This window comes from Actinoplanes sichuanensis (assembly GCF_033097365.1).
In the GTDB taxonomy this organism is placed as follows: Bacteria; Actinomycetota; Actinomycetes; order Mycobacteriales; family Micromonosporaceae; genus Actinoplanes; species Actinoplanes sichuanensis.
Genome location: NZ_AP028461.1, coordinates 11837544 through 11893126, shown reverse-complemented (window position 1 = coordinate 11893126; position 55583 = coordinate 11837544). Strand labels below are relative to the sequence as shown.

General features: G+C 70.6%; 53 protein-coding genes and 3 pseudogenes (1 of these 56 only partly in view). 31 read left to right on the top strand and 25 right to left on the bottom strand.

Annotation, left to right across the window (positions count from 1 at the left end; genetic code table 11):
* Window positions 1–51: 51 nt before the first annotated feature.
* Window positions 52–231, top strand: a complete 180-nt coding sequence (locus Q0Z83_RS54475; RefSeq protein WP_317791424.1) for a type II toxin-antitoxin system HicB family antitoxin — start codon at window positions 52–54, stop codon at window positions 229–231.
* Window positions 232–244: 13 nt separating this feature from the next.
* On the opposite strand, the gene Q0Z83_RS54470 is transcribed toward Q0Z83_RS54475, so the two are convergent.
* The gene (locus tag Q0Z83_RS54470) at window positions 245–598 is read right to left on the bottom strand and encodes a DUF1304 domain-containing protein (RefSeq protein WP_317791423.1); all 354 of its coding nucleotides are present in this window, start codon (window positions 596–598) and stop codon (window positions 245–247) included.
* A gap of 133 nt (window positions 599–731) precedes the next feature.
* Window positions 732–1856, bottom strand: a complete 1125-nt coding sequence (locus tag Q0Z83_RS54465) for an acyl-CoA dehydrogenase family protein (RefSeq protein WP_317791422.1) — start codon at window positions 1854–1856, stop codon at window positions 732–734.
* A gap of 91 nt (window positions 1857–1947) precedes the next feature.
* Here Q0Z83_RS54465 and Q0Z83_RS54460 point away from each other — a divergent pair, with 91 nt between their 5' ends.
* Window positions 1948–3312: an aldehyde dehydrogenase family protein gene (locus Q0Z83_RS54460; protein WP_317791421.1), complete on the top strand. Its 1365-nt coding sequence runs from the start codon at window positions 1948–1950 to the stop codon at window positions 3310–3312.
* Between the two features lie 111 nt (window positions 3313–3423).
* On the opposite strand, the gene Q0Z83_RS54455 is transcribed toward Q0Z83_RS54460, so the two are convergent.
* Window positions 3424–4065 (bottom strand): GntR family transcriptional regulator, encoded by a 642-nt coding sequence (locus Q0Z83_RS54455; protein WP_378078342.1) that lies wholly within the window; start codon window positions 4063–4065, stop codon window positions 3424–3426.
* 56 nt (window positions 4066–4121) lie between these two features.
* On the opposite strand from Q0Z83_RS54455, the gene Q0Z83_RS54450 reads away from it, so the two are divergent.
* The 3 genes from Q0Z83_RS54450 to Q0Z83_RS54440 all read left to right on the top strand — a co-directional run bounded on the left by Q0Z83_RS54450 (window position 4122) and on the right by Q0Z83_RS54440 (window position 7409).
* Window positions 4122–5150, top strand: coding sequence for an LLM class F420-dependent oxidoreductase (locus Q0Z83_RS54450; RefSeq protein WP_317791419.1), 1029 nt, complete (start codon window positions 4122–4124; stop codon window positions 5148–5150).
* 1 nt (window position 5151) lies between these two features.
* Window positions 5152–6069 (top strand): oxygenase MpaB family protein, encoded by a 918-nt coding sequence (locus Q0Z83_RS54445; RefSeq protein ID WP_317791418.1) that lies wholly within the window; start codon window positions 5152–5154, stop codon window positions 6067–6069.
* A gap of 68 nt (window positions 6070–6137) precedes the next feature.
* Entirely contained in the window at window positions 6138–7409 is a 1272-nt protein-coding gene (locus Q0Z83_RS54440) for a M14 family metallopeptidase (RefSeq protein WP_317791417.1), read from the top strand.
* Here Q0Z83_RS54440 and Q0Z83_RS54435 read toward each other — a convergent pair.
* Window positions 7406–7921 carry a hypothetical protein gene (locus Q0Z83_RS54435; protein WP_317791416.1) on the bottom strand — a complete coding sequence of 172 codons (516 nt, stop codon included), beginning with the start codon at window positions 7919–7921 and terminating at the stop codon, window positions 7406–7408. The two genes, Q0Z83_RS54440 and Q0Z83_RS54435, sit on opposite strands and share 4 nt — an antisense overlap.
* 87 nt (window positions 7922–8008) lie before the next feature.
* Between Q0Z83_RS54435 and Q0Z83_RS54430 the strand changes: the two genes are divergently transcribed.
* Window positions 8009–8797 carry a S1 family peptidase gene (locus tag Q0Z83_RS54430; protein WP_317791415.1) on the top strand — a complete coding sequence of 263 codons (789 nt, stop codon included), beginning with the start codon at window positions 8009–8011 and terminating at the stop codon, window positions 8795–8797.
* A 103-nt stretch (window positions 8798–8900) separates the two neighbouring features.
* Window positions 8901–9257 (top strand): annotated as a pseudogene (locus tag Q0Z83_RS54425) (hypothetical protein); the annotation flags it as partial.
* A 19-nt stretch (window positions 9258–9276) separates the two neighbouring features.
* On the opposite strand, the gene Q0Z83_RS54420 reads toward Q0Z83_RS54425, so the two are convergent.
* Entirely contained in the window at window positions 9277–9654 is a 378-nt protein-coding gene (locus Q0Z83_RS54420) for a cellulose binding domain-containing protein (RefSeq protein WP_317791414.1), read from the bottom strand.
* 83 nt (window positions 9655–9737) lie between these two features.
* On the opposite strand from Q0Z83_RS54420, the pseudogene Q0Z83_RS54415 reads away from it, so the two are divergent.
* The 4 genes and pseudogenes from Q0Z83_RS54415 to Q0Z83_RS54400 form a co-directional block, all read left to right on the top strand.
* Window positions 9738–9965 (top strand): annotated as a pseudogene (locus tag Q0Z83_RS54415) (AfsR/SARP family transcriptional regulator); the annotation flags it as partial.
* A pseudogene (locus Q0Z83_RS54410) lies at window positions 9887–10399 on the top strand (BTAD domain-containing putative transcriptional regulator); the annotation flags it as partial. The pseudogenes Q0Z83_RS54415 and Q0Z83_RS54410, both read left to right, overlap by 79 nt.
* A 15-nt stretch (window positions 10400–10414) precedes the next feature.
* Window positions 10415–12658 (top strand): ATP-binding protein, encoded by a 2244-nt coding sequence (locus Q0Z83_RS54405; protein ID WP_317797385.1) that lies wholly within the window; start codon window positions 10415–10417, stop codon window positions 12656–12658.
* 60 nt (window positions 12659–12718) lie between these two features.
* Complete coding sequence (locus Q0Z83_RS54400; RefSeq protein ID WP_378078365.1) at window positions 12719–13345, top strand: hypothetical protein; 627 nt, start codon at window positions 12719–12721, stop codon at window positions 13343–13345.
* Here Q0Z83_RS54400 and Q0Z83_RS54395 read toward each other — a convergent pair.
* On the bottom strand, window positions 13339–13923 hold the full coding sequence (locus Q0Z83_RS54395; protein ID WP_317791412.1) for an NADAR family protein: 585 nt from the start codon (window positions 13921–13923) through the stop codon (window positions 13339–13341). The two genes, Q0Z83_RS54400 and Q0Z83_RS54395, sit on opposite strands and share 7 nt — an antisense overlap.
* A gap of 88 nt (window positions 13924–14011) precedes the next feature.
* Between Q0Z83_RS54395 and Q0Z83_RS54390 the strand changes: the two genes are divergently transcribed.
* Both Q0Z83_RS54390 and Q0Z83_RS54385 read left to right on the top strand, forming a co-directional pair.
* Window positions 14012–14461 (top strand): hypothetical protein, encoded by a 450-nt coding sequence (locus Q0Z83_RS54390; RefSeq protein ID WP_317791411.1) that lies wholly within the window; start codon window positions 14012–14014, stop codon window positions 14459–14461.
* Complete coding sequence (locus tag Q0Z83_RS54385; RefSeq protein WP_317791410.1) at window positions 14458–14814, top strand: DUF5615 family PIN-like protein; 357 nt, start codon at window positions 14458–14460, stop codon at window positions 14812–14814. Before Q0Z83_RS54390 ends, Q0Z83_RS54385 begins: the two co-directional genes overlap by 4 nt.
* 13 nt (window positions 14815–14827) lie before the next feature.
* Here the strand turns inward: Q0Z83_RS54385 and Q0Z83_RS54380 are convergent, their stop codons facing one another.
* Window positions 14828–15868: a glycoside hydrolase family 26 protein gene (locus Q0Z83_RS54380; RefSeq protein ID WP_317791409.1), complete on the bottom strand. Its 1041-nt coding sequence runs from the start codon at window positions 15866–15868 to the stop codon at window positions 14828–14830.
* Between the two features lie 230 nt (window positions 15869–16098).
* Between Q0Z83_RS54380 and Q0Z83_RS54375 the strand changes: the two genes are divergently transcribed.
* Window positions 16099–16425 (top strand): hypothetical protein, encoded by a 327-nt coding sequence (locus Q0Z83_RS54375; RefSeq protein ID WP_317791408.1) that lies wholly within the window; start codon window positions 16099–16101, stop codon window positions 16423–16425.
* A 50-nt stretch (window positions 16426–16475) separates the two neighbouring features.
* Here Q0Z83_RS54375 and Q0Z83_RS54370 read toward each other — a convergent pair whose 3' ends face one another.
* Entirely contained in the window at window positions 16476–18302 is a 1827-nt protein-coding gene (locus Q0Z83_RS54370; RefSeq protein WP_317791407.1) for an AMP-dependent synthetase/ligase, read from the bottom strand.
* 111 nt (window positions 18303–18413) lie between these two features.
* Window positions 18414–19619 (bottom strand): TetR/AcrR family transcriptional regulator, encoded by a 1206-nt coding sequence (locus Q0Z83_RS54365; protein ID WP_317791406.1) that lies wholly within the window; start codon window positions 19617–19619, stop codon window positions 18414–18416.
* 114 nt (window positions 19620–19733) lie between these two features.
* On the opposite strand from Q0Z83_RS54365, the gene Q0Z83_RS54360 reads away from it, so the two are divergent.
* The 3 genes from Q0Z83_RS54360 (at window position 19734) to Q0Z83_RS54350 (ending at window position 23948) form a co-directional block, all read left to right on the top strand.
* Entirely contained in the window at window positions 19734–20948 is a 1215-nt protein-coding gene (locus Q0Z83_RS54360; RefSeq protein WP_317791405.1) for an acetyl-CoA C-acetyltransferase, read from the top strand.
* Between the two features lie 14 nt (window positions 20949–20962).
* Window positions 20963–23107, top strand: coding sequence for a 3-hydroxyacyl-CoA dehydrogenase NAD-binding domain-containing protein (locus tag Q0Z83_RS54355; protein WP_317791404.1), 2145 nt, complete (start codon window positions 20963–20965; stop codon window positions 23105–23107).
* A gap of 154 nt (window positions 23108–23261) precedes the next feature.
* The gene (locus Q0Z83_RS54350) at window positions 23262–23948 is read left to right on the top strand and encodes an aminoglycoside phosphotransferase/kinase family protein (RefSeq protein ID WP_317791403.1); all 687 of its coding nucleotides are present in this window, start codon (window positions 23262–23264) and stop codon (window positions 23946–23948) included.
* A 3-nt stretch (window positions 23949–23951) separates the two neighbouring features.
* Here Q0Z83_RS54350 and Q0Z83_RS54345 read toward each other — a convergent pair whose 3' ends face one another.
* Window positions 23952–25673 carry an ABC transporter ATP-binding protein gene (locus tag Q0Z83_RS54345; RefSeq protein ID WP_317791402.1) on the bottom strand — a complete coding sequence of 574 codons (1722 nt, stop codon included), beginning with the start codon at window positions 25671–25673 and terminating at the stop codon, window positions 23952–23954.
* 125 nt (window positions 25674–25798) lie between these two features.
* On the opposite strand from Q0Z83_RS54345, the gene Q0Z83_RS54340 reads away from it, so the two are divergent.
* The 8 genes from Q0Z83_RS54340 (at window position 25799) to Q0Z83_RS54305 (ending at window position 34820) form a co-directional block, all read left to right on the top strand.
* A complete protein-coding gene (locus tag Q0Z83_RS54340) occupies window positions 25799–27130 on the top strand; it encodes an AMP-binding protein (RefSeq protein ID WP_317791401.1) in 1332 nt (443 codons plus the stop codon).
* A 37-nt stretch (window positions 27131–27167) separates the two neighbouring features.
* Complete coding sequence (locus Q0Z83_RS54335) at window positions 27168–29423, top strand: putative bifunctional diguanylate cyclase/phosphodiesterase (protein WP_317791400.1); 2256 nt, start codon at window positions 27168–27170, stop codon at window positions 29421–29423.
* A gap of 43 nt (window positions 29424–29466) precedes the next feature.
* Window positions 29467–30243 (top strand): metallophosphoesterase, encoded by a 777-nt coding sequence (locus Q0Z83_RS54330; protein WP_317791399.1) that lies wholly within the window; start codon window positions 29467–29469, stop codon window positions 30241–30243.
* A gap of 107 nt (window positions 30244–30350) precedes the next feature.
* A complete protein-coding gene (locus Q0Z83_RS54325) occupies window positions 30351–30590 on the top strand; it encodes a hypothetical protein (RefSeq protein WP_317791398.1) in 240 nt (79 codons plus the stop codon).
* Between the two features lie 106 nt (window positions 30591–30696).
* On the top strand, window positions 30697–31668 hold the full coding sequence (locus Q0Z83_RS54320) for an efflux RND transporter periplasmic adaptor subunit (protein ID WP_317791397.1): 972 nt from the start codon (window positions 30697–30699) through the stop codon (window positions 31666–31668).
* Window positions 31665–32357 (top strand): ABC transporter ATP-binding protein, encoded by a 693-nt coding sequence (locus tag Q0Z83_RS54315; RefSeq protein WP_317791396.1) that lies wholly within the window; start codon window positions 31665–31667, stop codon window positions 32355–32357. Before Q0Z83_RS54320 ends, Q0Z83_RS54315 begins: the two co-directional genes overlap by 4 nt.
* Complete coding sequence (locus Q0Z83_RS54310; protein ID WP_317797384.1) at window positions 32357–33649, top strand: ABC transporter permease; 1293 nt, start codon at window positions 32357–32359, stop codon at window positions 33647–33649. Before Q0Z83_RS54315 ends, Q0Z83_RS54310 begins: the two co-directional genes overlap by 1 nt.
* 184 nt (window positions 33650–33833) lie before the next feature.
* The gene (locus Q0Z83_RS54305) at window positions 33834–34820 is read left to right on the top strand and encodes an ABC transporter substrate-binding protein (protein WP_317791395.1); all 987 of its coding nucleotides are present in this window, start codon (window positions 33834–33836) and stop codon (window positions 34818–34820) included.
* A 32-nt stretch (window positions 34821–34852) separates the two neighbouring features.
* Here Q0Z83_RS54305 and Q0Z83_RS54300 read toward each other — a convergent pair whose 3' ends face one another.
* From Q0Z83_RS54300 to Q0Z83_RS54290, 3 genes are read right to left on the bottom strand one after another with little or no spacing between them, the layout of a single operon-like run.
* The gene (locus tag Q0Z83_RS54300; RefSeq protein WP_317791394.1) at window positions 34853–35608 is read right to left on the bottom strand and encodes a pseudouridine synthase; all 756 of its coding nucleotides are present in this window, start codon (window positions 35606–35608) and stop codon (window positions 34853–34855) included.
* Window positions 35577–36647 carry an SMC-Scp complex subunit ScpB gene (scpB, locus tag Q0Z83_RS54295; RefSeq protein WP_317791393.1) on the bottom strand — a complete coding sequence of 357 codons (1071 nt, stop codon included), beginning with the start codon at window positions 36645–36647 and terminating at the stop codon, window positions 35577–35579. Before scpB ends, Q0Z83_RS54300 begins: the two co-directional genes overlap by 32 nt.
* Entirely contained in the window at window positions 36644–37657 is a 1014-nt protein-coding gene (locus tag Q0Z83_RS54290; RefSeq protein ID WP_317791392.1) for a segregation and condensation protein A, read from the bottom strand. Before Q0Z83_RS54290 ends, scpB begins: the two co-directional genes overlap by 4 nt.
* Before the next feature lie 118 nt (window positions 37658–37775).
* Here Q0Z83_RS54290 and Q0Z83_RS54285 point away from each other — a divergent pair, with 118 nt between their 5' ends.
* Window positions 37776–38300, top strand: a complete 525-nt coding sequence (locus tag Q0Z83_RS54285; RefSeq protein WP_317791391.1) for a GNAT family N-acetyltransferase — start codon at window positions 37776–37778, stop codon at window positions 38298–38300.
* A gap of 39 nt (window positions 38301–38339) precedes the next feature.
* On the opposite strand, the gene Q0Z83_RS54280 is transcribed toward Q0Z83_RS54285, so the two are convergent.
* The 3 genes from Q0Z83_RS54280 to Q0Z83_RS54270 all read right to left on the bottom strand — a co-directional run bounded on the left by Q0Z83_RS54280 (window position 38340) and on the right by Q0Z83_RS54270 (window position 41054).
* Window positions 38340–38609 carry a hypothetical protein gene (locus tag Q0Z83_RS54280; protein WP_317791390.1) on the bottom strand — a complete coding sequence of 90 codons (270 nt, stop codon included), beginning with the start codon at window positions 38607–38609 and terminating at the stop codon, window positions 38340–38342.
* A 229-nt stretch (window positions 38610–38838) separates the two neighbouring features.
* Window positions 38839–40296, bottom strand: a complete 1458-nt coding sequence (gene glpK / locus Q0Z83_RS54275) for a glycerol kinase GlpK (RefSeq protein WP_317791389.1) — start codon at window positions 40294–40296, stop codon at window positions 38839–38841.
* The gene (locus Q0Z83_RS54270) at window positions 40293–41054 is read right to left on the bottom strand and encodes an IclR family transcriptional regulator (protein ID WP_317791388.1); all 762 of its coding nucleotides are present in this window, start codon (window positions 41052–41054) and stop codon (window positions 40293–40295) included. The genes glpK (Q0Z83_RS54275) and Q0Z83_RS54270 overlap by 4 nt, the downstream gene beginning before the upstream one ends.
* Window positions 41055–41135: 81 nt before the next feature.
* Here Q0Z83_RS54270 and glpK (Q0Z83_RS54265) point away from each other — a divergent pair, with 81 nt between their 5' ends.
* Together glpK (Q0Z83_RS54265) and Q0Z83_RS54260 are read left to right on the top strand one after the other, a co-directional pair.
* Window positions 41136–42614, top strand: a complete 1479-nt coding sequence (gene glpK, locus Q0Z83_RS54265) for a glycerol kinase GlpK (protein WP_317791387.1) — start codon at window positions 41136–41138, stop codon at window positions 42612–42614.
* Between the two features lie 22 nt (window positions 42615–42636).
* The gene (locus Q0Z83_RS54260; RefSeq protein WP_317791386.1) at window positions 42637–44343 is read left to right on the top strand and encodes a glycerol-3-phosphate dehydrogenase/oxidase; all 1707 of its coding nucleotides are present in this window, start codon (window positions 42637–42639) and stop codon (window positions 44341–44343) included.
* A 112-nt stretch (window positions 44344–44455) separates the two neighbouring features.
* On the opposite strand, the gene Q0Z83_RS54255 is transcribed toward Q0Z83_RS54260, so the two are convergent.
* The 7 genes from Q0Z83_RS54255 to ald form a co-directional block, all read right to left on the bottom strand.
* Window positions 44456–44953 carry an HNH endonuclease family protein gene (locus Q0Z83_RS54255; protein ID WP_317791385.1) on the bottom strand — a complete coding sequence of 166 codons (498 nt, stop codon included), beginning with the start codon at window positions 44951–44953 and terminating at the stop codon, window positions 44456–44458.
* Between the two features lie 173 nt (window positions 44954–45126).
* Window positions 45127–46224, bottom strand: coding sequence for an AAA family ATPase (locus tag Q0Z83_RS54250; protein ID WP_317791384.1), 1098 nt, complete (start codon window positions 46222–46224; stop codon window positions 45127–45129).
* A gap of 414 nt (window positions 46225–46638) precedes the next feature.
* Entirely contained in the window at window positions 46639–47874 is a 1236-nt protein-coding gene (locus tag Q0Z83_RS54245; protein WP_317791383.1) for an MFS transporter, read from the bottom strand.
* A gap of 73 nt (window positions 47875–47947) precedes the next feature.
* A complete protein-coding gene (locus Q0Z83_RS54240) occupies window positions 47948–48616 on the bottom strand; it encodes a zinc metalloprotease (protein ID WP_317791382.1) in 669 nt (222 codons plus the stop codon).
* Between the two features lie 10 nt (window positions 48617–48626).
* On the bottom strand, window positions 48627–49559 hold the full coding sequence (locus Q0Z83_RS54235) for a ParA family protein (protein ID WP_317791381.1): 933 nt from the start codon (window positions 49557–49559) through the stop codon (window positions 48627–48629).
* Between the two features lie 113 nt (window positions 49560–49672).
* A complete protein-coding gene (gene xerD, locus Q0Z83_RS54230; RefSeq protein ID WP_317797383.1) occupies window positions 49673–50614 on the bottom strand; it encodes a site-specific tyrosine recombinase XerD in 942 nt (313 codons plus the stop codon).
* Window positions 50584–51699, bottom strand: coding sequence for an alanine dehydrogenase (gene ald, locus Q0Z83_RS54225; protein WP_317791380.1), 1116 nt, complete (start codon window positions 51697–51699; stop codon window positions 50584–50586). Before ald ends, xerD begins: the two co-directional genes overlap by 31 nt.
* Window positions 51700–51789: 90 nt before the next feature.
* On the opposite strand from ald, the gene Q0Z83_RS54220 reads away from it, so the two are divergent.
* Together Q0Z83_RS54220 and Q0Z83_RS54215 are read left to right on the top strand one after the other, a co-directional pair.
* Window positions 51790–52998 (top strand): barstar family protein, encoded by a 1209-nt coding sequence (locus Q0Z83_RS54220; RefSeq protein WP_317791379.1) that lies wholly within the window; start codon window positions 51790–51792, stop codon window positions 52996–52998.
* A gap of 42 nt (window positions 52999–53040) precedes the next feature.
* Window positions 53041–53808 carry an SAM-dependent methyltransferase gene (locus Q0Z83_RS54215; protein ID WP_317791378.1) on the top strand — a complete coding sequence of 256 codons (768 nt, stop codon included), beginning with the start codon at window positions 53041–53043 and terminating at the stop codon, window positions 53806–53808.
* Here Q0Z83_RS54215 and Q0Z83_RS54210 read toward each other — a convergent pair.
* Together Q0Z83_RS54210 and Q0Z83_RS54205 are read right to left on the bottom strand one after the other, a co-directional pair.
* The gene (locus Q0Z83_RS54210; protein WP_317791377.1) at window positions 53798–54193 is read right to left on the bottom strand and encodes a PPOX class F420-dependent oxidoreductase; all 396 of its coding nucleotides are present in this window, start codon (window positions 54191–54193) and stop codon (window positions 53798–53800) included. The genes Q0Z83_RS54215 and Q0Z83_RS54210 overlap by 11 nt on opposite strands.
* A 50-nt stretch (window positions 54194–54243) precedes the next feature.
* Window positions 54244–54660, bottom strand: a complete 417-nt coding sequence (locus Q0Z83_RS54205; RefSeq protein WP_317791376.1) for a VOC family protein — start codon at window positions 54658–54660, stop codon at window positions 54244–54246.
* A gap of 30 nt (window positions 54661–54690) precedes the next feature.
* On the opposite strand from Q0Z83_RS54205, the gene Q0Z83_RS54200 reads away from it, so the two are divergent.
* Window positions 54691–55583: the 5' portion of a nucleotide disphospho-sugar-binding domain-containing protein gene (locus Q0Z83_RS54200; RefSeq protein ID WP_317791375.1), read on the top strand. 178 nt of this gene lie beyond the right edge of the window; only the first 893 of its 1071 coding nucleotides appear in the window; the start codon lies at window positions 54691–54693; its stop codon lies off the right edge, out of view.

Below are 55583 nucleotides of genomic sequence, written 5' to 3'. Positions count from 1 at the left end.
CCGCCGAGAACGAGCTGATGGTCGACCCCGGAGTCGCGCTACCGTGACCGCATGGCCGAGTCTCGCACGGTAACTGTGCCGGTCGTCGTGGAGCGCGACGAGGACGGCGTGTGGTGCGCCCATGCCCGACTACCTCCGGGAGTCGGGGCTCACGGTGAGGGCGACACCGAGGAAGCCGCGCTGGAAGACCTCCGCGAGGCACTGACCGGCCTGATAGAGGAGTTCGGGTAGGCGTTGAGTGGGGTCAGTGGGCCAGGATGGTGGGGATCAGGGCCAGGACCGCGGGGACCGTCTGGATGTAGATGATGCGGCGGCTTGCGGTCAAGGCTCCGACGATGCCGGCGATCGCCACGCAGATCAGGAAGAAGACGATGGGGGCGAAGCCTCCGCCCAGCAGGCCCCAGATCAGGCCGGCGGCCAGGAAACCGTTGTAGAGACCCTGGTTCAGGCCGAGCACCCTGGTCTGCTCGGCGAACTCCGGCGTGAAACCGAACGCCTTGCGGCCCTGCGGCTTGGTCCAGAGGAACATCTCCAGGACCGCGATGTAGACGTGGATCAGTGCCACGAAGGCGGCCAGGACGTTCCCGATGATCAGCATGGGTGGAGACTACCTGCCTGGTGACCACCGCATTCGGCCCGCAGCGGGCGCTGCGGGCCGGGTCACCGGAAGACGTCGCCGGATGGCTCACGGGACGGCTTGGATGCGGTCGGGAGCCCCTGGCCGTACCGAATCAGAGTCCGTAGGTTTTTCCGATGATGTCTCGCTGGATCTCGCTGGTGCCGCCGTAGATGGTCGAGACCAGGGTGGCCCGGACGTGGCGTTCCATGTCGTATTCGGTGGCGTAGCCGTAGCCGCCCATCATCTGCATGCCGGCCAGCGCGACCTGCCGGGCCACCTCGGTGGTCTTGAGTTTGACCATGCTGCTCTCGCGCGGCAGGACCTTGTCCGGGTCGCGGTCGGCGAGGGTGGCGACCCGGTGCACCAGCAGGCGGCAGCATTCGATCTCGGTGGCCAGGTCGGCGACCCGGTGGCGTAGCGCCTGGAAGGAGCCGACCGGGCGGCCGAACTGTTTGCGCTGCCGGATGAAGTCGAGGGCGTCGTCGAAGGCGCGCTGTGCGGTGCCGAGCATCAGGGCGGCCAGGATCAGGCGTTCGGTGTTCAAGCCGGCCATCAGCTGCTGCCAGCCCTTGTCGACGGTGCCGACGACGGCGTCGGCGGGCAGCCGGACGTCGGTGAAGTAGAGGTCGTTGACCTCCTTGCCGCCCATCGTCTCGATGCCACTGATCCGCAGGCCGGGAGCATCGGCCGGGACCATCAGCATGGTGAGGCCGGCGTGTTCGCCGGGGCGGCCTCCGGTACGGGCGACGAGCAGGATGGCGTCGGCGAGGTGGGCGTTGGAGCACCACGTCTTCTGGCCGTTGACGATCCAGTCGTCGTCGGTGCGGACCGCCCGGCAGGACAGGTTGGCGACGTCCGAACCGGCCTCCGGCTCGGACATCGCGATCGAGTAGACCCGGCCGTTGACCAGGCCGCCGAGCACTGTCTTCTTCTGCTCGTCGGAGCCGGACCGCTGCACCGCGGCGGCGACGATCGCGCTGGTGGTGAAGCCGCCGACGGGGGCCTGGCCGTAGGCGACGTGTTCCAGGAACAGGCAGGTGTCGAGCATGCCGGCGCCGGAGCCGCCGTACTCCTCGGGAATGGTGACGCCGAGCCAGCCGAGGTCGGCCATCTTGCGGTACAGGCCGGGGTGGTGAGGGCTGTCGCCGCGCTGCTCGCGGGTGCCGGCCTCGCGGCGGCAGAAGTCGTCGACAGCCTCGGTGAACGCCTTCTGTTCGTCGCTGAGATCGATACTCATTTCGTCACCCTTCGGGAGTTCTCGCAGGTGAATCGCTATGTTGACAGCGACCGTAACATATCAAATATCAAATCTTAGCCCGGGAGCAACGATGACCGAGGTTCAGGCAACAGTCGAGAAAGCCCGGTCGGCCGCACGATGGTGGGGCGGGCTCAGCCATAACGAACGCCGCAGCCGTCTGCTGGCCTGGAAGCGGCACATCGCACGGCACATCGGGGAACTGGCGGCACTGATCGCCGAGGAGACCGGCAAACCGCAGGACGACGCCGCGCTCGAGGTGATGCTCGCGGTCGAGCACCTGGACTGGGCGGCCCGCAACGCCGGCAAGGTGCTGGGCCGGCACAAGGTGCCGAGCGGGATGCTGGCCGCCAACCACGTCGCCACGCTGGAATACCTGCCGCTCGGCGTGATCGGGGTGATCGGGCCGTGGAACTATCCGGTCTACACGCCGCTGGGCTCGGTGTCCTACGCGCTGGCCGCCGGCAACGCCGTGGTGTTCAAGCCGAGCGAGCACACCCCGCGCACCGGGGCGTGGCTGGCCGACGCGTGGGCGACCGCGGTCCCGGGTGAGCCGGTGCTGCAGGCGGTTCTCGGGGATGGGGCGGTCGGCGCGGAGCTGACCTGGTCGGGTGTGGACAAGATCGCGTTCACCGGGTCGGCGGCGACCGCCCGCAAGGTGATGGCGACCTGCGCGGAGACGCTCACCCCGCTGGTCGTCGAGGGCGGCGGTAAGGACGCGATGATCGTGGCGGCGGACGCCGATCTGGACGCGGCGGCGCGGGCCGCGGCATTCGGCGGGTTCGGCAACGCGGGGCAGACGTGTGCGGGGGTGGAGCGGGTCTATGTGGAGCGTTCGGTCTATCCGGAGTTCCTCAACCGGCTGAGCGGCCTCACCCCCGGGCCTCAGCGGATGACCACGCCGGAGCAGCCGTCGATCGTGCGGGCGCACGTGGACGATGCGCTGGCCCGTGGTGGCCGGGCGGTGGTCGGCGGCCCATCGGAGACCTCCGCCGTCGCAGCGGTGATCCTGGCCGAAGTGCCCGAGGACAGCATCGCGGTCACCGAGGAGACGTTCGGGCCGACGATCGTGGTCAATCCGGTGGACAACGTGGAGGAGGCGATTCGCCTGACCAACGCCTCCAAATACGGACTTGCCGCCTCGATCTTCTCGAAGGACTCGCACGGGGCCACCGGCGTCGCCCGGCAGTTGCGCACCGGGGCGGCCTCGGTCAACGCGGTCCTCGGGTTCGCGGGCGTGCCGGCACTGCCGTTCGGTGGGGTGGGCGACTCCGGCTTCGGGCGGATCCACGGGGCGGACGGGCTGCGCGAGTTCTCCCGGGCGCAGTCGGTGACTCGGCAGCGGTTCGCGGCGCCGATGGACCTGATGCGGCTGGACCGGGATCCGAAGGTGATGCAGCGGGCGCTGAAGCTGTTCCATTTCCGCCACGGGCGGTGAGGGCACGGACCGATGAAGCCGCGGGCGGTGAGGGCACGGACCGATGAAGGCGCGGGCGGTGAGGGCACGGACCGATGAAGGCGCGGGCGGTGAGGGCACGGGCCCCGCGGGTCAGGAAGCCCAGATGCCCAGGTCGTCGAGATGTTTGACCAGGCGCTCCGCCCCATCGGTGAAGTGCCTGGTCATCGCTGTGCGCGCGGCGTCCGCGTCAGCCTCGGCGAAGGCGGCGAGCACGGCCTCGTGATCGGCGCGCATGCCCTCACGCCAGCCCGGGTCGGCCGAGTAGACCCGGGCCGGGGTGTAGCGGGTGGCGGTGTGCAGGAACCAGCTGAGCTTGCGCGAGTGGGACATCCGGTTCACGGCTCGGTGGAACTCGTACTCGTACGTCTCCACGTCGGCGGCCTTCCGCGCCCGGGCCACCTTGCTGTGCGCCACCCGCAGCTCGGCCAGCTGGGCTTCGCTGATCCCGGCGGCGACCCGGGCGGCCAGCTCACCGGCGATGTCACCCTGCAGCTGGAAGACGTCGAGGATGTCCTGCCGGGAGAGCGGGGCCACCACGTACCCCTTGCGGGGTTCGAGCTCGACCATGTCCTCGCCGCGCAGGGTGAGCAGCGCCTCGCGGACCGGGGTGATGCTGACGCCGAGACCGGCGGCGACCTCTTCGAGGCGGATGCGCGCACCGGGGCGGAGCTCGCCGGACATGATCCGGCCGCGCAGCGCGCCGGCGACCTCCTCGGAAAGCAAAGCCCTCACCTCTCGCTTTATGGGCCGTCACCGTATCAAATATCAAAAAAGAGGAAAGGTGACCGATGCGCCTCGCAACGACGCTGATGTATGCCGGAGATCCACGGGCGACCGCCGACACGGTGGCCGGATGGGAGGACGCCGGGCTCGACGTGCTCTGGGTGGCCGAGGCGTACGGCTTCGACGCTCCCACGATCATGGGGTATCTGGCCGCCAAGACCGAGCGGGTGCAGATCGGCTCGGCGATCCTGCCGATCTATTCGCGCACTCCGGCGCTGCTCGCGCAGACCGCGGCCGGCCTGGACGCGATGTCCGGCGGCCGGGCGATCCTCGGCCTGGGCGCCTCCGGCCCGCAGGTGATCGAGGGCTGGCACGGGGTCGTCTACGACAAGCCGATCGGCCGGACCCGCGAGATCATCGAGATCTGCCGGTCGATCTGGCGGCGCGAGGTGGTCACCCACGACGGCCTCTACCAGCTCCCGCTGCCCGAGGGCCAGGGCACCGGCCTGGGCAAACCCCTCAAGATCCTGACTCATCCGGTACGGGACTCGATCCCGGTCTACGTGGCGGCGCTGGGTGGGGCGAACGTCCGGATGACGGCCGAGGTGGCCGACGGGTGGCTGCCGTTCCTGTACGTGCCGGAGCGGGCCGCCGACGTGTGGGGCGCCTCGCTGACGGCCGGCTTCTCGAAACGCGACGCGGCGCTCCCCCCGCTGGAGATCGTCGCGGGCGGCCCGGTGGCGATCGGCGACGACGTTCTCGGGTTACGTGATCTCGCCCGTCCGCTGATCGCCCTCTATGTCGGTGGCATGGGCGCGAAGGGCCGCAACTTCTACCACGACGTGGTCAGCCGGTACGGGTTCGAGAAGGAGGCCGACCTCATCCAGGAGCACTACCTGGCCGGCCGCAAGAAGGAGGCCGCCGCCGCGGTCCCCGCCGAACTGCTGGAGCTGAGCAGCCTGATCGGTCCGGAGTCGTACGTGCGGGACCGGATCGCCGCGTTCCGGGAGGCCGGCGTGACCGTGCTGAACGTGACCCCGATCGACGCCGACCCGCAGCGCCTGCTGTCCAAGGTGAAGGAGCTGATCAGCTGAGATGGGCCGTTACGAACTGCGGGACCGGATCGCGGCACTCGATCCGGAGAAGGACCATCTGGAGATCTACCAGATCTCGTCCGGCCGGGAGTTCCCCTGGGACTACACGCGGGCGCTGGAGTTCGCGCTGTTCCGGACGTACTGCGTGCCGAGCATCTCGAAGCTGCTGGCGGCGACCGGGGAGTTCCGGGACCGGCCGCAGCGGCGTTATGACGACACGGCGCTGCTGATGGCCGAGATGGCCGCGCACGGCTACGACTCGGCGCGGGGTCGGGAGGCCCTGAAGGTGGTGAACCGGGCGCATGGCCGGTATGCGATCAGCAACGACGACATGCTGTACGTTCTGTCGACCTTCATCTATGACCCGATCGACTGGCTCGCTCTCTACGGGTGGCGCCCCCTCCATGAGAACGAGAAACTGGCGGCGTTCCACTACTACCGTGCGGTCGGCACCCGGATGGGAATCCGGGATATTCCTGACACTTACCCATCGTTCCTCGCCTTCAAGACTTCTTACGAGGAGCGATATTTCGTATATTCCGACACGAACCGGGAGATCGGCCGATACACCGTCGAACTGTTCGCGGCCTGGTTCCCTCGCGTCGCCCGGCCCGCCGTACGGCTCGGCGTCCGGGGCATGCTCGACGAGCGGATGCTGAGCGCCTTCGGTTTTGACCCGGCGCCGCGGTGGGTCGGTGGGCTGGCCGCGGCCGCTTTGAAGAGTCGCGCCCGGGCGTTGCGATTTTTCCCACCACGGCGCGAATCGGTGCTGGGCAAACCCAAGCGCAACCACACCTACCCCGGATACCCTTCCGGCTATCAGCCGTCCGACCTGGGCGCACCACCCCCACCCGACGATCTTCCGGCCGAATTCCGGCGGTCATCACGTCAGGGTCAGGGGCATATTGACATGACCTGATGCATTGCTGGCCGTCAATGCCTGGGGGTTTGCTGTGAGCACCATTTCCCCAGATCCGGAGGTCGTTCATGAGACGACGGTCCCTCGCGGCACTCGCCGCGGTCACGTTCTGCGCGGCCGCGGCCATCTCCGCCTCCTCCCCCGCCGGGGCGGAGGCCGTCGCCGAGCCCGCCCCGCCCGGTGAGTACGAGATCTACGACGTTCGCACGCTGGGTCAGCGCAACGCCATCGCGCGTACCGGTGTCGCCATCGAGGACTTCGAGCACGGCGTCGCGACCGTCACCGCGACCACCGGCGAGGTGGCCAAGCTGCAGAAACTCGGGTTCAAGGTCGAACCGGTGCTGCAGACCTTCGACTTCCCGTCCGCCGACTCGGCCTACCACAACTACGCGGAGACGATCGCCGAGGTCAACGCGGTGGTGGCCGCCTACCCGGCGATCGCCAGCAAGCGGGTGCTCGGCAAGTCCTACGAGGGCCGCGACATCGTGGCCGTGAAGATCTCCGACAACGTCGGCACCGACGAGGCCGAGCCCGAGGTCCTCTACGACGCCAACCACCACGCCCGTGAGCACCTGACCGTGGAGCAGGCGCTCTACCTGCTCGGACAGTTCACCAAGACGTACGCGACGGACACCCGGGTCAAGAACATCGTCGACACCCGGGAGATCTGGATCATCCCGATGGTGAACCCGGACGGTGTCGAGTACGACATCGCCACCGGCAGCTACCGCTCGTGGCGCAAGAACCGGCAGCCGAACAGCGGCTCCAGCAACGTCGGCACCGACCTGAACCGGAACTACGCCTACAACTGGGGCTGCTGTGGCGGCTCCTCCGGCAGCACGTCGTCGGCCACCTACCGCGGCCCGTCGGCGTTCTCCGCGCCGGAGACCAGGGTGATCCGGGACTTCGTGAACAGCCGGGTGGTCGGTGGCGTCCAGCAGATCAAGGCGGCGATCGACTTCCACTCGTACTCGAAGCTGGTGCTGTGGCCGTACGGGCACACCACCGCGAACACCGCGACCGGCATGAACGCCGACCAGGCCAACACGTTCGCCACCCTGGGCCGGCAGATGGCGGCGACCAACGGCTACACCCCGCAGCAGTCCAGCGACCTCTACATCACCGACGGTGACTCGCTCGACTGGCTGTGGGGCGTGCACAAGATCTTCGCCTACACCTTCGAGCTCTACCCGGGCAGCTCGGGCGGCGGCGGCTTCTACCCGCCGGCCAGCGTGATCCCGACCGAGACGGCCCGCAACCGGACGGCGGCTCTGATGATCGCCGAGGCGGCGGACTGCCCGTACAAGGTCATCGGCAAGCAGGCGACCTACTGCTCCTAGTCCAGGTAGGCACTCTTCCAGGTGGTGAACCGCTCGCCGTACTCGGCCTGCGCGGCGCCGACGATCCCCTCCGGGTCGTCGGTGGCCGCCAGGCCGAAGTGCGTTTGCAGCCAGGCCAGGAACTCGTCGCGGGCCTCGCTGTGCTCGTCGTCGGGGTCACGGTAGAAGGTCACCCCGTCGTGGTCGACCATCGGCTCGCTGTCGAAGGTGAGCAACTGGAACAGCTCGCGCACGTCCCGGGCGACCACGTGCTCGCCGCCCTCGTCGCCGAAGACCACGACCGGCAGCGTGCCGTCGCCGGCCGCCCAGAGCGCGTAGAACGAGCCGCCGCCGGTGGCCCGGGCGAACGGCGTCAGCCGGGCCAGGAACTCCGGATCCTTCGACCAGCCGGCGGTCAGGCCGGAACCGTCATTCCAGTCGTCGAGGCCGAAACACTCCGAGTACGACTCGTAGCCGTGCTCGTCCTGAAACGCCTTCAGCAGGTTCAACTCGGGAACCGGAGAGTAGGTCACCCACACACGATATAAGCGACTCGGGATGTTTATATCTATGAACGTCGATGCAATGCTCGGTTCACCCCAGACAAGAGGAGAACCGAGATGCGCAGATGGCGAACCCTTCTGGCGATGTTCGCCGCGGTCGTCACCGCGGCCACCATGTCCCCCAGCCCGGCTCAGGCCGCCGACCCGGTCGTCCCCTACGTCGTCGGAGGCAGCCGCGCGGCTCTCGGCGAGTTCCCGTTCATGGTCCGGCTCTCGATGGGCTGTGGCGGCGCCCTCTACAGCCCCACCCTGGTCCTGACCGCCGCCCACTGCGTCAGCCGGACCGGCGCCAACACCTCGATCACGGCCACCTTCGGCGCGATCGACCTGCAGTCGAGCAGCCGGGTCACCCGCAAGTCGAACTACGTGTACCGGGCGCCCGGTTACAACGGCAGCGGCGACGACTGGGCGCTGATCCGCCTGGCCAGCGCGGTCAGCGGCGCCAACATCGGCACCCTGCCGATCACCACCTCCACGGCGTACGACAGCGGCACCTTCACCATCGCCGGCTGGGGTGCGGCCAGCGAGGGCGGTTCGCAGCAGCGTTACCTGCTCAAGGCGACCGTGCCGTTCGTCAGCGACGCCACCTGCAACTCCAGCAGCATGTACGGCGGCGAGGTGATCGCCGCCGAGGAGATCTGTGCCGGCTACACCGCCGGTGGGGTCGACACCTGCCAGGGCGACTCCGGCGGCCCGATGTTCCGCCAGGGCGCGTCCGGCTGGGTCCAGGTCGGCATCGTCAGCTGGGGCGACGGTTGCGCCCGCCCGAACAAGCCGGGCGTCTACACCCAGGTCAGCTACTTCTCGTCGGCCATCCGCGCCGCGGCCACCTCGCTGGGCGGCTGACCCGCTCCGGCACTCCGTCTCTCCAGAAATGATCACACCGGGCGTCCTGAACGGGGGCGCCCGGTGTTTCATGTCCCGATGACGACGAACCCGTGGCTCGCCGGCCCGTCACCCCCGCGTCTCGGCCGGGATCTTCGCGCCGCTCGTCGGCCAGGCCAGCAGCCGCGGCGCCCAACTCTTCGGCACGGCGCGGATCCTCGAACCGGACGAACCCGGCTTCGACACCTACTGGCCGATCGTGCGCTGGCAGTCCGACCACGTCGAACGTTCCCGCTCCCTGGACGATCCGCCGCTCGGCACGATCGTCGTCGTCAGTCCGGACCGCATCGTCTACACCGAGCACTGGCTTCGCCGAGAGGGCTACCACCCGAGGCAGACCCTTCATCCGGTACGGCCACCCGCCGCTCCCGAGATCCGGCCGGCTCCCCGAGCCGTCCCGACCGCCCCGGAACAGCCCTGACGACCAGCCCGGGGCGGCTTCAGGTGCACGGGAGGCCGTTGACGCTGAAGTCGCTCGCCAGGCCGCCCGCGCCGGTCGCCTGATAGGAGACGGCGACCGTGCCGCCCGGCTCGACGACCGCGTTCACCACGATGTCGTGGGCCACCACCGAACCTGACGGGCTCTCCAGCGAAGCCCCCTTGACCATCAGGATCTTCTGGCTCGCCGGGAGCGTGAACCGCAACGTCCACCCCTTGAGCGTCTCCGTCCCGGTGTTCTTGATGGACAGTGCCGCCTGGTGCACGGACACGTCCAGCTGTCGCCACGCATAGCCCACCGCACACCCGTCCACGGTCACGGCGACCGGGGCCGGCAGCACCACGACGACACCCAGCAACGATCGGAAGATTCGCGACATTCTCTTTCCCCCTGCGTCAGTGCTCTCCATCCTCGACACCAGACACTGACGTTCGTCACTGGATTACGACTGGATGGGGACTGGTGCTGCGGATACAGGTTCTCGGCCTCACCCGGGCCTGGGTCGACGGCGAACCCGCCGATCTCGGGCCGGCCGGGCAGCGGGCCGTCCTCGGGCTGCTGATCCTCGCCGGCGGGCAACCGGTCAGCCGGGCCGCGCTCGTGCACTCGCTGTGGGACGACGAACCGCCGGACAGCGCCGTCAACGTCCTGCAGACCCGGGTCAAGCACCTGCGGCGGGCCCTCGAACCGGACCGGCCCGCGCGACAGGTCAGCGCGGTGATCCCGCTGGCCGGGGACGGATACCGGTTCGCCGGGGCGCCCGGCGGTGTCGACCTCGCCGAGTTCCGGCGGCTGGTCCGGCAGGCCGGGCAGGACCACGACGACCGGCGGCTCGACGCGGCGCTGCGGGTCTGGCCGCACGGCGAGCCGTTCGCCGACGTGCCGGCGCTCGGCCGGCACCCGGCGGTGGTCGCGCTCGGCGAGGAGCGGCGGTCGGTACTGACCCGGTATGCGGCGGTGATGCTCGCCGACGGCACACCGGGCGGGCCGTCCGGCTGCTCACCGAGGCGGCCGCCGCGCGGCCACTCGACGAGGCCGGGCAGGCGCGGCTCATCGACGCCCTGCGTGCGGCGGGCCGACGGGCCGAGGCGTTCGAGACATATCACGCGGTACGGGCACGACTGGCCGAGGAACTCGGCGTGGATCCGGGGCCGGAGTTGACGGCGGCGCACGAGAAGCTCCTCGCCGAGGATCGGGGCGGCCTGCCGTTGTCCGCTCCGGCCGGGCCGGGAGTGGCCGTATCCCCTCCCCCGCCGAAGGCGCGAACGGCGCCGCCACCGGCCGAACTGCCGGGAGAGACCGCGGGTTTCACCGGCCGGGTGGCCGAGATGTCTGATCTGGCCGGCATCATCGATGCCGGCCAGCGGATCGTGGTGATCTCCGGGACCGCCGGGGTCGGCAAGACCAGCCTCGCGGTGCGCTGGGGACATCGGGCGCGGGACCGTTTCCCGGACGGGCAACTCTACGCTGACCTGCGCGGATACCATCCGGAGCAGCCCGTCGCGGCGGGTGACGCGCTGGCCGGCCTGCTGCGTTCGCTCGGCCTGCCCGCCGACCAGATCCCACCCGGCCTGGACGAACGTTCGGCCCGGCTGCGCAGCCTGCTGGCCGGCCGCCGGATGCTGCTGCTGCTCGACAACGCCGCCACCGTCGAGCAGGTCCGCCCGCTGCTGCCCGGCGCCGGTTCCTGCGTCGTGCTCGTGACCAGCCGGGACTCGCTCGCCGGGCTGGTCGCCGGGCAGGGCGCCGACCGCCTCGAACTGGACCTGCTGCCGCTCACCGACGCCGTCGCCCTGGTCGGGCGGCTGCTGCGGTCCCGCACCGGCGACGAGTCCGCGGTCACCGCGCTCGCCGTGCAGTGCGCCCGCCTCCCGCTCGCCCTGCGGATCGCCGCCGAACTGGCCCTGATGCGGGGCGTCCCGCTCGCCGACCTGGTCGGTGAACTGTCCGACCGGCACCGGCGGCTCGACCTGCTGGCCACCGGCGGCGACCCGCAGACCGACGTCGGGGTGGTGCTCTCCTGGTCGTACGGCCACCTGCCGCCACCGGCCGCCCGGCTCTTCCGGCTGCTCGGCGTGCATCCCGGCCCGGACATCGACACGCACGCCCTGACCGCGCTCTGCGGCGACAGCCGTCCCGCCGTCGACGTCCTCACCCGCGCGCATCTGATCCGGCGCACCGACAACGACCGGTTCGTGTTGCACGACCTGCTCCGGGCCTACGCCGCCCGGCTCGCCGCCACCGACGACGAGGCCGGACCGGCCCTGGACCGGCTGCTGCACTACTACCGCCTCGCCGCACAGACCGCCGCCGAGACCATGTACCCGGCCGAACGCCGCCGCCTCGTCGACAGCACCGGCCCGGACGACGCCGTCCCGGACCTACCCGGCCCCCGGCTGGACACCGCCGCCCGCAGCCTGGCCTGGCTGGACGCCGAACGCGCCAACCTGGTCGCCACCGCCGTGCACGCCGAACGCCACGGCCGCCCCGAACACACCACCGCCCTCACCCTGGTGCTGCTGCGCTACGTGGAGGCCGGCGGGCACCACGACGAGGCGGCCACCCTGCACACGCACGCGCTGCGGGCCGCCGCCCGGCTCGGCGACCCCCGGCAGGAGGCGCACCTGGAGACCAACTTCGCGGTGATCCTCGCTCAGCAGGGCCGCTACCCGGAGGCCGAGCTGCGGCTGCGCCGGGCGGCCGCGACCACCACCGACCCGGCGGCCCGGGCCCGCGCTCTCGGCAACCTGGGTCACCTGCACGAACGGCAGGGCCGGTACGCCGAGGCGGCCGCCCTGCTGGGTGAGGCGATCGACCTGTGCCGGACCGCCGGCGACGCCACCGGGGAGGCCCGTGCCCTCGGCAACCTGGGCCAGGTGCTGCTCCGGCAGGGCCACCCGGACGAGGCCGCCGACCGGCTCGGCGCGGCGGTGGTCATCAACCGGCGCATCGGTGACGCCGTCGGGGAGGCGTACGCGCTGATCAGCCTGGCTCACCTCGCCCTGCGGCGCGGGGAGCACGAACGGGCCGCCGCCCTGTCCGGGACCGCGCTGACCCTGTGCCGCGGCAACAACGAACCCGGCGGCGAGGGTTACGCGTTGAACGCCCTCGGCCTGGCCCGGCTCCGCGCCGGTGACCACGACACCGCGATCGACCTGCTGCGGCAGGCGCTCGTCACGTTCAGCCGGCTCGGCGAACGGGCCGGTGAGGCGGACGCCGGCAACAGCCTCGGCGAGGCGCTGACCGCCGCCGGACGGTTCGGACCGGCCCGCGCCCACCACCGGTCGGCGCTCACCCTGGCCACCGAGATCGGCGACCACCACCAGCGGGAACGCGCACTACGCGGACTGTCCAGTGTCGTCCCGCCGGAGTCCAGTCGCTGACCAGAGCCGATTCCTACGGTCCCTCCCAGCACGACAACCGACGTCCAGGAGGGACGAGACATCATGCGACTTCTTCGTACGCTGGCGGCGCTCGCGGCGACCGGCGCACTGGTCTTCACCGGGGCGGCCCCGGCGGCGGCCGCCTCCGACCTGCCCAACTTCCAGATCGGCATCCAGCTCATCGACAACGGCTACGAGATCGGGCAGATGCAGATGACCCCGTTCGCCACGTTCGGCGGCGGCTGCTCCGATTGGGCCGGCGACCCGAACGCCTTCGACCCCGACGGCGCCCGGGTGCTGCTGATGCCCGCCCCGCGCGGGAGACTCGGCGACCGGGACATCCGGCTCGGCATCCAGGTGCAGGACCGCAACGGTTCGGAGACCGGCCCGGTCCAGTGGACGGCCTGGGCCAGCCAGGGCGGCAGCATGAGCCCCGACGCGTTCGACACCAACTACTTCGACCCGGACCGGGTGCGGGTCTGCCTGGAGACGCGGACCATGCCGGCCGCGATCGACCTGTACGACCTGCGCGTCTCCATCAAGACTGTCGACCTCGGCGGCCGCGACCAGAACGGCTACCGCCAGTACACGCCGTGGCTCTACGACGGCGGTGGTTTCAGCCCGTGGGCGTACGACTCGAACGCCTTCGATCCGGACGGCTTCTCGAACGGCCTGGAGGTCTACTGACCGGCTGAGCGGCGGGGGCCGGTCACGGTCCCCGCCAGCTCCGCCCGGACCCGCATCAGGGCGAAACCCAGAAGATTCAAACCCCTCCAGCGGTACGGGTCACCCGCGCGCGGATCGTCGGCGGTCAGCCCGATGCCCCAGATCCGGTCGAGCGGACTCGCCTCGACGAGCACCCGCCGTCCCGTGGTCAGCAGATACTCCCGCAGCGCCGGATCCTGCCCGAACTTCGCGAGGTTCCCGGCGACCACGATCGGTGTGCGGTGTGCGTCCCAGACCGCCTGATCGAACCCGGACACCAGCCCACCGAACCGTTTCGCCTGATGCGGATGCGACGCGGTCAGGATGCGCCCGGCCATCACGTCATCGCCGAAGAGCACCGCCTTGCGCCACATCATGTAGTGCTCGGCCGTGGCGAACGTGTGCCCGTCCACCTCGAACCGGCCCGGCCACCACTGGCTCAGGCACCCGGCACCGATCCGGCCGTCCCGCTCACGATCGTGCTTCCAGAAGTAGAGAAACTTGACCTTCGCCCCGGCCGCCCAGGCAGAGGAGAGGCCCGCGACATCATCGAAAGGCATCCCGCGAGTCTGCCGCCCCACCCCACCTCGGCGCCCGCTATTTTCGCGGAAGATCGACCCGGCGACTACAGATGACTACAATGTAGCCATGACCGCTCCACGTTCGGTTCGTTTCGACGAGACGGTGCTAGCCCGCCTCGACCGATATGTTCGAGAGCACCCGGGTACGTCATCGTCCTCGGTCGCCAACATGTTCATCGACGAAGCCCTGAAGGCGCACGAACACCCTGGGATCAACTTCCGGCCCGGCCCCACCGGACGCCGGGCGGCGTTGGCCGGCGGGCCGGACGTTTGGGAGGTCATCGCCGCGCTGAAGGACATCCGCTACGAGGATCCGCAGATCAGCGACGCCGAACTCGTCGGGGAGCTGAGCACGGTCACCGGCCTCTCGGTCGCCCAGGTCCACGTCGCCCTGCGGTATTACGCGGCCTATCCGGACGAGACAGATGAACGGATCGCCCTCAACCGAGACGTGGCGGACCGGGAGGAAGAGCTCTGGAAGGCCCAGCAGGATCTTCTGCGGAGGCCGCGGTCTTGAGCAGCGTTCTTCTCGACGAGATGTATCCGCCGGACCTGGCGCGACAACTCCGGGACGCCGGGCATGACGTGGTCGCGGTGCTGGACATCGAGGTCGGTCTGGCCTCGAAGACGGATGAGGACGTGCTGGCCTGGGCGGCTCGCAACAACAGGTCTGTGGTGACCGAGAACGTCGCCGATTTCCTGCGCCTGGCGCACCAGGGCTTCAGCCACGCCGGGCTGATCCTCGTCACCAGCCGGCGGTACCCCCGGACCCGGTCCGGGCTGCACCGGCTCGGCAAAGCCCTGGAAGATTTCCTATCCGCCGGGAACTCACCGGGCCGGGACGGGATCGTCTGGCTGCCAGACGTGTAGCCGTACCGGATGGTCAGGCGTTGAAGTGGGGGTCCCGGGCCATGGCGCGGTAGGCGGCGAGGGCCGACGGGTCGGTGTCGAACCGGAAGTCGTGGTCGGTGCCCTCCTGGATGTCGGTGTCGAACCAGACGACCGCCCGCACCGCCGGGGTGTCGGCGACCCAGGTGTGCAGGCGCTTGATGTAACGGGCCTTGTCCTGCACCGCGGCGGTCTCGCTCAGGATGATCGGCTTGCGTCCGCCGTAGCGGCGGGTGACCGGGCCGAACAGTGTGGACGGTGACTCACCGTAGAAGTTGTAGCCGGAGATGCCCACCCAGTCGACGTGGTCGTCACCCGGGTAGTAGCGCTGGACCTGGTTCCACGGCTCGGCCGGGGACGAGTTCCAGTTGGGGCTCCAGATCCAGGACACGTTCGTGGCGCCCTGGTCGGCGAAGATCTCCCGCAGACGGCGCCACACCCGCACGTAGTCGGCCGGATTCCGGCCGTTGGCGGCGCCGGACCAGTCGAACCAGTCGCCGTTCATCTCCCAGCCCCAGCGCAGCAGGATCGGGCGGTTCATCGCCTTGAGCTTGCGGGCCACCGAGCGGATCGTCGCGTCCGAGCCGCCGTCGAGGATCCCGCCCCACGGGGCGCCGTGCCACGACACCATCAGCAGGCTGCTGCGGGCGACGTCGGGTTCGCCGGTCGGCACGTAGCCGTCCCACGGGTAGAAGCGGTGCACGATCCGCTGTTCCCGGTCGAGTTGGCTCCGGCGCAGGGCGAGGCTCTGCCGCAGGGTCCGCCCGCCGAGCGCGAGGTAGGAACCGAGCATGACGCCCGGCTTCCCGGTAGCGGACGGTGACGGGAAGGGCGATGCGGACGGCGGTGCTGCGGACGGCGGTGCCGCGGTCGTCGTGAGCGCCGACCCGAGCCGCTCGGTCACGGCCGGCGACGGTGTGGAGACCGGTGTCCCGGAGGGTGTCGGGGAGGTGCCGCAGCCCGCCATGCCGGTGAGGGCCAGCAGGGACAGCAGCTGACGGCGTTTCAAGGCGGCACCCACTTCCGACGCGTTCATGACCGCACGGATATTGCCGTAAGCGCGCCTCAACGAGGTCATCCGAACGGCCGGTGAGCTGCTAAAACATGACTCAGCACACCATGCCTGGTCGGCTGAACGGCGGATTCTGCGGGGCCGAATGGGCCACCGGCGCGGGTTCTCCCGCCACGCCACCGGGCCGCGCGTAGGTTCGGAATCGCCGGGGACGCCAAACCGGCGGCCCCGGAGACAACGGGGAGGAAAGAACAATGAACCTTCGCAAGAGCTGCGCTCTCGCTGCCGGAACGCTCTTCCTGGCCGGTACCGCGGTCACCGCGGTGACCGCTCCGGCCGTCGCATCACCGGCGCCCACCACGCAGATCGTGACGCCGAGTGACCCGTGGCCGAGCCCGGCCTTCCGCAAGGGCTACCGGGACGGCCGCCGCGACGGCTGGCGTGAGGCCAGGGACGAGTGTGATAACTCGGCCAAGGCCATGATGAAGCTGCACAGTTACGGCGAGTCCGAGTACATGCGCGGCTACGACAAGGGCTGGGAGCGCGGCTACGCCGACGGTTTCGACGAGTTCTGCTACTGATGCCGACCGGCCGGCCGGAACCCTTCGCGGGGTTCCGGCCGGTGCCGTTCTCAGCCGTAGAGCGCCCCGATCTCCTCGGCGTAACGGTCCTGGATGATCCGGCGCCGCAGCTTCAGCGTCGGGGTCAGCTCACCTGACTCGGGACTCCAGCCGCGGGTCAGCACCCGGTACGTCTTGACCTGCTCGGGGCGGGACAGTTTCGCGTTCGCGGCGGCCACCGCGGCGTCGATCTCGGCCCGCAGCACCGGGTCGTCGGCCAACTCGGCGACGGTGGTGGCGGGCAGCCCCTTGGAGCGGGCCCACAGCGGCGCGATCTCCTCGTCGAGGACGATCAGGGCGGTGACGTACGGCCGCCGGTCACCGACCGCCACGGCCTGGGCGATCAGCGGGTGCGCCCGCAGCAGGTTCTCGATCTGGGCGGGCGAGATGTTCTTCCCGCTCGAGTTGATGATGAGTTCCTTCTTGCGGTCGGTGATGGTCAGGAACCCGGCGTCGTCGAGCACCCCGACGTCACCGGTGGCCAGCCAGCCGTCGGCGTCGGTGATCGGCTCGATCCCGCCGTCGGCGCGCAGGTAACCGGCGCTGACCAGCGGCCCGCGGACCAGGATCTCGCCGTCGTCGGCCAGCCTGATCTCCATGCCGCCGTTGGGTCGCCCGACCGAGCCGGTCCGGAAACTCTCCGGCGTGTTGATCGTGGCCGTGCCGGTGGTCTCGGTCATGCCCCACACCTCGAGCACGTCGATCCCGATGCTCGCCAGGTAGAGCAGGACCTCGACCGGGATCGGCGCGGCCCCGCTGCCGGCCCACAGCATGTTGTCCATGCCGAGTTTGGCGCGCAGCGGCTTGAGGACCTGCGCGTCCAGGGCGGCGTGCCGGGCGGCCAGCTCGTCCGGGATCGGCTGCCCGGCCTCGCGCAGCCGATACACCTCGGTGGCCACCGCGCGGGCGGTCTCGACGGCGGCCTGCACCGGCGGGTCGGCCGCGGCGAGCTGACCCTGCACGCCCGCGACCATCTTCTCCCAGATCCGGGGTACGCCGAAGAACGACACCGGCCGGACCCGGACCAGGCCGGCGAGCAGCTGGGTCGGGTCGGGGCAGATGGTCACATGACCGGCCCGGTAGATCGGGTTGTAGACGCCGAGGACCCGTTCGGCGATGTGCGCGAGCGGGAGGTAGGCCAGGGAGGCGGCGTGGTCCGGGGTGTCGATCGTGTTCTCCATGACGACGCACTGGTAGAGCACGTTGTGGTGGGTGAGCACGACGCCCTTCGGGTCGCCTGTGGTGCCGGAGGTGTACAGCAGTGTCACGGGCTGCTCCGGCCGTACCTCCCGCCAGGTCTTCTCGAAAGCCTCGGGGTCGGCCTGGTGCGCGGCGGCGCCGCGGATGCTGACGTGCCGCAGCGAGATGATCCGGCCGTCCGGGTCGTCGGCGGCCCGGTCGATCACCACCACCCGGCGGATCTCCGGGAGGTCGTCGAGGATCGGCCGCCAGCGGTCCAGCGCCGCGTCGTCCTCCAGCACGACGATCCCGGCCTGGGAGTGGCGGGCCAGGTAGCGCAGCTGGTCGGTGGAGAGGGTGGCGTAGACGGTGGACGGGATCGCCCCGAGCGACGCCGCGGCCAGGTCGATCAGCCAGTGTTCGGGCCGACTGGACATCATGATCAGTAGGCGGTCACCGGCGCCGAGGCCGAGGTCGGCCAGCCCTCGGGACAGCACGGCGACCTCGTCGCGAACCTGTTTCCAGGTCAGCGTGTCGGAGGAGCCGAGCAGGCTGAGCGCGGGCAGATCCGGGTACTCGGTGGCGTTGCGGTGCAGCAGGGCGGGAATCGTCAGGTCGCGGGCTATGTCGGCGCACCGCTGCCGGCTGTCGGAATCCATGAGCTGCCTCCTGGGAAAGCCGAAGACGGACGGCTATGGCGCGACTGTAAACGCGCACTAACTTCCTGGGAAGAGACCATGCGAATCCGGCTTAACTTTTTCAGGGATTCATCAGGCTTTCAGCACGGTCAGAGTCAGCCGGGTGAGGTGCTTGTCCATCCCCGAACGGCGGTCGAAGCGGACCAGCCGGCTCAGATCGGTGACCAGGTTGAGGCCGGCGTGCACCAGCACCCGGGCCTCCGGCGCAGCCAGCCCGGGACGCAGCCGGCCGAGCAACCGCACCCACTCCTCGACGTGCAGGCGCTGCATCTTGCGCAGTTCATGCCGGTCCGCCTGGGGCAGATTGTTGTTCTCCGCGAGGTAGACCGAGACCAGGGCGCTGCGCTCGAAGGTCAGCTCCACGTAGGACTCGGCCATCCGGCGCAGCGCGTCCTCGTCACCGGCGGCCCCGGCCAGGGCGGCCGCGGTGGACTCGGTGACCCGCTCGGAGGCCCGATAGAAGGCGGCGGCCAGGATGTCTGCCTTGCCGGGAAAGTAACGATAGACGCTTGACGCGTTGATCCCCGCGGCTCGACCGATGTCCTCCACGCCGACCGCGTGGTACCCGTGGCGGTGGAACAGCTTGATCGACTCGGCCAGCAGGATCTCCCGTCGCGCGGTCACCCCCACCGTCGGTTCCGGCGCCGGGTACTCGGGCATCGGCGACACCGGGGTGGCCGGCTCGTCGCGCAGCACCGCCCACGCCACCCGGCGCAGCACCGCCTCGGCCCGACCGCGGGCGATCGCCGCCCGGTGCGTGCCCAGGCTGCCGAAGACGCTGAGCGCGGCCCGGACCAGCGCGAACGTGTCTCGCCCGGAGAGCTCCGGCCGTACCTCGCGCAGCGGGCCGGCCAGTCGGGCGGCCAGCGTGCTCAGCTCGGCCAGGAACTCCTCCCGGTGCTCCGGCTCCAGATAGCGCCACTCCCACTGGTAGAGCCCGGCCACCCGGCGGTGGTCGACGGCGAGCCGGGCCAGCACCGCGAGCAGATGGTCCAGCCGCCGCTCCGGATCGCCGCCGTCGGGCAGGTCGGTGGCGGCCAGCACGGTCTCGACGAGCTGGCGGGTGGCGTGCACGAGCATCGCGTACTTGTTGGAGAAGTGCCGGTAGATGGCCGGGCCGCTGATGCCGACCGCGGTGGCGATCTCGTCGAGGCTCACACCGTGATAACCGCGGTCGCAGAACATCTCGGCCGCGGCCAGGGCCAGCTGCGACTTACGGTTCTTGGGGCGTTTGCGGACCTCTGCTGGTGCCGGTTCGCCGGCCGCGGCGACGCTCATGCAGCACAGCCTAACGGTGATCTGTGGTTCGCCCGACCTTTGGCTTCGTATCCTTGACACCTAGCGGAAACATCGGCAAAAGTTAGTCGCAATTCGCATGCAGGGGAGCTGTCGATGACGACCGAGGCCTATCTGTACGACGCCGTGCGCACACCGCGCGGCCGGGGAAAGAAGAACGGAGCCCTGCACGGAGTCAAACCCATCTCGCTGGTGGTCGGGCTGATCGACGAGCTCCGCCGCCGCTTCCCGTCGGTGGACCCGGCCGACATCGAGGACGTCGTGCTCGGCGTGGTGTCCCCGCTCGGCGACCAGGGCTCGGACATCGCCAAGACCGCGGCGCTCGCGGCCGGGCTGCCCTACGAGACGTCCGGTGTCCAGCTCAACCGCTTCTGCGGCTCGGGACTGGAGGCGGTCAACATCGCCGCACAGAAGGTGCGCTCCGGCTGGGAGGACCTGGTCCTCGCCGGTGGCGTCGAGTCGATGTCGCGGGTGCCGATGGGCTCCGACGGCGGCGCCTGGGCGATGGACCCGGAGACCGCCCTCGACACCGACTTCATCCCGCAGGGCATCAGCGCCGACCTGATCGCCACGATGGACGGCTTCAGCCGCGAGGACGTCGACGCGTATGCCGTCGGTTCCCAGCAGAAAGCCGCCCGCGCCTGGCAGAACGGCTGGTTCGACCGCTCGGTGGTACCGGTCCGTGACCGCAACGGCCTGCTCATCCTCGACCGCGACGAGCACATCCGCGCAGACAGCACGGTGGCGAGCCTGGGCCGACTGCCGGCCTCCTTCGCGGTGATCGGCGACCAGGGCGGTTTCGACGCCGTGGCACTGCAGAAATACCACTGGGTCGAGAAGATCAACCACGTGCACAGCCCGGGCAACTCGTCCGGCATCGTGGACGGCGCCGCCCTCGTCATGATCGGCTCCGAGCGGGCCGGGCAGCGCGCCGGCCTCACCCCGCGCGCCCGGATCGTCTCGGCCGCCCTGAGCGGCGCCGACCCGACGATCATGCTGACCGGCCCGGCCCCGGCCGCCCGCAAGGCGCTCGACAAGGCCGGCCTCACCGTCGACGAGCTCGACCTGGTGGAGATCAACGAGGCGTTCGCGGCGGTCGTGCTGCACTTCATCGACGACCTCAAACTCGACCCGGAGAAGGTCAACGTCAACGGTGGCGCGATCGCGATGGGCCACCCGCTGGGCGCCACCGGCGCCATGATCCTCGGCACCCTCGTCGACGAGCTCGAGCGGCGCGGCGGCCGGTACGGCCTGGCCACGCTCTGCATCGGCGGCGGCATGGGCATCGCCACCATCGTCGAACGGCTCTGAGGGGACCACTTTCCATGACCGAGACCATCCGCTACGACCGCGGTGACGACGGCATCGTCGTGCTCACCCTCGACGACCCGAGCCGCGGCGCCAACACCATGAACGACGCGTATGTGGCGAGCATGGAGGCGACCGTCTCCCGGCTGGAGGCCGAGCGCGACCAGATCACCGGCGTGATCATCACGTCGGCGAAGAACTCCTGGTTCGCCGGCGGCGACCTGGACCAGCTCGGCTCGGTCCCGGCCGACCGCGGGCAGGACGTGTTCGACCTGTCCACCCGGGTCAAGGGCCAGCTGCGCCGGCTGGAGACGCTGGGTAAGCCGGTCGTCGCCGCGATCAACGGGTCGGCCCTCGGCGGCGGCCTGGAGCTGGCGCTGGCCACCCACCGGCGGATCGCGCTGAACAACCCGAAGACCGAGATCGGCCTGCCCGAGGTCACCCTGGGCCTGCTGCCGGCCGGGGGCGGCGTGGTCCGTACCGTCCGGTTGCTCGGCCTGGCCACCGCACTGATGGAGGTGCTGCTCAAGGGCACCCGGCACCGCGTCGCCAAGGCACTGCAGCTGGGCCTGATCCACGAGATCGTGGACACCCCGGAGCAGCTGATCACCGCGGCCCGCGAGTGGATCGCGGCCAACCCGGAGGCGGCCCAACCCTGGGACACCAAGGGCTACAAGATCCCCGGCGGTACGCCGTCCACGCCCGCGCTGGCCGCGATGCTCCCGGCCTTCCCGGCCAACCTGCGCAAGCAGCTCAAGGGGGCGAACTACCCGGCGCCGCGCAACATCCTGGCCGCCGCCGTCGAGGGCGCCCAGGTCGACGTCGACACCGCGTTCGTCATCGAGACGCGCTACTTCGTCGAGCTGGTCACCGGGCCGGTCGCCAAGAACATGATCAAGGCGTTCTTCTTCGATCTGAACGAGGTGAGCCAGCGCGACATCGGCGAGGTCCCGCCGATCACCAAGGTCGCCGTGCTCGGCGCCGGCATGATGGGTGCCGCGATCGCGTACGTCTCGGCCCGCTCCGGCCTGCCGGTGGTGCTGCGCGACGTCTCCCTCGACGGCGCGCTGCGCGGCAAGGGCTACTCGGAGAAGCTGGTCGCCAAGGACGTCGCCCGCGGCCGGATCACCGAGGAGAAGGGTCGGGCCCTGCTCGACCTGATCACCGCCACCGACCAGATCGCCGACCTGGCCGGTGCCGACCTGGTGATCGAGGCGGTCTTCGAGGACCCGGCGCTCAAGCACAAGGTGTTCGCCGAGATCGAGGGTGTCGTCGCGCCCGACGCGCTGCTCTGCTCCAACACCTCGACACTGCCGATCACCCTGCTCGCCGAGGGGGTCAGCCGCGAGGCCGACTTCATCGGCCTGCACTTCTTCTCCCCGGTCGACAAGATGCCCCTGGTCGAAGTGATCAAGGGCGAGAAGACGAGCGATCTGACGGTACGCCGTGCGCTCGACGTGGTTCGTAAGCTGCGCAAGACGCCGATCGTGGTGAACGACAGCCGCGGCTTCTTCACCAGCCGGGTCATCGGAACCTTCACCAACGAGGGCATCGCACTCCTCGCCGAGGGTGTCGCGCCGGCCAGCATCGAGCAGGCCGGCAGCCAGGCCGGCTACCCGGCACCGGTGCTGCAGCTGATGGACGAGCTGACCCTCACCCTGCCCCGCAAGATCCGCAACGAGTACCGGGCCGCGGCGGCCGCCGCCGGTCAGGAGTACGAGGTGCACCCGGCCGACGTGGTCATCGACCGGATGATCGACGAGTTCGGGCGGCCCGGCCGCTCCGGCGGGGCCGGCTTCTACGAGTACACCGATGGCAAGCGCACCGGGCTGTGGCCGGGACTGTCCGCCTTCGCCAAGCCGGACGTCGCGATCCCGTTCGAGGACCTCAAGGAGCGGCTGCTCTTCATCGAGGCGATCGAGACGGTCAAGTGCCTGGACGAGGGGGTGCTGCTGTCGGTCGCCGAGGCCAACATCGGCTCGATCTTCGGCATCGGCTACCCGGGCTGGACCGGTGGCGTCCTGCAGTACATCAACCAGTACGAGGGCGGTCTGCCCGGTTTCGTGGCCCGCGCCCGGGAACTGGCCGACCGCTACGGCGCCCGGTTCACCCCGCCGCCGCTGCTGGTCGCCAAGGCCGACGCCGGGGAGATCTTCGCCTGACCGGTCCGGTTCGGTGATCCGTGTCTCGTGGCCCCTTCATCGGGTCGCGAGACACGGACCTGCATGATTTCCTTCATCCGGCAGCTTCCGGTCGGACAACAGGCCGATGCATGATCGATGATCTCCGGACTACCGTCCATCCCGGAGGTTGATCATGAACATCGACGCGGAGTTACCCGGCGTCCCGGTCGAGGAACCCTGGGCCCCCGCGGTACGGGCGCTACTGCACCATCTCGAAGACTCGGGATTCGACGGCGCCCCGCCCGTCGACGGCACCCCGACAGGTGCCGCCCTGCCCTGGCCGGAGTGGACCCGGGAGGACGACACCCTCTGGCAGGTCGCCCAGTGGCTGCGCGAGTACCACGAAGCGGTCGCCGATTTCGTGCCGCCGGCCGACGCGGTCTGGCGCAAGGGCGGGGCCTGGGAGCCCGGCCTGATCATCGGGCACAACGACGCCGCGCCGTACAACGCGACCCGCGCCGGCCGTCGCCTCACCGGCTTCGTCGGCTGGGACTTCGCCGGGCCGGTCAGCCGCGATGCCGACCTCGCGTTCACCGCCTTCGCCTGGGTGCCGCTCACCGCCCGCAGCGACGCCACCGCCGACGGCTGGACCGACTTCGCCGACCGTCCCCGCCGCCTGCGGATGCTGCTCGACGCCTACGGATGGCGCGGTACCGCCACCGACATGATCCGCGAGGTCCGCGACCGGATCAGCGCCGCCATCCACGACATCCGCCGTCTCGCCACCGACGGCGACCACGACTGCCGCGAACTCATCCACTCCGGCCTGGACCTACGCCTGGCCACCGCGGTCAAGGAACTGGCCACCTTCCCCGGCTGACCCTCACGCGTACCGCTGCCGGGGTGGTGCCGTCAGGCGTCGGTAGTAAGGGCTGGAGAGCTGGAGCTCGGCGTGGGTGCCGGCGTTCGCGATGACACCACCGTCGATGACCAGGATGCGGGCCGCGGAGCGGATCGTCGAGAAACGGTGCGCGATGACCATCAGGGCGCACACCGACGCGACCTCGTGCAGGGTGGCGGTGAGGGCGTGTTCGCTGTCCGGGTCGAGGTGGGCGGTCGGTTCGTCGAGCAGGATCAGGTCGGGCCGGGCGAGCAGGCAGCGGGCGATGGCGACGCGTTGACGCTGGCCGCCGGAGAGGCGGCGGCCGTGGTCGCCGACCGGGGTGTCGAGGCCGTCCGGCAGGTCGGCGGCGACCCCGGTGAGACCGGTCATGGCGAGGACGCGGCGCAACTCCCGGTCGGTGACCCGGCCGGCACCGTAGAGCAGGTTGTCGCGGAGTGTTCCGGCGAGCAGGGGACTGTCCTGTTCGACAAGACCGACCGAGGCACGATGCCTGGCGTACGGGGTGAACCGCGCATCCCGCCCATGCAGCAGCACCGATCCGCGATCCGGTTCGTAGAAACGTTCGGCCAACGCGAAGATCGTCGACTTGCCGGCGCCGGAGGGGCCGACCAGCGCGACCTGCCCGCGGGCCGGAATGGTGAACCCGATCCCGCGCAGCACCGGCCGCCCCGGCCGGTACCCGAACCAGACGTCCCGGAACTCCAGCACCGGCCGGTCACCCCCGCCGACCCGGGCCACCGCGACCGGACGGTCCCGTTCGACCGGAAGCGCCAGCACCTCGTTGATCCGGTGCAACGCCCCGGCCCCCTGCTGGACCGCGCTGACCGCCTGGAAGATCTCGAAGACCGGCGCGGCCAGGTAGGTCATCGCGAGTGTGAACGCGACCAGGTCACCGAGGGTCATCGCGCCCGACGACACCCGGGTCGCGCCGAACAGCAGCACCGCCAGGAACGCGCCGCTGACCGCCAGGTCGTTGGCCGGGCCGCTCAGCGCCACCATGCCGGCCATCCGCAGGTTCGCCCGGTAGGCCCGCCCGGCCGAGGTGTCCAGCCGTTCCGCCTCCAGGGGCTCGGCCCGGCAGGCGCGGACCAGACGGATCCCGCCGAGCGCGCGTTCCAGATCGGCGAGCAGGGCGCCTTCGGCGTTCTGGGCGGTACGCGACGCGATCCGCACTCGCCGCACCACCGCGAGCAGCGCCCCGAACGAACCACCGAACAGCACGATCACGGTGGCCAGCAGCCACGGGTCGAGCCAGGCGAGCAGCGCGACCGCGACCGCCAGCCCGATCAGCCCGGCCAGGCCGGTGCCGAGGCTCTGTGCGATCAGCGTCTTCACCACCGTGGTGTCCCCGCAGGCACGGGCGATCAGGTCGCCGATCCGGCCGTCGTCGAACGCGGCGATCCGGACCCGCAGCAGGTGGCCGGTCAGGGTGCGACGCAGATCGCGGGTCATCGTCTCGCCGGTGTGCGCCTGTACGTACCGGGCCAGGGCCAGCGCCGACGCCTGGGCGGCGAACAGGGCGGTCAGCGCACCCAGCACCGGCCAGCGCAGACGCCCGGCGGCGGCGCCGTCCACGGCCTCCCGGGCCAGCAGCGGCTGGGTCAGCGCGAGCAGGGTGCCGAGCAGGCTGAGGGCGGCGGCCCCGGCGATCGGGCCGCGGTAGCCGTGGGCCAGCCGGCCCAGGTCCCGCCATCCGGCCATGCCCCACCCCCTCTCGCACCAGGAGATCTGAACGTTAGGCAGGGGTTTTCGGCGGCGACAACGACGGCGGCCGGGATGCCAGCGCGGCAAGAGGGTGGACGGTCGCTCTTTCGTAGGATCCGATCATGCGCCTGATCGAATCCCCTGATCTGCCGGACGCGGTGGTCACACCGTCCGGTTCGCTGTCGCGTCATCAGCTGCTGGAGCAGGCCTCCCGAGTCGCCGACCGGATCAAGGGCGCGCCGATCGTGGCCGTCGATGCCACGCCCGAGCTGTCCACCATCGTCGCGGTGACCGGGGCGCTGCTGGCCGGAGTTCCGATCGTGCCGATCCCGCCCGACGCGGGGGATCTGGAACGGGCCCACATCCTGCGCGATTCGGGCGCAACACTCCTCTTCTCCCAGGGCGAGATCTCGGATACATCCGGTTCGGCGCGTGAATTGCGTGCCGCTCTCGTGCTCTACACCAGCGGGACCACCGGCGCCCCCAAAGGCGTGGTCCTCTCCCCCGAGGCCATCGCCGCCGACCTAGACGCCCTGGCCGAGGCCTGGCAGTGGACCCCGGAGGACACCCTCGTCCACGGCCTCCCGCTCTACCACGTGCACGGCCTGGTCCTCGGCGTCCTCGGCCCGCTGCGACTCGGCTGCCGCCTGATCCACACCGGGAGACCGACCCCGCAGGCGTACGCCGCCAACCCCGGCACCATGTACTTCGGCGTACCGACGGTCTGGTCGCGGATCACCGCCGACCCGTCCGCCGCCCGCGCCCTGGCCCCGGCCCGTCTGCTGGTCTCCGGCAGCGCCCCGCTCCCGGTGCCGGTCTTCGACGACCTGGCCACCCTGACCGGCCAGGCCCCGGTGGAGCGCTACGGCATGACCGAGACCCTGATCACGGTGAGCGCCCGAGCCGGCGGCGAACGCCGGGCGGGCCACGTCGGCCGACCCCTGCCGGGCATCACCACCCGGCTGGTCGACGAGGCGGGTACACCGCTGCCGGCCGACGGCGAGACCATCGGCCACCTCGAGGTGCGCGGCCCGACCCTGCTCGACGGCTATCTACGGCCGGACGGGGTACGCCCACCCGACCTCACCGACGGCTGGTTCCGGACCGGCGACGTGGCCACGATCGGCCCGGACGCCCTGCACCGGATCGTCGGCCGCGCCTCCACCGACCTGATCAAGACCGGCGGTTACCGGGTCGGCGCCGGTGAGGTGGAGGACACCCTGCTGCTGCACCCGGCGGTCCGGGAGGCCGCCGTGATCGGGGTGCCGCACCCGGACCTGGGCGAGCGGATCACCGCCTTCGTGGTGGCCGAACCGGTCACACCGGCCGAACTGATCGAATTCGTGGCCGCACGGCTGGCCGTGCACAAGCGCCCCCGGACCGTGCACCTGGTCGACAGCCTGCCCCGCAACGCGATGGGGAAGGTGCAAAAAAGATTGTTAACCGAAGATTGACTCAAGCTTCGGCCGTCCAGTGCCGATCTCTGTGCCCGTGACGAGACCATCCCTTCGCCCGGCCGCCGCCGTGCTCGCCCTCTCGGCGGTCTGGCTGCTGGTCGCCGTCGCGCTCGGCACCGCCGGGCTGCTGCGGCCGGTACCGCCGTGGCTGCTCTGGCCGGCCGCCATCGGCGCGACCGCGACCGCGACGGTGGCCTGCCGGATCGCCGCGTCCACCGGGCACGCCGTGGTGCGCGCCTTCTGGCGGCGGCTCACCAAGACCTGGGTCTTCCTCACCGCCGGCGGCCTCGTGCAGCTCGTCAGCCGGCTGTTCCTCGACCACTCCGAGGCGCTGAACCCGGTGGCCGCGGTCTGCTTCGCGGTGGCGGCCGCATTCGCCATGGCGGCCGTGGTCCGGCTGCCGCACGCACGCCGTACCTGGCGGTCGTCGCTCGCGATCGGCCTGGACATGGCCATCGTCACGACCGCGGCGGCGATCATCTTCAGCCACTTCCTCTGGCACACCGCGAACCCGGCCACCGGTGGCACGGCCACCGCGACGTTCCTGCTGATCGTGATGATCACCGGGTCGGCCGCGGTGGCCGCCGTGATCAAGGCGGGGATCACCGGCGCCGGTCCGGCGCTGGCGCCCGCGTTGTGGACCCTCGCGCCGATCGGGCTGATCTCCCCCGCCTCCTGGATGCTGGCCCCGCCCCTGGCGCCGTGGCCGCACCTGGACCCGTCGGTGGCGTCGCTGCCGGTGTCCAGCCTGATCGTCGCGATCGCCGCGTGGGTGCAGAGCCGGGTGAACGCAGCCGGCCGGCCGGCGGTGGCCCAGTCCACCCCCACCCGCCGGGGCGGGCCGTGGCGCAACATCAGTCTGGTGCCGTACCTCGCGGTCGCCGCGGTCGCCACCCTGCTGGTCGTGGTGACACTGCGGATGGGCTATCTGACGCCCGGCCTGGCCGGCGGCTCGGTGGTGCTCACCGTGCTGGTGGTGACCCGCCAGCTGATCGCCCTGCTGGACAACGCCGTGCTGCTGGACCGGCTGGAGGACCAGGCACACCACGACGACCTGACCGGGCTGCCGAACCGGCGGCTGTTCACCGCCACGCTGGCCCGCCGGACCGAGCAGACCACCGTCGCGGTCTGTGACCTGGACGGGTTCGCGGCGCTCAACGACCGGCTCGGCGACGAGACGGGCGACGCGCTGCTGCGGGCCGCCGCCGAGCGGGTCACCGCGGTCACCGGCGCGGGCGCGGTGGTGGCCCGGCTGCTCGGTGACGAGTTCGGCGTGCTGATGCCGGGTGGCGAGACGGTGCTCGCCGAGACACTGGTGGACGCGTTCCGTACCCCGCTGCGGGTCGACTCCCGCGACCTGCTGGTGACGGTGACCGCCGGGGTCGCGACCGGCGTGGGCGACGAGGTTCCGGATCTGCTGCGCCGCGCCGAGGTGGCGTTGCAGGCGGCCAAGTACACCGGCGCGGACCGGGCCCGTGAGCACAGCAGCGCCCTGGACGCCACCGCCCAGCATCACGCCGAGCTGGCCGCCGCCCTGCGCCGCGGTCTGGAGCTGAACGAGTTCCGCCTGCTCTACCAGCCCATCGTGGAACTGCCGAGCGGGACCGTCACCGGGGTCGAGGCACTGATCCGCTGGCACCCGGCCGACCAGCCGGTGATCTCGCCGGCCGAGTTCATCCCGGTCGCCGAGCACAGCGGCCTGATCATCGACCTGGGCGCGTGGATCCTCGACCAGGCGTGCGCCGACGCGGCCGCCTGGCAGCGCGAACACGGTGCCGGCGGCCCGCGGGTGAACATCAACGTGTCGGCGCGGCAGCTGCTCGACCCGGATCTGCCCGGCCTGGTGGCCAACGCGCTGCACCGGCACGGGCTGGCCCCGGACCGGATCACCATCGAGATCACCGAGACCGCGGTGTTCGCCGGTGGCGCGGCCCTCGAGACGGTACGGGAGCTGCGCGAACTGGGTGTCGGCCTGGCCCTGGACGACTTCGGTACCGGGCACAGCTCGCTGACCCTGCTGCGTACCTGCCCGGTCACCACGCTCAAGGTGGACAAGTCGTTCATCGACGACCTGAACGGCACCGCCGAGCAGGAGGCCATCGCGTCGTCACTGAGCACCATCGCCACCACACTCGGTCTGCGGGCGGTCGCCGAGGGTGTGGAGACCCGCGATCAGGCTGACCGTCTGCACGCGCTCGGTTACCGATACGCACAGGGCTTCTACTTCGCCCGTCCGGTACCGGCCGCCGACATCACCGCACTGCTCACCGCGCCGGCGCTGACCCCGTGACTCTCAACATCATCGACACATCGACCGGTTATAGTCCCGGGCCGTGCGCCCCCTTTTCGCCGCCAGCGACATGCACGGCCATCGTGCCGAGTTCCGGGCCGCCCTGCGTGACTCCGGCCTGATCGACGGGGCCGGGGACTGGTGCGGCGCCGACGCCCGGCTGTGGGTGCTCGGCGACTACTTCGACCGCGGGCCGGACGGCATCGGGGTGGTCGACGACATCCGCCGGCTCACCGTCCAGGCCGCCCTGTCCGGTGGTGAGGTGGGTGCCCTGCTCGGCAACCACGAGGCCCATCTGCTGGCCGCGCACCGGTTCGGGTCGGCGCCGGTGCCCGGCTGGGCGGCCCGCGCCGACGGCTACTGGGGCGCCTGGATGACCCTGGGTGGGCGCGAGGACGACATGCGCCGCCTGACCCCCGAGCATCTGGAGTGGCTGCGGTCGCTGCCGGCGATGGCGCTGGTCGACGGCCATCTGCTGATGCACTGCGACAGCACCCGCTATCTGGAGTTCGGCGACACCGTGGAGGCGGTCAACAAGGCGGTCGCCGGACACCTGGCCGGGATCGATCCGGCCGAGTGGCTGACCTTCTGCTTCCTGGTCAGTGGTCGCGGCGAGCTGCATTCCCCGGAGGCGGCCGACTTCCTTCTCGCCGCCTTCGGCGGCTCGCTCATCGTCCACGGTCACAGCACGCTGATCAGTTGCTTCGGTCTCAGTCGGGCCGAGGCCCGCAGACCTTTCCGGTACGGCGGAGGCCGCGTCCTGGCCATCGACGGCGGCGTGTTCGAGGGCGGCGACCTGCTCGTCACCCGTCTGCTCTGATCCGCCCGGCCGGGTGCTCGCCACGATCCCCGGCGACGCTGCGACAGCGACCGGCGCCCCACCGTCTTTCGGGTGTGAAGCCGTCGGACAGGGGTACCGTGCGCAGGGTGATCTGTTCGTGTCCCGAATGCGGGGCGGCCGGCGTGCCGCTGATCTTCGGGCTGCCCGCCGCCGAGGCGCAGGCCGCCGCCAGTCACGGTGAGCTGGCGCTGGGCGGCTGCCTGATGCCGGTGCAGCCGCCGAACTGGCAGTGCCCCCGCGGCCACCGCTGGCGTGACGCCGACGAGACCGCCTGGGACGAGCGGTTGCTGGCGGTCCTGGTCGCCCACGGCTACCCGGAGGACTGAGCCCCCGATCCGCGGTTGCGACCGTACGGTACCGTTCTGCCGCGCCGGCTCACAGGCACCATCTTCGATGCCGGTCGTCCGGAATCGAAGCTGAACGGGGTACCGAGTGAAGAGACGTGTGGGTGCGGTGGCCGTCTCGGCCGTCGCGCTGGTCCTGAGTGGCTGTACGTCAGGCGACGAGGCGGCGGCGACGCCCGAGCTCGAGGCCCGCGGCACCGTGCTCACCACCGTGCAGCCGGCCCGCCAGGATCTGACCAACCAGATCAGCCTGACCGGCAAGGTGAGCATCAACCCGGTCTTCGGCATCGTGGCTCCCGCCGAGGGCGAGCTGCGATTCACCGAACGCCAGCCGACCACGGTCGCGGTCAGCCGGGACACCTGGGTGGCGACGGTCTGGGACGGTGACATCCCGCGCAAGGTGTACGTGCCGGAGGGCACCACCATGGCCGGCCGCCTGATGGCCGACCGTTCCCCAGTGTCGAAGGGCATGCCCGTGGTGTCCGCCCGGCACGTCGGCTACGGCATCACCGCCGACATCGACAGCGCTCAGGCGTACCGGATCTCCGGCGCGGTCAAGCAGATCAAGGCCCAGATCAAGAACGGCCCGGGACCGTTCGACTGCGAGCCGGTCGGCACCATCGCGGCGCTGCCGGCCGGCACGTTCCCGGAACCCGAGCCGGTACCGACCAGGGCGCCCGCGGTCAACCCGTCGGCCGCCCCACCGGTGGCCGTGGAGACGAAGGAACCGGTCGCCGCGCCGGAGGGCTCCGAGGCGACCGGGCTGCGGCTGGTCTGTGCGGCCCCGGAGAAGGTCCGGCTGATCAACGGCTCCGACGTCACCCTCGACGTGATCACCGGCCGGGCCGAGAACGTCATGGTGCTGCCGGTCGAGGCGGTCGCCGGGCTGCAGGGCAAGGGCAAGGTCGACATCGTCGGCCCGGACAAGCAGCGCCGGACCGTCGACGTCGTGCTGGGCATCTCGGACGGCAAGGTCGTCGAGATCAAGAAGGGCCTGACCGGCGACGAGACCATCGCGATCCCGGGCCCGAACCTGCCCGCCCCGGAGGTGACCGGGTGACCGCACTGATCCGGCTCGACGGGATCACCAAGGTCCTCAAAGGGCAGGAGCAGCCCCGTACCATCCTCGACGGTGTCAGCCTGGACGTGCACGCGGGTGAGAGCCTCGCCATCGTCGGCCGTTCCGGGTCCGGCAAGAGCACCCTGCTCAGCGTGCTCGGCCTCTTCGACCGCCCGGACCAGGGCAGCTATCTGCTGTCCGGCAGCGACATCAGCCGACTGCCGGAACGCAAGGCGGCACGGCTGCGCAGCTCCCACTTCGGTTTCGTGTTCCAGCGGTTCTTCCTGCTCAAACACCTGACCGCGGCCCAGAACGTGGCGATGGCGCTGGTCAACGGACAGGGCTGGCTGCCCCGCCGGCAGCGCCGGGCCCGCGTCATGCAGGCGCTCGACGAGGTGGGCATCGCCCACCTGGCGAAGAACCGGCCGGCCCGGATGTCCGGCGGTGAGCAGCAGCGGGTGGCGATCGCCCGCGCCCTGGTCCGTGAGCCGCGGATCCTGCTGGCCGACGAGCCGACGGGCGCGCTGGACACCGAGACCGGCACCCTGGTCATCGACGCCCTCCAGGCGGTGACGGCTCGCGGCTGCGCACTGATCCTGGTCACCCACGACCGTGACCACGCCGCCCGGATGAGCCGCATCCTGCACCTGGACGCGGGCGTCCTGACCGAGCAGCTGGTCACCCGGTGATGCGCTTCTCGGGCCGGACGCGGTCGGCGCTGATCATCGGACTGCAGGGGATCCGGTCGCGGAAGACCCGGACCCTGCTGTCGATGGTCAGCCTCTTTCTCGGGGTGCTCGCCGTCGTCGTGGTGCAGGCCGGCGCCAGCATCGCCGAGCGGGCCCTGCTCGCCGACATGGAGCTGTTCGAGGGCCTGGACGGCACCGTCGTGATGGACATCGGCGGCACGTCGCCGCAGCTGGGGCAGGTGGTCACGACCACGGTCGCCGGCCGGTCGGACGCGGTGGCGATGACCGGCATGCAGGCGATCATCGGCGAGCCCGGGGTGCGGCCGGTGAACGAGGGCGGCGTGCCGCTGGACGGCTCCTGGGGTGACCCCGGACCCCCGATGACCTGCGACGAGACAGGTTGCCGGGAGTTGCCGGCATCCGAGATCCAACCCAAGGGCCAGGCCATCGAGGTACGGCTGACCGCGCTCACCGGCGACGTCCGGCAGTACCGGCCGTACCGTCCACAGTCGGGCGAGTGGCTCGACTTCGCCACGATGCCGTCGCTGGCCCCGCGCCTGGTGCTGAACAAGGCGGCCGCGTACGGCTTCGAGCAGTACCGGGTACCGGCCGAGATGCGGGTGCCGGGCGCGTCGGCGAACATGACCCCGCACCTGCTCGGGGTGGTCGACGACGGCGACCAGCAGCCGCGCGCCTACGTCCGGCTGGACGAGCTGAGCCACTGGGTGCCGACCGCGAAGCTGATCGACCCGAACTACAGCGAGGTGCGGGTGCTGATGACCGCGGGCACCCCGGTCGAGCAGGTGTTGTCGGCGAAGTTGAAGGCGATCGGTGTGGAGCCGATGGTGCGTACCGTCAACTCGCGCGAGGACCAGGAGAAGGAGCTGGCCCTGATGCGGCTGGTCTTCCTGGCGATGGCCGGTCTGGTGCTGCTGATCGGCGTGGCCGGGATCCTGAACGTCGGCCTGGCCACGGTCGGCGAGCGGGTCGAGGAGTTCGCGCTGCGCCGGGCGGTCGGCACGCCCCGGGCCCTGCTGGCCGGGATCGTGCTGGCCGAGACCCTGATCACCGGCCTGCTCACCGCGGCGCTGGCGATCGGGGTGAGCGTGCTGGGGATGAAGGCGCTGGTGACGCTGGCCGGCAGCTCGCAGCCGTTCCTGCAGGGCATGCAGTTCCCCTGGGACGCCGGGGTGGCCGGGGTGATCGCCGGTCTGATCGCGGGCGTGCTGGGCGGGTTCATCCCGGCCATCCGCGCGGCCGGGATCCCGATCGCCACGGTGATGCGGGCTTGATCATTCCGGCATCGGCGGATGCCGCCGATGCCGGAATGACCCCGAAAAATCAGTACTTAGCATTAGTGAAACAGTGAAGGCCGACAATTCAATAAGCGGGGTAGAACGACGAGAAGCGCATTGTTATCGTCAACATCCGTTCCGGGAATCGATCATCTGGATTCATACCGACGGGGGCTCCGCCATGCACAGACGTTCTTTCGTGACCTTGACCGCGGCGGGCGTCGGCTCGCTGCTGGCGGGCTGCGGCGAGGACGAGGCGGGCGGGATCGACCTGAAGAATCCGCCGAAGGGCCCGATCTCCCTCGGTTTCTCCCAGGTCGGCGCCGAGGGCGGCTGGCGCCAGGCGAACACCGAATCGATCAAGAAGGCGGCCGAGCGCAACCGGATAAATCTGAACTTCAAGGACGCCGGGGGCGATCCGAAAAAGCAGATCGCCGACGTCCACTCGTTCATCGACGCCCGGGTCAGCGTGATCGCGTTCGCACCGGTGGTGGAGACCGGTTGGGGCGAGGTGCTGCGCCGGGCCCGGGACGCGGCGATCCCGGTGGTGCTGACCGACCGGCTGATCGACGAGAAGGACACCTCGCTCTGGGTCAGCTCGATCGGCGCCGAGTTCGCCTCCGAGGGCAACCTGGCCGCGATCTACCTGGAGAACGACTACGTCGGCACGACCGGGACGGTGAACGTGGTGGAGATCCTCGGCGCGACCGGGGCCACCCCGACCAAGCTGCGGGCCGAGGGCTTCGCCGCCACCGCCGCCAAGACCGGCCGCCTCAACATCATCGACAAGGCGACCGGCGACTGGACCAAGGACGGCGGCCGGGCCGCCATGCGGAAACTACTGGACCGCAACAAGCGGATCGACGCCGTCTTCGCCCAGAACGACGACATGGGATTGGGCGCTGTGATCGCTCTCGAAGCGGCCGGAAAGAAACCGGGAACAGCGCCGAAAATCGTCACCGTGGACGGCACGAAAGCGGCCCTGCAGGGCCTCGCCGACGGCAAACTGACCTTCGTCGTCGAATGCAGCCCGGAGATCGGCGAACCGCTCATGTCGGTGGTCGTCGACCTGTTCCACGGCGGCCGCGTGCCGAAACGCATCGAGTCGGAGAAGGCGGTCTTCGACTCGCAGACCGCGGCCGACGCCCTGACCGGCCGCACCTACTGAGGGCGGGCCGGGCAGGACGGGTCGGGGCGGAATCAGTCGCCGACGGCCTTGAACAGCGCGGCGACCTCGGCCGCCGACAGGTGCCGGAAACCGCCGGGCCGCAGGTCACCGAGACGGATCGGGCCGACCGCGGTACGGATCAGCCGGGTCACCGGGTGGCCGACGGCGTCCATCATCCGCCGGACGATGTGCTTGCGGCCCTCGTGCAGGACGATCTCCACCTGCGCGGTCTTGCCGATCGCGTCGACCAGCCGGAACGAGTCGACCTTGGCCGGGCCGTCCTCCAGCTCGACACCCGACTGCAGGGCGCGGCCCACGCTGCGCGGCAGCGGCCCGACCACCTCGGCCAGGTACGTCTTGTTGATCTCGTACGACGGGTGCATCAGCTTGTGCGCCAGCCCACCGTCGTTGGTGAACAGCAGCAGACCCTCGGAGTCGGCGTCCAGCCGGCCCACGTGGAACAGCCGCTGCTCGAAATTCGCCCCGAGGAAGTCGGCCAGCTCGGTGCGGCCCTTCTCGTCGTCGAGGCTGGAGACGACGCCGCGCGGCTTGTTCAGCGCCACGTAGACGAGCTTGGTGTTGGTGATCACCCGCTGCCCGTCGACGTGGATCTCCGCCGTGGCGGGGTCGACCTTGTCGCCGAGCTTGGCGACCCGGCCGTTGACGGTGACGCGCCGCCGGAAGATCAGGTCTTCGCAGGCGCGCCGGGATCCAACACCGGCCGCCGCCAGGACTTTCTGGAGGCGTTCGGCGGTGTCAGCCTGAGGCATCGAGCACTTCTTCCACATCGTCGGGCAGGAACGGAGCGAGCGGCGGCAGCTGGTCGACCGAGTTGAGGCCCAGCTTCTCGAGGAACAACGGCGTCGTCCGGTACAGGTATGCCCCGGTTTCCGGCTCGGTGCCGACCTCCTCGATCAGGCCGCGAGTGACCAGCGTACGCATGACCCCGTCACAGTTCACACCGCGGATGGCCGAGATGCGGGATCTGGTGACCGGCTGCTTGTAGGCGACCACGGCGAGTGTCTCCAGCGCGGCCTGGGTGAGCCGCACCGACTGGCCGTCCAGCACGAACCGCTCGACGTAGGTCGCGTACTCCGGCCGGGTGTACAGCCGCCAGCCGCCGGCCACCCGCCGCAGGTCGATGCCGTGCCCGGCCGCCGTGTACCGCGCCGACACGTTCTCCAGCGTCCGCGCGATCCGTTCCACCGGCTGTTCCAGAACCTGCGCCAGCTGCAGCTCACCGACCGGCTCGTCGACCACGAGCATGATCGATTCAAGCGCCGCGGCGAGGTCGGAATCATCGAGATCGACCGCGGCGGGGGTACGGACGACACTCTCGACGACCGCCGGAACCGCCTCCCGTGGCCGCCGCGGCTGAGACGGCACCGACGCCACCACGACCGGCTCCACAGCCACCGGTGTGACTTCCGGCTCGGCGACCACCTCGGTCTCGGGCTGCGCCGCGTCCTCGGGCTCAGTGTCCGCCGCCGGCTCGGCTTCGAGGACAGGCGACAGTCCCGCCGCCTCCGGGTCGGCGTCGAAGTCCGGCGCCGAATCCGCTTCCGCAACCGGCTCCGCGCCGAAGACAGGCGACGACTCCACCGCCTCCGGGTCGGCGTCGAGGTCCGGCGACGGTGCGGGTGAGCGGGAAGGATCCGCTTCGAGGTCGGGTGAGGCCGGAGGTTCTGGTTCGGGTGCGGGCTCCTGCGACGCGGCGGCCTCGGCTTCGGCCTGGTACTCGCGGTCCGGCTCCCGTCGCCGTTCCCACGGCGGCACCCACGCCGCGGCCTGGGCGGCCAGCGACTCGGGACGCTCCTCGCTGCTCACGATGTCTCCTCCACAGCCACCGGCCCGTCTGCCGGGGCCTCGTCGTCACCCGTGCCAAGATCGCCATCAGCGGCGTCCGAGTCAAGCCGCGCGGCCGCGGGATCGTCCGAACCGGTATCGTCCTCTGCCGGTTTGCTGCCCTCGTAGTCGTCCACCTCCAGCTCGACGTCGCTGTCCCCGCCGATCCACCGGACGGTCAGCTCGTCCAGCGAGACCGGCTGCTCGAAGTCGATCAGCCCCTCGCGGTAGAGCTCCAGCAGCGCCAGGAAGCGGGCCACCACCTCGAGCGTGTTGTCGCAGTCGGCGACGAGCAGGCTGAACGTGGCGACTCCGGCCCGGCGCAGCCGATCACGCAGCAGGTTGGCGTGCTCGCGGACGCTGACCCGCACCTGGTGGATGTGGGCGATGGAGACCTGTGGCGGCCCCGGTTTGGGCAGGAAACTCTTCAGCGCCATCTTCAGCAGGCGCTCCGGCCCGACGCCCAGCACGAGTTCGGGGAGCGCTTCGGCGTACCGCTGCTCGAGGGTGACCAGCCGCGGCCAGCGACGCGCCCCGGTGGCCTCGAGCTCCGCGATGTGCGCGGCGGCCTCCTTGTAGGCCTTGTATTGCAGGAGCCGGGCGAAGAGCAGGTCGCGCGCCTCGAGCAGGGCCAGGTCCTCCTCGTCCTCGACCTCGGCGGCGGGCAGCAGCCGGGCCGCCTTGAGGTCCAGCAGGGTCGCCGCGACCAGCAGGAACTCGCTGGTCTCCCCGAGGTCCCAGTCGTCGCCCATGGCCCTGATGTAGGCGATGAAGTCGTCGGTGACCTGGTGCAGCGCGATCTCGGTGACATCCAGCTTGTGCTTGCCGATCAACTGCAGGAGTAGATCGAACGGGCCGGTGAAGTTGTCCAGCCGGACGGTGAATCCGCTGGTCTCCATCTCCACGCCGGCGGGCGCGACGGCCGGGACGGCGTCGTCGGAGTCCGGGGGCGACGGGGCGGGCTCTTCAAGCACGTGCCGACCGTAGACCATGCCTGTGACGAGTTCCTCCGGGTGCACGCTTCTCCAACGTCACAATCCCGGCCGGGTTGCTCCGCCACCGGGTTACCGGCCGGTTACATTTCCTCGCGATCCCGGTTACGCTGCGGCGATGCGGTCACTGATCTCACCCCGGCTGCTTCTTCGCGAGTGGGAGGAGAAGGACATCGACTTCCTCCTCGACATGTATTCGCGATGGGAGGTGGCGCGGTTCCTCGGTTCGGCGCCCCGGGTACTGGCCGGGCGCGACGACGCGGTCGCGACGCTCACCCGCTGGCGGGCCCGGCAGGACGACGTGCACACGATCTGGGCGATCCAGGACCGGGCGACCGGGCACCTGCTCGGTACGGCACTGCTGGTCCCGCTGCTCGCCTCCGGCGCGACGATGCAGCCCTGTGATGAGACCGAGATCGGCTGGCATCTGCATCCGAACGCCTGGGGCAAGGGGTATGCGACCGAGGCCGCGAACGCGGTGATGGCCTATGCGGCGCGTTCCGGAATCAGTCCGGTGCTGGCCGTGACGTGGCCGGAGAACACGGCGTCACAGGCAGTGTGCCGACGCCTCGGAATGCGTCACCTGGGTCAGACCGACAAGTATTACAACGCGACTTTCGAACTGTTCACGAACGTATCGTGAGAACGGGCCGCCGGGCGGAATGCGCGGCGGCCCGGCAGATCACTTCTTCTTGGCCTTCTTGGCCTTGGCGGGGGCCTCGACCGCGGCCGGCTCCTCGACGACCGGCGCAGCCTCGACGACCGGCTCGGCCGCCGCGGCCTTCTTGGCCTTCTTGGCCTTGGCCGGGGCTTCGACAACCGCCGGCGCCTCGACGACCGGCTCGGCCACGACGGCCTTCTTGGCCTTCTTGACCTTCTCGGCCTTCACCGGCTCAACCGGCGCAGCCTCGACCTTTTCCGCCTTCTTGGCCTTTTCCTTGGTCTTCGCCACGTCGGCCTCCTTTCGCAGATGTACCTCACGCGACCCAGCCGGCGCGCGTGTGTGTGGACGCGACTATAGACACCGCCGCGAAATCTGGGGTTAGTGAGACCGAAGTGAGATGTTCACCATTCTGTTTTCCGGTTGATCTTGCACAGCAGTCAACACATCGGGAAAGCCGGGAGCCGCACGCAATTGCGACTCCCGGTGACACACGTCGCCCACGGTCCTCAGTAGAGGGTCAGTCCTCCCGGCTGAACAGGACCGCGCATTCGATGGCTCGGCGCCACCTGGCGTAGCCGCGATCACGGCGACCGGAGTCCAGTGTGGGCCGCCAGCGACCGGCCCGGTGTCGGTTGGCGCGCAGGTCGCGCAGGTCCGACCAGTAACCGACGGCCAGCCCGGCCGCGTAGGCGGCACCCAGCGACACCGTCTCGGCGACCATCGGGCGGACCACCGGCACCTGGAGGACGTCGGCGACGATCTGCATCAGCAGGTTGTCGGCGGTCATCCCGCCGTCCACGTTGAGCGTGGTCAGGGCCAGGCCGGAGTCGGCGTTCATGGCGTCCACCACGTCCCGGGTCTGCCAGCCGGTCGCCTCCAGCACGGCGCGGGCCAGGTGACCCTTCGTGATGTACGAGGTGAGGCCGACGATCACGCCGCGCGCCTCGCTGTGCCAGTACGGCGCGTACAGCCCGGAGAACGCCGGGACGATGTAGCAGCCGCCGTTGTCGTCGACCGTACCGGCGAGGGTCTCGATCTCGGAGGCGGTGCCGATCAGCCCGAGGCCGTCGCGGACCCACTGGACGAGCGATCCGGCGATCGCGATCGAGCCCTCCAGCGCGAACACCGGGTCCTCGCCGCCGATCCGGTAGCCGACCGTGGTGATCAGACCGTGGCTGGACCGGACCGGGGTGGTGCCGGTGTTCATCAGCAGGAACCCGCCGGTGCCGTACGTGCACTTGGCCTCGCCCGGCTCGAAACAGGTCTGCCCGAACAGCGCGGCCTGCTGGTCGCCGATGGCCGCGGCGATCGGCACCCCGGGTAGCACGGCGGCGGCTGTCCCGTACACCTCGGAAGATGATCTTATCTCCGGCAGCATGACCCTCGGGATGCCGAAGAGCCGCAGCAGGTCGGCGTCCCAGTCCAGAGTGGAGAGGTTCATCAACATGGTGCGGCTGGCGTTGGTGACGTCGGTGATGTGCAGGCCGCCGGTGAGGTTCCAGATCAGCCAGCTGTCCATGGTGCCGAACAGGATCTCGCCGCGTTCGGCACGGTCGCGCAGGCCGTGGTCCAGCAGCCACTGGATCTTGGTGGCGGAGAAGTAGGTGGCCGGCGGCAGACCGGTCCGACCCTTCACGAAGTCGGCGTCGATGGTGGAGACGTCGGTACGGGTGTCCTGCCAGACGATCGCCGGTGCGACGGGCACTCCGGTCACCCGGTCCCACAGCACCACGGTCTCCCGCTGGTTCGCGATGCCGATCGCCGCCACCTCGGACGGGTCCACGTCGGCCAGCGCCTTCCTGATCAGCCGTTGCAGGTCACGCCAGATCCGGGCCGCGTCGTGCTCGACCCAGCCGGGCCGTGGATAGGACTGTGGATGCTCGGCCCGCACCGCCGACACCACCGTCGCCCGCCTGTCGAACAGGATGCACCGCGTCGACGTGGTCCCCTGATCGATCGCCAGCACATAGCTCATGAGCCGGCCACATCCCGGGATATCGAGCGGGCCGCCGCCACCACGTGCTCGACCAGCGCCGGTCGGGCCTGTCGGCGGGTGTCGGTCACCCGTTCCACCGGACCGGCGATGCCCACCGCGCCGACCACCAGACCACCCGAGGTGCGCACCGGCGCGGCGATCGCGGCCAGGCCGGGCCGCCACTCCTCGACCGACAGACCCCATCCGCGGGCGCGGGTCTCGGTCAGCGTCCGGGTGAGATCACCGCGGTCGGTCACGGTTCTCCGGGTGTACGCGTCGAGCCCACCCGCCACCACCGAGGCCTCCGCCGCCGCCGAGTAGGCGAGCAGGACCTTGCCCAGCGCGGTGGCGTGTGGCGGGAGCCGTACCCCGGTGTCCAGCGACTGGGCCGAGTCGTCCGGCCGGAACACGTGGTGCACGACGAGGACCCGGCCGTCGTCGAGCACGCCCAGCCGTACCTCCTCGCCACTTCGCGCGGCGAGCGCGTCGGCCCAGTTGAGCGCCCGGCCGCGCAGCTCGTTGGCGTCGATGCCGGTCGAGCCCAGGTCGAGCAGCCCGCGGCCGAGCCGGTAGCGGGCGGTCCGGGTGTCCTGCTCGACGAACCCGACGTGCTCCAGAGTCCGCAGGATGCTGTGCGCGGTGGATTTCGGCAGGCCGAGCGCGTCCGCGATCTCCTTGACACGCAGCCGGTCCGGCCCGGCCGCGAGCAGGCGCAACACCGCCGACGACCGCTCGATCGACTGGATCAGCCCAGGCACGTGCGACATTGTCGCACGCGGTCCGTTGCCGCACCCCTGAACGCCTCCTAACGTCCCGGACGTCGAGGACAGGAGGCACTTGTGGCGCGGTATGTCGGGGCGATCGATCAGGGCACCACCAGTACACGGTTCATGATCTTCGACCGGGCCGGTCGTGAGATCGGCCGTCACCAGCTGGAACACCGGCAGATCCAGCCGCGGTCGGGCTGGGTCGAGCACGATCCCGCGGAGATCTGGGAGAACACCCTCAAGACCATCGCGGTCGCGCTCGCCGACACCGGGCTCACCCCGGCCGACCTGGCCGCCGTCGGGATCACCAACCAGCGCGAGACCGTCGTGCTGTGGGACCGGGCCACCGGGGCACCCGTCGCGCCGGCCATCGTCTGGCAGGACACCCGCACCGACTACCTGATCCCGACGCTCGACGCCGAGTTCATCAGCGGCCGGACCGGTCTTCCCCCGGCCACCTACTTCTCCGCCACGAAGGTCCAGTGGCTGCTGGACAACGTCACCGGCCTGCGGGAACGCGCCACCCGGGGTGAGGTGCTCTTCGGCACCGTCGACAGCTGGCTGATCTGGAACCTCACCGGCGGCCTGCACATCACCGACGTCACCAACGCCAGCCGCACCATGCTGATGGACCTGTCCACCCTGGACTGGGACCCCTCCCTGCTCACACTGTTCGGGATCCCCCGCGCGATGCTGCCGGAGATCCGGTCGTCGGCCGAGGTCTACGGCACCGCCGAGGCCGCGCTGCCCGGGGTGCCGATCGCCGCGGCCATCGGTGACCAGCAGGCCGCGCTGTTCGGGCAGACCTGTTTCGAGCCGGGTGAGGCCAAGTGCACGTACGGCACCGGCGGGTTCCTGCTGATGAACACCGGCACCACCCCGGTCCGGTCCAGCCACGGCCTGATCACCACGGTCGGCTACCGCTTCGGGACCGACGCCCCGGTCTTCGCCCTGGAAGGATCGATCGCCGCGTGCGGCGCCGCCATCCAGTGGCTGCGTGACCAGCTCGGCGTCCTGGAGACGGCCGGCGACAGCGAGACGCTGGCCGGACAGGTCGAGGACAGCGCCGGGGTGTGTTTCGTGCCCGCCTTCTCCGGCCTGTTCGCGCCCTACTGGCGTCCGGATGCCCGCGCCGCGATCGTCGGCCTGTCCCGATTCCACACCGCGGCCCACATCACCCGGGCCGCCCTCGAAGCCATCTGCTACCAGACCCGCGACGTCGTCGAGGCGATGGCCCAGGACTCCGGGACCGCCCTGGACTGCCTCCAGGTCGACGGCGGCGTCACCGCCAACGCACTGTGCATGCAACTGCAGGCCGACATCCTCGGCGTCCCGGTCAGCCGGCCGGCCGTCGCCGAGACCACCGCGCTCGGCGCCGCCTACGCGGCCGGGCTCGCGGTCGGCTTCTGGGACTCCCTGGACGACCTGCGCGCCAACCGGCACGAGGACCGGCGCTGGCAGCCGTCCTGGTCGGCGGCCCGCCGCAGCGAAGGCATCACCCGATGGCGTGCGGCCATCGACCGCACCCTCGACTGGGTCAGCGTCGGCTGACTCGCTGGAAAAGAGGAATCACATGAAAACCGGAGTGATCTCGCCCCAGGCCCGCACCAAGGCCCTCGCCGCCATGACGTCCGGCCCCGAACTGGACGTGCTCGTCGTGGGCGCCGGAGTGGTCGGCGCCGGGTCGGCACTCGACGCCGCCACCCGCGGCCTCTCCGTCGGCCTCCTCGAAGCACGCGACTTCGCCAGCGGCACCTCCAGCCGGTCCAGCAAACTCATCCACGGCGGCCTTCGCTACCTGGAGATGCTCGACTTCAGCCTGGTCCGGGAGGCGCTGCGGGAACGTGGCCTGCTGATCCAGAAACTCGCGCCGCACCTGGTCCGGCCGGTGCCGTTCCTCTACCCGCTGCAGAAGCGCGCCTGGGAACGCCTGTACGTCGGTGCCGGCGTGGCCCTCTACGACATCCTCGCCCTCTCCGGTGGTGGCGCGGGTGTGCCCGTACACCGGCACCTGAGCCGGGTCGAGGCCCTCAAGGCGTTCCCGTCGCTGCGCCCGGAGACCCTGGTCGGCGCGATCCGCTACTACGACGCGCAGGTCGACGACGCCCGGCACACCATGTTCCTGGTCCGCACGGCGGCCGCGCACGGCGCGCACGTCGCGTCCCGTACCGAGGTCACCGGTTTCCTCCGGGAGGGTCGCCGGGTCGTCGGCGTCACCGCCCGCGACCTGGAGACCGGCGCCGAACTCACCATCCGCGCCCGCACGGTGATCAACGCGACCGGTGTGTGGACCGGCGACAGCCAGGCGCTGCTGACCGGCGAACGCGGCGAATTCAAGATCACCGCGAGCAAGGGGATCCATCTGGTGGTGCCGCGCGACCGGATCGCCGGTCGCACCGGCATGATCCTGCGTACGGCCACCAGCGTCCTGTTCGTGATCCCCTGGGACCAGCACTGGATCATCGGAACCACCGACACGGCGTGGACCCTCGACAAGTCCGACCCGGCCGCGTCCGGAAAGGACGTCGACTACCTGCTCGACGAGGTCAACAAGGCCCTGGCCGTGCCACTGACCCGCGACGACGTGCAGGGTGTCTACGCCGGCCTGCGCCCGCTGCTGTCGGCCGAGGCGGCCAGCACCGCCAAACTGTCCCGCGAGCACGCGGTCGGCAACCCGGTGCCCGGGATGATCGTGGTCGCCGGCGGCAAGTACACGACGTACCGGGTGATGGCCAAGGACGCCGTCGACGCCGCCGTCCGCGAACTGTCCGCCCGTGTCCCCGTCTCCTGCACCGACCAGGTTCCGCTGCTCGGCGCCGACGGCTACCGGGCCGCCTGGAACCGGCGCGCCGCCCTGGCCCGTGAATCAGGCCTCACCGTCACCTCGATCGAGCACCTGCTGCGCCGCTACGGCACGCTGATCGACGAGGTGCTGACCCTGATCGAAGACGACCCGGCACTGGGCCTGCCGATGGACGGCGCCCCCGACCACCTGCGCGCCGAGATCCGCTACGCGGCCAGCCACGAGGGCGCCCGGCACCTCGACGACGTGCTGTCCCGGCGTACCCGGATCGCCTTCGAAACCCCCGACCGCGGCGTCGCGGCGGCCCGATCCGCGGCCGCCCTGATCGCCCCGGTCCTGGGCTGGACCGAAGCCGACGCCACCCGCGAGGCCGACGCCTACGAGTCCCGGGTGATCGCCGAACTGGCCGCCCAACAGCAGCCCGACGACGCCACCGCCGACGCGACCCTCCGCCGCACCCAGCTGGCCGCCGCCTGACGAGGGGCTCCGGCGTGCGAGGGGGCACGCCGGAGCACTCCTCACCGCAGCAGCGCACCGCGCAGCACCTGGTCCCGCAACACGGCCAGGATCTCCGGGACGTCCTTGAAGATCAACGGCGCGCCGGGCAGCTCCACTTGCCGCAGCATGGCCTGACAGACGTCGGCGCAGGGCTGCTCCCGGATGATGTGTACCAGCTGGTCCGGCCGGTACACGCTTTCCCACTCACCGCGTCGGGCCATTGCCGCAGGCACATCACGACCACGTCGAACGTCTGCTGCCGGCCACGCGCCAGGATCGGCCGGTTCAGCCCGAAGACCTCGATGCTCTGCACGCCTTTCTCGGTCAGCGCCCGATACTCACCGACGGACAACGACAGCAGCAGATGGTCGAACGGATCCTCCACGCTCGGGTCGATCAGCAGCGGGCGGCCATGCTCGTCCACCGGAAACCGGTCCCGCTTGTGGTGGCTGTTGCAATGCGAGCAGGCCAGCAGGTGGTTGAGCCAGTCGAAGGTCCGCAACGGGTCGCGGGCCATCGGCTCGTGATGGTCGATGTCGGTGCCCTGGTTGTCCCCGCAATACATGCACCGCTCAGCTCCCGGCGCCATGTCCGCCAGGACAGCACGAACCGGGGCCGCAACGCCGGCCCGGACGCTGCTCCGGCCCCACAGCTCCCGAGCTGTCGGCAGTCGCTCGCTCGATTCCCTCTGTTGGATCCTGCCGGTGAGGTCGGCCATCCGGGAGGCGACCTGCGGAGGCAGCGGCGCTCTGACGATCGGGATCACGAACGGCGCTGCTCCGCGTCGGCGATGATCCCGGCCGCCAACTCCTCCGCTCTCGCCGCGGGTGAACTGGTCAGCTGGCCACGCAACTCCTCGTAGCGTCGCACAGCAGCGTCGTCGGCTCGGCCCACCAGCACCTCTGTTTCGAGGACGATCAACTCACGCCGTAGACGAACCGCCTCATCCGAATATGGAGTGTCCAGACCGAATAGTTCGGACATGACCGCATCGTCACCGCTTCCGTAAACGATCCGCTCGTAGAGATCCTGCTCGACGACTCGCGGTGGCTCGTCCTCGTCCGGCCCGGGGAGCCGGATCAGCCCATTCTCGTCAGCGGCCTGGCAGATGTAAGGGCTGTGCGTCGTGACGATGAACTGGATCCTCGGGAAATGTCGCTTGAGCCAGTTGCCGATCCGTTTCTGCCAGGAGACATGGAGGTGTGCGTCCACCTCGTCGATGAGGACCACTGCGGGCACGGTGACGACCACCGAACCGTCAGCGGTCTCGGTCGCCAATCGGCCGTAGGTCTCATGGAGATGCCGGATAAGGTCGACTACCAGTGCCGCGACCGCGCGGTAACCGTCACTCATCTCCTTCAGCGGGAATCGGTGGTCCCCCGTCGCGACCCACAGCCCTTCGGAGTCGACCCCCTCGATCCGATAGCCATCCGGCAGCAGGCCGTCCCCGAGGACCGCCAGCGCGAGATCCTTGAGTGCCCGCGCTCCCGGTCGCCCCTCGAGCGCACGCAGATGCTGTCGGATCAGCCAGCCGACGCCCTCCGCGAGTGGAGCGTCCTCGTCGAACAGACTGACGAGTCGATCAGCCGGGCCGCCGATGGTCCGGCCCGGCTGGGCGTTTCCGGTGAGCCGGCGGAACGGCCCATAGCCCACGCAGCACCAGCCCGCCGGATTGGCGTTCCACGGTCCCTCGTCGCCGATTCGTCCTGTCGCCACGTCAAGTGTGGACAGGAGGATCGGCTGGGCACCGGGCGCGGACCCGCGAAGCGTCATCCAGGCCAGACCGGCACGAACGGTTACTCCGGGGGGCGGGCCGTCTCCGGCGAAGTGATCGACGTCCGGGTCATGGACAAGACTCACCGCGGCCTTCCCGTCGGGTCTGTCTGTCGAAACCCAGCTGGAGAAATCGGTGACGAGGTTCCGAGCCACACTGGGCCCACCGATCGCTAGCGCGACTGACCGCAGGAGTGACGTCTTTCCTGAGCCGTTGCGGCCCGCGACGACCGTCCAGCCGGCCAGTGAACCGTCCGGTCGGCTGAGATCCAGGGCAACGCGACGGGGACCGTGGAAGCCCCGCAGGTCCACCAACTCGATCTCTTTGACGTACACCCGAACAGCCTAACGAGCTAGAACCCCGGCGTTCCGTTCCCATCCGACGTAACCCGTTCCAGCGTCTGGAACATCGTCACAGAAGTGATTTATCGGCGCCATGGACAGCTTGACGTGACCGGCCATGTCTGCGGCGATGACGCGTCGTGTGAAGCCAGCGGCGGGCTAGCTTCGATCGGCCGGGGAACGGGCCTCGTTGCCGGCCGGGCCTCGGGGGCGTGGGAGGGGGCGGCGGGCCGGGGTGGCGGCCGGGGGTGGGCGGCCGGCGTGGGTGGCCGTGCCCAGGGCGAAAGCGATCGTCGCCACCACCGTGACGGCGCCGCAGAGCAGCAGTGTGCCGGTGTAGCCGAGCAGAGCCACCGCGGCGCCGCCGACGATGCCGGCCAGCACCATGCCGGCGGTGGTGGCGTTTGCGAACAGGGTGGTGGCCCGTCCGGTGGCGGGCGCCATCACGTCCTGGAACCAGCGGATTCCGGCGGCTCCGACGACGGCTATCGAGATGCCCCGGACCACCTGACCGGCGACCAGCAGCGTCATGTCGTGGGCCAGCACGGTCAGGGCGAAGAAGAACACGAAACCGCCCATCCCGGTGAGGATGACCAACCGCTGGCTGATGTGGGCGGGCACCGCGGCGAGCAGCAGGGCGGCCACGACCTCGACGGCGGCGCAGACGCTGAACAGGACGCCGACCGACGAGTCGGTCTGGCCGAGTTCCCTGGTGACGAAGAGCGGCATGGCCACCGAGGCGGCGAACATCGCGGTGAAGAACAGGGTGATGCCGGTGGTCAGCAGGATCGTGGCGGCCCGCGGGACCTTCGCGACCGGTTCTCCGCCGGGCAGACCGGACGGCCGGTGCGGGCCCGGACGGGGTACGGCCACCAGCACCCAGACGGCGGCGACGGCGAGGACCACACCGGCCGAGCGGAGGATCGCCGGGAATCCGGCCACGGCGCGGACCGTGGCGCCGATCAGCGGCCCGGCCGCCCAGGCCAGCGACCACACCGAACGCAGCAGCGGCACCGCCCGCCCGGCTTCCCGGTCGTCGCCGACCGACTGTCGGGCCAGCGCGAACAGCTGCGGGAAGGCGGCGGCCAGGGTGGCGAGAAGGGTGACGGCGAGCAGGATCAGCCAGGCGTACGACGTGATGACGGTCATCAGCCACAGGGCGACCCCACCGCACAGCATGGAGGCGGCGGCGTATCCGCGGGCGGGTCGCCGGTCGAAGCCGCGTCCGGCGAGCCAGGCGATCAGGATGCCACCAGCGCCGTGGATCGACACGAAGACGCCGGTCTGGAGTGGGGTCAGACCGACGATCTCGGTCACGAACAGGACGAAATAGGAGCCGACCATCGAGTCGGCCACGCCGAGCAGCAGCACAGCGACAGCCAGTGACATCGACATCGCTCAAACAGTAACCGCGGTTGTCGAGAAATACACGGTCGTGAAACACGGAAACCGCGGAACGGCGCCGATTTCAGACCCAGATTCGCAGGAAGAGCATGCCCAGGAAGTCGATGACCCGCAGCAGGATCGGATAACCGGTGGGGAAGAACGCGCACACCAGCAGGACCAGCGCGCCGATGTTCTTGTCCTCGAACCACAGCCGCAACCAGGCCATGCTCGGCCCCGGATTGCGCAGCGCGAACCACAGAACACCGAAGCCGTCCAGCGGCGGGATCGGGATGAGCGCCAGCAGGCCGAAGGTGAGCAGGCCGACGCCCAGCGACAGCGCCACCGCGTCGGCGAGCGGCGCCGGAATCCCGCGCAGGAACCATCCGGGCGGCAGCACCAGGGCCGACGTGTCCGGGCTGACCAACGCATACCCGGCGATGATCAGCTCGCCGGCGAGGATGCAGGCGACCGGCCCGGCGGCGAAGACGGCGGCCGCACGGCCGCGACCACGCCAGCGGGGCACCTCGTCGACCGCCAGCTGCCGGCCCCACCCCATGCCGCCGATCGCCGCCGACACCGCCCCGAACGGATCGATGTCGTGCCGCGGGCTGAATCGGAACACCGGGCGGCCGTCACCGAGGCCGACGACGCGGGCCGTGAACCTCATGGCGACGGCACGCAGCGCCAGGCCGAGCAGGAAGGCGACGACCAGGGCGACGAACGCCACTGGCTCGCCGAGAGCGAAGAGCACGGTGCGGGACCTAGCCTCGATCTGCCTGGGCGGCGATGACCTCGCGAGCGAGTTGACGGTAGTTGCGGGCGCCTGACGACGCAGGGTCCAGCGTAGTGATCGGGGCTCCCGCCACGGTCGACTCGGGGAACTTCACCGTCTTCGTGATCACCGTCTGGTACACCTTGTCGCCGAACGCCTCGACCACACGCTGGAGCACCTGCCGGCAGTGGGTGGTGCGGGAGTCGTACATGGTGGCGAGGATGCCCTCGAGCTCGAGGTCGAAGTTGAGCCGCTCGCGCACCTTGTCGATGGTGTCGAGGAGCAGCGCCACCCCGCGGAGGGAGAAGAACTCACACTCCAGGGGAATGAGCACGCCGTGCGCGATGGTCAGCGCGTTGATCGCCAGCAGGCCCAGCGAGGGCTGGCAGTCGATCAGGATGAAGTCGTACTCCTTACGGACCGAACGCAGCGCCCGGGCCAGCGCCATCTCCCGCGCGACCTCGTTGACCAGCTGGATCTCGGCGGCCGACAGGTCGATGTTGGCGGGCAGCAGGTGCAGGCCGGCGACGTCGGACTTGATGATGACGTCCTCGGTGGCGACGTCATCCTGCATGAGCAGGTTGTAGACGCTCAGGTCGAGGTTGTGCGGGTTGACACCGAGGCCCACCGAGCAGGCGCCCTGCGGGTCGAAGTCGACGAGGAGGACCTTGCGCCCATACTCCGCCAGGGCGGCGCCCAGGTTGATGGTGGTGGTCGTCTTCCCGACACCACCTTTCTGGTTGGCCAGGGCGATGATGCGGGCCGGGCCGTGCCGGTCCTTCGGCATCGGCTCGGGGATCGGCCGGCGCATGGTGTAGGCCGTGGGGTCCGCGGGACCCAGGTCGGCGCCGAGGTCCAGCGAGTTCTGCTGTTCCCGGAGAGTGGAGGTCCAGGCCTCCGCACGCTCGCCGTTCCCTGACATGTTCCTCGCCCCCCTTCGACTCGCAGCCGGAGCCGATGCCCGACTGTACGCCACCCGCCCCTCCCCGAAAGGGTTCAGCCGTTCGGCGTGTCGCGCCTACGCATCCATAGCCTCTAACGAGCGCGTGGGTGTGCGGTCGCGTACACCTCCCGGAGGCGTTCGACGGTCACCAGGGTATACACCTGCGTCGTGGTGACCGATGCGTGTCCCAGCAGTTCTTGCACCACCCGTACGTCGGCCCCGCCGTCGAGCAGATGTGTCGCGTACGAATGACGCAGCGTGTGCGGACTCACCGCGTACGGCCCCTCCACCGGCAGGCCCACGGCCTGTGCGCAGCGGTGCAGGACCGTCCACGCGCTCTGCCTCGACAGCCGTCCGCCGCGGGCGTTCAGGAACACGGCCGGTGTGCCCCGACCCGACTCGGCCAGCGTGGGCCTGGCCCGTACCAGATAAGCCTGCAACGCGGCCCGCGCGTAACCGCCGACCGGGACCAGACGCGTGCGCCCGCCCTTGCCCCGCAGGAGGACCGCCGGGTCGCTGTCCAACTCGAGGTCGTCGATGTCGGCGCCGACCGCCTCGGAGATCCGCGCCCCGGTGCCGTAGAGGAACTCCAGGATCGCCCGGTCCCGCAGCCCGAGTGGCGAGTCCGCGTCCGGCACCGCGAGCAGCCGGCCGACCTGGTCCACGTCGAGGGCTTTGGGCAGGCGTTTCGGCGGTGCGGGTGGCCGTACCTCCGAAGCCGGATCCTGCGCCGCCAGGCGCTCGCGGACCGCGAACCGGTGCAGCCCGCGGACCGCCGAGACGGCCCGCGCCGCCGACGCCGCCGCCAGGCCCTCCTCGCGCAGCCGGGCCAGGTGCCCGGCGACGTGCGCGGACCGCACGTCGGCGAGATCGGTGACGCCCTCGGCGGCCAGCCCCTCGGCGTACCGGTCCAGGTCACGCCGGTAGGACGCGAGCGTGTTGCGGGACAGCCCGCGCTCCACCGTCAGGTGGTCCAGATAGCTCCTGATCGCCCTTTCCAGGGTCAGCGCAGCACCTCCGTCAGCGGTGTCCAGGGCATTGCGTGCGCCTCCGCGACCGGCCCGTAGACGACGTCGCCGTCGAACGTGTTCAGACCCGCGGCCAACGCGGGATCGGCGTTCAGGGCGCCGCGCCAGCCGCGGTTGGCCAATTCCAGAGCGTACGGCAGAGTGACGTTCGTGAGCGCGTAGGTGCTGGTGTGCGGCACCGCCCCGGGCATGTTCGCGACGCAGTAGAACATCGACTCGTGCACCCGGTAGGTCGGATCGTCGTGGGTGGTCGGCCGGGAGTCCTCGAAGCAGCCGCCCTGGTCGATCGAGATGTCCACCAGCACGCTGCCCGGTTTCATCCGCGACACCAACTCGTTGGAGATCAACTTCGGCGCCTTCGCGCCGGGCACCAGGACCGCGCCGACGACCAGGTCCGCGTCGAGGACGGCTTTCTCGATCTCGTACGAGTTCGACGCGATCGTCTGGATGTGCCCACGGTAGTCCGCGTCCACCGCCCGCAGCCGGGCCACGTTCTTGTCCAGCAGCAGCACCTCGGCCTGCATACCGAGGGCGATGGCGGCCGCGTTCAGCCCGGACACACCGGCACCGATCACGACGACCTTCGCCGCGTACACCCCGGGGACGCCACCCATCAGCACGCCGCGCCCGCCGCCCTGCCGCATCAGGTGATAGGCGCCCACCTGCGGGGCGAGCCGGCCGGCCACCTCGGACATCGGCGCGAGCAGCGGCAGCGACCGGTCCGGCAGCTCGACCGTCTCGTAGGCGATCCCGGTCACCCCGCGCTCGACCAGCGCGTCCGTGCACTCCTTGGACGCCGCCAGGTGCAGGTAGGTGAAGAGCACCTGGCCCGGGCGCATCCGGTGGTACTCCGGCGCCACCGGCTCCTTCACCTTGAGGATCAGGTCACCGAAGGCCCACGTCTCGTCGGCGTCCGGCAGGATCACCGCCCCGGCCGCCCGGAAGTCGGCGTCGCTGATCGACGAGCCGGCTCCGGCTCCGGACTGGACGGCCACCTGGTGACCGTTGCGGGCGAGTTCGAAGACTCCCGCCGGAGTGATCGCCACCCGGAACTCGTTGTTCTTGACCTCACTGGGAATGCCGACCTTCATCTGCCGGACGTTACCCCTGAGCAGCTGATCCATCCGGATTCGTGCACCGGGATCCCCCGGTCGACGGTCCGGGCTGTACGGTTCCACCCGATGAGTGGCTTTCCCTGGCTTGTGGTGGACCAGAACACCGACGACGGTGAACTAGTCATCGCCGCGTGCTCCGACATCGACGGTCTCTTCGTCGAGTCCCCCGAGCCGCCGGTGGAGCGCTACAGCCTGCTCGGCTGCGAGCCGGCCGGCCGGCTCGCCGCGGCGTGCGACGGCGACGGCCCGGCCTGGCTGGGCAACGTCGGGCTGGACGCCGTCCACCCGCCACAGTCCAAGCACCCGGCGCACTGCTGGCACTGCGCCGAGGAGCTGCTCGACATCACCGTGCTCGACGCGCGCCCGTCCGCGCTGGGCCGTGGGCTGCTCGACGTGACGCTGGAGGGCCGGCTGCGCATCGAGGAACTCGCCCGGTTCGCACGCGGCGCCGACAAGGCGCCCGACGCCGACGGATATCTGCTGGTCGGGGTGACCGGCGACGGCGACGAGGACTTCGGGATGTGCCGGGAGGTGGCCGGGGTGTTCCGGCCCCGGCCGACACCGGCGCCGCGCGGCGCCACCCTGATCGGCTGCCGGCCCGAGCCGCCGCTGCAGCGCGCCCTCGACGCGCTGAGCCGCGGCGCGGCCCCGCGACGGCGCTGGATCCAGGGCTCGATCTTCAGCGTCGACCGGGACGGCACGGCGGTCGGCATGGTCGGCGCCGGCCTGGGGGCCGAGGTCGCGGAGGTACGGCCGTCGCGTCTCGGTGACGGCCTGGTCGACGTCACCCTGCAACCCACCTACGGCGACGCGATCGGCGGCCCCCGCCCGGCCGGGGCGCGCACCGTCTGGCAGCGCTGGCGGGCCGGGCGCCCCGACGTGCACGGCGAATGGGCCGAGTACGACGCCGACCTGCGCCACGAGTGGGCCGGGGTCGCACTCGCCCACCACGAACAGCGCCCCGACCGGCCGTCCGGCACCCGCTATCACATGGCCGGCCGGCACATCACCGACGTCGAGGGCTTCTTCTGCGCCATCGGCGAGGCGGTCAACGGGCCCGGCGGCTACTTCGGGTGGAACCTGGGCGCCCTGCACGACTGCGCGAACGGCGGCTGGGGCGCCGGCCCCGGGTTCCGGCTGGTCTGGCACGACTCCGAGGTGGCCCGGAGCCGTCTGGTGCCCGGCTACGACAGGCGCTGGTGGACCCCGGCGGTCACGATGGACGACCTGCTCGGCTATCTGGCCGACTCCGGCGTCGACGTCGAGCTGCGCTGACCGATTTTGCCCAGAACGCAATGGGGCATGTAGATTTCCGCCATGGCGGTCGATCTCAACACGTCCCTCCCCCACTCGGCCCGGATCTACGACTTCCTGCTGGGCGGCAAGGACAACTTCGACGCCGATCGCAAGGCCGCCGCGGAGATCGTCAAGCAGTCCCCGAGCCTGCCGATCTCGATGCGCGCCAACCGCGACTACCTGGCCCGGGCCGGCCGCTTCCTCGCTGACGACCTGGGGATCCGCCAGTTCCTGGACATCGGCGCCGGCCTGCCCACCTCACCGAACCTGCACGAGGTGGTGCAGGGCGTGGACCCGGACTCACGGGTGGTCTACGTCGACAACGATCCGATCGTCCTGGTGCACGCCCGCGCCCTGCTCACCTCGTCATCGCACGGCTCGATCGCCTACCTGGACGCCGACCTGCGTGACACGGCCGCCGTGCTGTCCGCTCCTCTCGACTTCAGCCGTCCGATCGCGATCACTCTGGTGGCGATCCTGCAGTTCATCACCGACGACCAGGAGGCATACCGGATCGTCGACGCCCTGCTGGACCGGCTCGCCCCCGGCAGCGCCCTCGCCATCTCCACCGTGACCGCGCACAACGAGCAGGCCGTCCTCGGCGCGAAGGCGTACACGGCCCGCGGCATCCCGGCCCGGCCCCGCACCGACGACGAGGTCCGCCGCCTGTTCCGCGGCCTGGACCTGGTCGACCCGGGTGTCGCCCTGGTCAGCCGCTGGCGCCCGGACGGCCCGGCCCCCGACGACTTCCACGTCCAGATGTCCGGGGGCGTCGCCGTCAAACGGTGACGTCCCGCTTGTGCACGGTCAGCCGGTGCGGGTCGGTGTCGGCGGCCTCCAGTCCGAACGCGATCACCCGGCGCGGATGGATCCGAATGATCGCCTCCGATCCGTCGATCGCCTCGGCGTGGCCGCGGATCTCCAGACAGCGGACCCGCCACGGACTGGTCGACGGCAGATCGTCGACGACGAACGCGACCCGTCCGTTGTCCGCCACATTCCGGAACTTGCGGCTGGCCGCCATGTTGAAGCCCCGGATGTCGATGGTGGCGGTCTCCGGATTCCAGGCGAACCCGACCGGGCTCACCTGAAGCGTCCCGTCCGGCTGCACGGTGGCCAGCCGCCCGAGCCGCTGACCGGCGAGATATTCCAGCTCCTGCGCGGTGAGAGTCATCCACCCACCCTGCAACCTCGATGAAGGTTGAGGTCAAGACCCCGGCCCGGTCAGCCGACGAAGACGCAGATGATGTGGCCGTCCGGGTCGGCGTAGGCGCGTAGCGGCTCGTCCGGGTCGGTGGAGCGGTCGAAACGCAAGGTGGCGCCCAGGGCCAGGATGCGGTCGTGCTGGCGGTTCAGCTCGTCCAGGGAGGGCACCGACGTGTCCAGGTGCGCCTGCTGGGGGATCTCGTCGCCCGGCCAGCTCGTCGGGCGTACCCCCGTGGTCTGTTGGAAGGACAACTGGAAGGCGCCGTCGCGCGCCCGCAGCTGCAACCACTCGCGGCCTCGCGGATCGTCCGTGCCCGCCGGAGGCGGCTCGTCGCCCTTGCGATACTCCAGGTCCAGCAGCTCGCGGTAGAACTCGGCGAGCCGGCGGGCGTCTGTGGTGTCGAGCACGAAGGCTCGCAGGGTCGGCACGGTCATGCCCTCGAGGTACCCGCCTAGAGTGGATTGATGCGTGTTCTCGTGGTCGCCGCGCCGCTGATCGGGCACGTCTTCCCGCTGGTGCCGCTGGCCCGGGCGCTGCGTGCGGCCGGGCACGAGGTGCTGTTCGCGACGGGCGGGGACGGGCTGCGGGTGACCGGGTTCGAGGTGCGTGACGTGGCGCCGGGGTTCCGGTTCGCGGGCGTCGCGGCGCGGACCGCACTGCGGCATCCGCTACTGGTCCGTGACGAGCTGGCCGGGACGGCCGGTACCCGGATGGTGGGTCACCTGTTCGGGGCGGTGAACGATCGGATCGTCGACCGGGTCGAGCGGACGGCCCGGCAGTGGCGGCCGGACCGGATCGTCTACGAGCCGCTGGCGGCGGCCGGCGCGGTGGTCGCGGCCCGGCTCGGTGTGCCGGGCATCCTGCACGAGAACTCGCTGTACGACGGCCCGGCGCTGCTGGCCGCGACCCGGATGCGGGGCCGTCCGGAGCTGGCGGCACCGGCCGCGGTGATCCGGATCGCACCGGCCAGTGTGGCCGGGCGCGGCACCCACCTGCCGATGCGGTTCGTGCCGTACTCCGGTACCGAACCGCTGCCGGAGGAGCTGGCCGGGGCGCCCCGCCGCCCGCGCATCCTGGTCAGCCGCAGCACAGTCCCGCAGCCGGGCCCGGACCGGATGATGGCCCGGGTCGCCGACGCGGCCCGCGACGTCGACGCCGACGTGGTGCTGATCAGGTCGAACGTGCGGCGGCTGCCGCCCGGTGTGCGGGCCGTCGACTGGGTGCCGATTCCGGCGGCGCTGGCTGCCGGGGCGGTGCTCGTCCATCACGGTGGCGCCGGCACCACGCTGACCGCGTTGCAGGCGGGCGCCCCGCAGCTGATCGTCCGGGGCGCCGGGGACCGGCGGCACAACGCGGA

Coding starts and splice junctions, on each gene's coding strand:
- Q0Z83_RS54475 (WP_317791424.1), top strand. CDS start 52: ATGGCCGAGTCTCGCACGGTAACTGTGCCGGTCGTCGTGGAGCGCGAC.
- Q0Z83_RS54470 (WP_317791423.1), bottom strand. CDS start 598: ATGCTGATCATCGGGAACGTCCTGGCCGCCTTCGTGGCACTGATCCAC.
- Q0Z83_RS54465 (WP_317791422.1), bottom strand. CDS start 1,856: ATGAGTATCGATCTCAGCGACGAACAGAAGGCGTTCACCGAGGCTGTC.
- Q0Z83_RS54460 (WP_317791421.1), top strand. CDS start 1,948: ATGACCGAGGTTCAGGCAACAGTCGAGAAAGCCCGGTCGGCCGCACGA.
- Q0Z83_RS54450 (WP_317791419.1), top strand. CDS start 4,122: ATGCGCCTCGCAACGACGCTGATGTATGCCGGAGATCCACGGGCGACC.
- Q0Z83_RS54445 (WP_317791418.1), top strand. CDS start 5,152: ATGGGCCGTTACGAACTGCGGGACCGGATCGCGGCACTCGATCCGGAG.
- Q0Z83_RS54440 (WP_317791417.1), top strand. CDS start 6,138: ATGAGACGACGGTCCCTCGCGGCACTCGCCGCGGTCACGTTCTGCGCG.
- Q0Z83_RS54430 (WP_317791415.1), top strand. CDS start 8,009: ATGCGCAGATGGCGAACCCTTCTGGCGATGTTCGCCGCGGTCGTCACC.
- Q0Z83_RS54420 (WP_317791414.1), bottom strand. CDS start 9,654: ATGTCGCGAATCTTCCGATCGTTGCTGGGTGTCGTCGTGGTGCTGCCG.
- Q0Z83_RS54395 (WP_317791412.1), bottom strand. CDS start 13,923: ATGCCTTTCGATGATGTCGCGGGCCTCTCCTCTGCCTGGGCGGCCGGG.
- Q0Z83_RS54390 (WP_317791411.1), top strand. CDS start 14,012: ATGACCGCTCCACGTTCGGTTCGTTTCGACGAGACGGTGCTAGCCCGC.
- Q0Z83_RS54380 (WP_317791409.1), bottom strand. CDS start 15,868: ATGAACGCGTCGGAAGTGGGTGCCGCCTTGAAACGCCGTCAGCTGCTG.
- Q0Z83_RS54375 (WP_317791408.1), top strand. CDS start 16,099: ATGAACCTTCGCAAGAGCTGCGCTCTCGCTGCCGGAACGCTCTTCCTG.
- Q0Z83_RS54370 (WP_317791407.1), bottom strand. CDS start 18,302: ATGGATTCCGACAGCCGGCAGCGGTGCGCCGACATAGCCCGCGACCTG.
- Q0Z83_RS54365 (WP_317791406.1), bottom strand. CDS start 19,619: ATGAGCGTCGCCGCGGCCGGCGAACCGGCACCAGCAGAGGTCCGCAAA.
- Q0Z83_RS54360 (WP_317791405.1), top strand. CDS start 19,734: ATGACGACCGAGGCCTATCTGTACGACGCCGTGCGCACACCGCGCGGC.
- Q0Z83_RS54355 (WP_317791404.1), top strand. CDS start 20,963: ATGACCGAGACCATCCGCTACGACCGCGGTGACGACGGCATCGTCGTG.
- Q0Z83_RS54350 (WP_317791403.1), top strand. CDS start 23,262: ATGAACATCGACGCGGAGTTACCCGGCGTCCCGGTCGAGGAACCCTGG.
- Q0Z83_RS54345 (WP_317791402.1), bottom strand. CDS start 25,673: ATGGCCGGATGGCGGGACCTGGGCCGGCTGGCCCACGGCTACCGCGGC.
- Q0Z83_RS54340 (WP_317791401.1), top strand. CDS start 25,799: ATGCGCCTGATCGAATCCCCTGATCTGCCGGACGCGGTGGTCACACCG.
- Q0Z83_RS54310 (WP_317797384.1), top strand. CDS start 32,357: ATGCGCTTCTCGGGCCGGACGCGGTCGGCGCTGATCATCGGACTGCAG.
- Q0Z83_RS54305 (WP_317791395.1), top strand. CDS start 33,834: ATGCACAGACGTTCTTTCGTGACCTTGACCGCGGCGGGCGTCGGCTCG.
- Q0Z83_RS54300 (WP_317791394.1), bottom strand. CDS start 35,608: ATGTGGAAGAAGTGCTCGATGCCTCAGGCTGACACCGCCGAACGCCTC.
- Q0Z83_RS54290 (WP_317791392.1), bottom strand. CDS start 37,657: ATGGTCTACGGTCGGCACGTGCTTGAAGAGCCCGCCCCGTCGCCCCCG.
- Q0Z83_RS54285 (WP_317791391.1), top strand. CDS start 37,776: ATGCGGTCACTGATCTCACCCCGGCTGCTTCTTCGCGAGTGGGAGGAG.
- glpK (WP_317791389.1), bottom strand. CDS start 40,296: ATGAGCTATGTGCTGGCGATCGATCAGGGGACCACGTCGACGCGGTGC.
- Q0Z83_RS54260 (WP_317791386.1), top strand. CDS start 42,637: ATGAAAACCGGAGTGATCTCGCCCCAGGCCCGCACCAAGGCCCTCGCC.
- Q0Z83_RS54255 (WP_317791385.1), bottom strand. CDS start 44,953: ATGGCGCCGGGAGCTGAGCGGTGCATGTATTGCGGGGACAACCAGGGC.
- Q0Z83_RS54245 (WP_317791383.1), bottom strand. CDS start 47,874: ATGTCGATGTCACTGGCTGTCGCTGTGCTGCTGCTCGGCGTGGCCGAC.
- Q0Z83_RS54235 (WP_317791381.1), bottom strand. CDS start 49,559: ATGTCAGGGAACGGCGAGCGTGCGGAGGCCTGGACCTCCACTCTCCGG.
- ald (WP_317791380.1), bottom strand. CDS start 51,699: ATGAAGGTCGGCATTCCCAGTGAGGTCAAGAACAACGAGTTCCGGGTG.
- Q0Z83_RS54220 (WP_317791379.1), top strand. CDS start 51,790: ATGAGTGGCTTTCCCTGGCTTGTGGTGGACCAGAACACCGACGACGGT.
- Q0Z83_RS54215 (WP_317791378.1), top strand. CDS start 53,041: ATGGCGGTCGATCTCAACACGTCCCTCCCCCACTCGGCCCGGATCTAC.
- Q0Z83_RS54210 (WP_317791377.1), bottom strand. CDS start 54,193: ATGACTCTCACCGCGCAGGAGCTGGAATATCTCGCCGGTCAGCGGCTC.
- Q0Z83_RS54205 (WP_317791376.1), bottom strand. CDS start 54,660: ATGACCGTGCCGACCCTGCGAGCCTTCGTGCTCGACACCACAGACGCC.